We start from the raw sequence: 55,819 nt of genomic DNA, 5'->3' as shown, positions 1-55,819 counted from the left end.
TTTCGAGTCCTTTCATTGAGCAAGGGGAGCAAGATGAATATTGGTGAAGCCTCCAAGGTATCCAAAGTGTCGGCCAAAATGATTCGTTATTACGAGCAGATTGGCCTTATCCCGGAAACCGAGCGCACTGCTGCGGGTTACCGGACGTATAGCCGAAAAGATGTGGAGCGCTTGCGCTTTATAAGACGTGCTCGCGATCTGGGATTTTCCATGGTAGCCATTGGTGATTTGCTGAGCCTGTGGCACGACCCGTCGCGTCAGAGTGCAGATGTAAAGCGGGTCGCTCAACAGCATCTGACTGAGCTGAGCAGCCGCATTAAAAACATGCAGGACATGGCCTTGGCGCTGGAAGCATCCATTGGTTGTTGTCCGGGTGATGAACAGCCTGACTGCTCGATTTTAAGTACGCTGGCGCAGGCAGAGGATCGTGATCCACAGCCCGATTTGCGAGCTGCTACGGTCTTGCGCCGTCCTGTTCGCCGAGGCATTCAGAGCGATGTACGCCTATAATCGGGCGCGTTCACTCAGGGGGCAAGTTTCATGCGGGACTTGGCCAGGCGAGTTCCCTGGTTGAGCGTTGAGGCGGATTCAATCCTCTACAAACCCGAAATACATCACCTTGATTACCATGCCCTCTTTACCTCCAGGCTTGACGCTGCGCCCTTTGAAAGAAACCGAACTGAATCTGTTGTGGTCTATAGACCGTAGTGAACGGATTGACGGTTTGTACGAGCTGCGCGATGGCGTCTTGCACAAGCAAGCGGCTGATATTGATTTGCGGGGTTGGCCGGAAGGTGACCCGGAGAAATATCACCCGGAACATGAGGACGCTTTTCATCGAGGCTCCTGGTTCATGGGCGTATTCAAGGGTGATAGCCTGCTGGCCGCCGTCGGCCTGGACAGCCTGCCCTTGGGACCACAGGGGGAGTGGCGTCAGTTGTTCTTTCTGCATGTCAGCCAGTCCTTGCGCGGGCAGGGGATGGGCGTATGGTTGCTGGATCAGGCCAAGAAGCAGGCTGTTAAGTGGGGCGCGAAGGCGGTCTATGCCTCGGCCACGCCTTCGGTGAATACGGTGGATTTCTATATGGCCCACGGCTTTGAAATCGCGCCAGAGCCAGATCCGCGTTTATTTGAGCTGGACCCGGAAGATATTCACCTGTTGTGCTTCGTGGCTTAAGAAATTGCTCAGTTGTACGCCAGTTAGCTGACTGGTGAGTCGACCGCTGGTGAGTTCACCTGAAAATACCGATAGCAGCATCTGCTTGTCATCAAACAAGGGCCTTGTCACACCACTCAGCTGCAACAAGGCCCTGTCATCAAATTCAGCTCTTCAGCTTAGAAATCCATCGTTGCTGACAACATGAAAGTCCGTGGTGCGCCCACACCCAGGCTGGTGAAGTGCGGCTTGGCCCAGTAAGCCTTGTTCGCTACGTTATTCACCGTCGCCCGCAAGGTCAGCGGACGGCCGGAGATCTTGGTGCGATAGCGTGCGCCCAGATCAAACACGGTATGGCCGGGGATGGACAGGGAGTTGTCCGCGCTCAGGTATTGCTTGGATGAGGTGGTGGCGTTGGCCATCACGGTCAGACCTTGCAAGTTGGGTACATCCCATTCCACGCCCAGCTTGGCTTGCCACTTGGGCAGGCCCGTGGCCTGGCGGCCCTCTTCAGCCGGGTTGGCGGCTTTGGTGATTTCCGGATCGGAGTAAGCCACGCCACCCATCAAGCGAACACCTTCCATGGGGGAGCCGAAAAAGCCCCATTCAATGCCCCGGTTGCGTTGCTCGCCACCAAAGGAGAACACGTTGGTAAATGGGTCGGTATAGCTGCTGGGGCGCTTGATTTCGTACAGGGCCAGGGTATGGGCAAAGTCACCCAGATCCAGCTTCAGGCCCACTTCCTTCTGCTTGGTTTTGAAGGGGGCAAAAACCTGACCTGCATTGGCGGCGGTGTTGGGAGCAATCGCGCCTTGGGACAAGCCTTCGATGTAGTTGGCGTAGACCGAGACTTGATCAGTGGCTTTCACCAGGAAAGCGACGGCGGGAGTGGTTGCGCTTTCCTTGTAGCGCTCGCCTGTACGCTGGCCGGTGGTGCCATTAAAGCTCTCGTTGATCACTTGCTGACGGCGTGCGCCCAGTGTCACTTGTACGCGGTCCTCGGCAAAGGACAGGGTGTCAGCAAAACCGATGCTCTTCAAGCGAGTTTTAGTGGTGCTGATCAGCGGAATATTGTTCGGCAAGGAAGGCTCTGGACCCCAGACGGGATCGTAGATATTGGTTTCCCATGCGGTGGGCAGCAAGTTGCGAAAGCCGCTCAGGTCGTAGTCTTCGTTGTACTGCGTGGCGTTGATCGCGAATTGATGGCTGACCGGGCCGGTTTGCAGCTTACCCATCAGACCCACTTCAGCGGTTTTGCGCCGCATCTCGTCGGCCACGCCGCTGAAGTTGATCCTGAAGTCGCCTGCGTTATTGATCACCTGACCAGCGCCCATATTGGATCTGAATTTGGTACGGCTGATACCGGCGGCGGCGTAAGCGGTGAATTGATCGTTCAGATCGAACTCGCCACGGATCATGGCGCCTTTATCGGTGGTGTCGTAAAAAGCCCAAGGCGGGTTCCACGACACATCGGGTTTGGGTGGTTTGGGCAGTTCTACGCCGGGATTCAAGGTCAGGCCGCGTGTCAGGCCGTAGGCGCGGTCTTTGCTGTGAAACAGGTCGGCAGACAAGCGGACACGCTCACCGCGCCAGTCCAGGCCCAAAGAGGTCTGGGTAATTTTCTTGTCCTGGTCTTTGACGGCAATTTCACCATCGCGGTAGGCTGTGTTCAGGCGTACACCAAACTGCTTGTCCTCGCCAAATCGACGGCCCAGATCCACGTGGCCACCAAAGTGCGAGTCGGACATATAGCTGCCTGTGACGCGAAACAGGGGATCGTCGCCGGCGCGTTTGGTGACCAGGTTGACGGCGCCGCCTGCCGAGCCTTTGGGCGGCATGCCGTTAAGCAGGGCCGAGGGGCCTTTCAGGACCTCGACGCGCTCGTAGGCTTCGGGTGAGTTGCGGTAGTAGCCGCCCATCCCGGCCAGACCGTTGACGGTGACATCACCCACATCGGAACGGAAGCCGCGGATGGAATAGCTTTCGTTGCTCTCGCCTGCGATGCCGCTCATGAACACGCTGGGGTCGGTTTTGGCGATCACTTCGCTGATGTCACGCGCCTGTTGATCGGCTATGTATTGCTCGGTATAGCTGATGGTGTTGAAGGGCGTTTCCATGAAGTCTTTGGTGCCCAGCAAACCGACACGTCCGCCGGTGGCGACTTGTCCACCGGCGTAGCTCTCGACGGTCTTGTCGCGCTGACCTTTGACGGTAACGGACGGCAGGGTGACGACTCCATCGGCCTGGGCAGCCGTACTGTTTTGTGCCTGCGCAGGCGAGGCCATCAAGGCCAGCGCGCTGGCTCCCAAGCCCAGTATTAATGCCATTTGCACGGCGCTGAAAGTGCGGTCCAGGGCAAAGCCGGAGCGGCTGGAACTGCCGATTTTACGTATCGAGGGCGCAAACGTCCCATTGTGGCGTGGTGTGTACATGCCAGTTTCCTTTATGTAGCGGGGTGTGTTTCTTTGCTTTGATTAAGGCAAATAGAAATTGGATTGAGTCGCGTTACTATCTATTTGCCCGTGTAAAAACCGTTAGATCATGGGTGTTGGTAGGCCTTGATCACGTCATCCATAATCAATTTCAGCGAGGTGACACTGGCGGCAGTCACGTACCAGGCTTCGGCATTGGCAAATACCACACGACCGTTTTGCCAGGCTTTGGTTTCACGCAGCAGCGGGTTGCTCAAGCTGTCGGCGTTCAGGGCAGGGCGACGTTCCATGACGGCGGTACGGTCGATGATGTAAATGATGTCCGGGTTGGCTTGCTGGATGAACTCGCTGGAAACAGGCTGTCCGTGCAGGCCGGTTTCTACCGTCGGGCTGGCAGGCTGTACGCCCAGTGCATTGAATACAAAACCGTAGCGGGACTGCACCCCGAAGGAGCTGAACGAGCCGTTGTTATGCAGAACAATCAGGGCTTTTTCAGGACGATCCTGGGTGATTTCTTTGGCCTGGGCGACTTTGGCATCCAGTTCGGCCACTTTTTGTTGGGCCAACTCTTCTTTCTTGAAAATCGAGCCCAGAGTCAGCAGGTGATTCTTGATGACTTCAATGTGGTTGACCTGACTATCGCGGTAATCCACGTCAAAGTGAATGGTGGGGGCGATCTGGCTCAGTTCCTTGTAGTGATTGGCTTGCAAGGAGGTGATCAGAATCAGGTCCGGTTTGGCGGCGTAAACCTGTTCCACATTGGGTTGCACAATTGCGCCGGTGTCCTGGATTTCAGGGGCATTTTTATACTTGTCCAGGAATGCCGGGATGAAGTCTTTGGGCATGCCCACCACCGGGACACCCAAGGCATCCAGAAAATCCACTTCGTTCATGTCCAGCGCCACGACGCGTTGTGGCAGTTTTTCGATGCGTGTCGAACCCAGCTTGTGTTCGACCACAATCGGTTCATAGCGGGCACTGTCCTGCGGGCTGACGGCGGCTTGCGGTGCCGGGGTTTCCGCCGCTGCCTGGGTCTTTTTCTCGCAGCCTTGCAAGGCAAAGCTGGCGGCCACAAACAGGGCTATCAGCCCGTATCTGTGTTTGGCGATCATGCTAGTTCTCCTGATGGGGTGAAGTAATTGCACAGGCGGCCACGCTCGCTGTGTGTAATCTCGAAATCCAGGCCATAAAGTTCGGTCAGCCGTGCTTGCGTGATGACCTCTGACACCGGTCCTGCGCAGTACAGTGCACCGTTTTTCATGGCCACAATGTGATCGGAATAGTTGGCGGCAAAGTTGATGTCATGCACCACCAGAATCACGGTACGGCCGTACTCGTTACAGAGCCGACGCAAGGCGCGCATGATCTGAACAGCGTGCTTGATGTCCAGATTGTTCAGCGGCTCATCCAGCAGCAAATAATCCGTTTGCTGGGCAATGGTCATGGCCAGAAAAGCCATCTGTCGCTGACCGCCGCTCAACTCGTCCAGATAGGACTGGCGCAAGGGTTCCAGCGATAGAAACTGAATAGCGTCGGAGATGGCTTGTTGATCTTCATCCGTCAGCACGCCGCGGCTATAGGGGAAGCGGCCAAAGGCGACCAGTTCTTCCACGGTCAGGCGCAGATTGAAATCAGGAGATTGGCGCAAGGTGGCCACCCGGCGCGCATAGTCGGCAATACGTATATCCGCAATGTTGCGGCCGTCCAGCTGGATCTGGCCTTCGTCGGCCTCCAGCAAACGGGCAATGCTCATCAACAAGGTGGTTTTACCGGCACCATTGGGGCCGATCAGGGAGCTGAGCTGTCCGGCAGGAAACTGTGTGCTGACTTTGGAAAGCACGGTCTTCTTCTTGTAGTGTTTGGAGAGCTGATTGATCGTAATCATGCAGTGCCTCGGGTACGAACCATCAGTCCCAGAAAGTACGCGCCACACACCAGGTTGACGAGTATCCCGACGGTCGTGCGGTAATTGAAAATGTGTTCCACCGCTATCTGTGCCAGCAAAAACATGACGATGGCGATGGCGCAGCCTAGCGGCAGCGTGATTCGGTGTCGGAAGCTGCGGGCCAGCGCATAGCTGGTGTTGGCTACAAAAATCCCCATGAAGGCAGTGGGCCCGAGCAGGCTGGTGGAAATAGCCACCAGGGCAGCAATCAGTGCCAGCTGGATGCGCACGGTACGGCGATAGTCGACACCTAAAGAAATGGCTTGTTCGCGGCCTAAAGACAGCACGTCCAGCGTGGGCAAGCTGCGCAGGCTGCCCAGGCAAATGCTCCCCACCAGAAGGGCGGAAACCAGCAGTTGCAAAGGCTCGGCCCGGTTAAAGGACGCTTGGCTAAAACCCAGCAAAATGGAGAACTCGCCGGGGCTGATCTTTAGCTGCACAAACTGGGTGAAGGTGCTGATGATCATGGTCAACACCAGCCCCATCAGCAGCAGGAAATACACATTGTTCTTGCCCTGGCGAAACAGCCAGTGATGGATTGCCAGCGAGTAGGCCAGCATCAGCACAATGGACAGCACTACATTGCCATTGGCGCCCAGCATCACCAGACTTTGTGTGCCCAGCAGCAAAATTAGCAGGGACTGGAACAGCAGGTAAACCGCTTCGTATCCCATGATGGCGGGTGTCAGAATCCGGTTGCCGGTAATGGTCTGGAAAATAATCGAGGACCAGGCAATGCAGATGCCGCCAATGACCATGGCTGCCAAGCGGTTCAGTCGTTTGGGGATGATGTAGTCGAAGTCCAGGCCGGAGCGATAGAACACAAAGCTCAGTGCCAGTACCAGCAAAAGGATCCAGACCAGATGTTGCCGTTTCATCGGTTCCTCCAGAAGATCAGGAACAGAAACAGCAGGCCACCCACGCCACCTGCGGTCAGGCCAATAGGGACTTCAAAAGGGTAGATAATGAGGCGGCCCAGGATGTCGCAAGCCAGCAGCAGGCTGGCACCACCCAGCGCCACAATGGGCAAGGTACGGCCCAGGTTGTCGCCATAGCGCAGCGCCACCAGATTGGGGATGACCAGGCCGATAAAGGGAATGGCCCCTACGGTAATAACAGTGGCCGAGACGGTAACCGCGACCAGTATCAAACCCAGGGCCACGGTGGCAGAATAGTTCAGGCCCAGGCTGGTGGCCATGCCTTCGCCCATGCCCAGCACTGTGAAGCGATGCGCATACAGATAGGTGAGCAACACAATGGGCAGGATCAAATAAATGATTTCGTAGTTGCCCTGCACGATCTTGGAAAAGTCGCCCAGCATCCAGCCCTGCATGCTTTGCAAAATCTGGTGCTGGTAGGCATAGAACTCGGCAATGGCGCTAAGCACACCGCCATACATCAAGCCAATCACCGGTACCAGCACGGTGTTCTTGAAGCGGATGCGGCGTACCACAGCGATGAAGATCAGGCTGGAGGCAAAGCAGAACAAGAGGGCAAACAGCAGCTTGCCCAATGTGCCGCTGGTGGGGGCCAGGGTCAGGGCGATCAGAATGCCCAGCTTGGCGGCATCCAGCCCGCCCGAGGTGGCCGGTTCCACAAACTTATTGCGCACAATGTGCTGCAAGATCACCCCGCAGACAGACAGGCCTATGCCACTCAAGACCAGTGCCGCCAGACGGGGCAGGCGGCTGGCGCTCAGTGTCAGCCAGGCATCGCCTGAAAAACTCCATAATTGTGCCCAGCTGATTTGCCGTGCACCTATCAGCAAAGACAGGCTGCAGAGCATCAGAAACAACAGCACAAAAGATCTAGCTCGCATCACACACCGTTATTCTGGGCTGTGGTGGCAATACGCCATCCTTTGGCGGCATGACGCTGGTTCAGGAAGTGGGTATAACGGCCTTGGGTTTCGCGCAGTTGGGCCGGTGGGCCTTGTTCGATAATCTGGCCGTTCTCCAGCACCACGATTTGATCGGCCATGGCTACGGTAGAGAGCTGATGAGCAATCACGATCAGGGTACGCTTGCCACGCAGACGGGCCAAAGCCTGGGCAATGGCCGCCTGGTTTTCGGCATCCAGTGCGGCAGTGGCTTCGTCCACCAGCAAAATGGGGGCGTTCTTGATCAGAGCGCGCGCAATGGCGATGCGTTGACGCTCGCCCCCGGACAGGCGGGCCCCGCCTTCGCCCACCGTTGTGTTCAGACCTTCTGGCAAGCGCGCGATGATTTCGCTGACACCGGCTTGTTCTACCGCTTCCATCAACTCGGCCTGGCTGGCGTCCGGTTTTCCCAGGCGTATGTTCTCGGCAATGCTGCCTGCGAACAGATAGTCGTCCTGAAAAATCTGGCTGATTTGCGTGGCCAGTACGGGGCTGCCGATCTGGCGTACATCCACGCCTCCTATGGAGACACTGCCCTGGCTGACATCAAAGAAGCGGGCAATCAGACGAGCCAGTGTGGTTTTGCCTGAGCCGGATTCCCCGATCAAGGCCACCATGCTGCCAGGTGCAATGTTCAGGCTGACGCCATTCAGTACATCGGGCTTGTCGGCGGCATAGCGGAAATGCACATTGTTCAGCACAATCGAGCCGTCGCTTGGAGTTTGGGGCGAAGCGGGTTCGGGCAGGGGCTGAACGGCAAACAGTTCTTGAATCGCATCAAGTTGGCCGCGTGCACTGCGCAGCACTTCACCGTAGCTGGCCACTTCCAGCAAGGAGTCGATATAGCGTGCGCTCAGCAGCAAGGACACGATGACGGCGATGACTTCTGCACTGCTCAGGCCCAGACCCGTATGGCTGTTTAGCCAAAGCGTGGCGGCAATCAGCAAGGCCGCAAAGGCTGCTTGTACGGCCCAGGCATTGAGTACCGCCGAGGCCGTGGATTGCCAGATCAGTTTCTTACCCGCCTGGTGTTGGCGTTCAATCGCTTCTTCCAGCAGACGGGTGCCACCGCCTTCGCCATTGAAGGCACGCAGCACGGATTGGGCTTGGGCAAACTCCACCACGCGCTGGCTGGCATGGGCGAAGTGGGCCTGGAAGGCATCATCAGCCTTGCGTCCCAAATGGGCGGTCAGTGCCAGAACACCCGCCAGCAAAGGCAACGCGATCAGGGCAATCAAACCCAGCGGCCAATGCAGAATGAACAGCGCCACGACCAGCACAAGCGGCGTCACAACTCCGGCGATCAGCGGGGTGAAGACGTGTGCAGGCAATTGGGCCACCGACATCATGCCTTGAGTGACGATGTGCCCAAGCCGCGCGGTGTTTTGAGCGGAGAACCAGCCTACGGGCAGTTGGGCGATATGTTCGCCCAGACGATGCCGGCCACCTTGCAGGATGGCGGCCCCAACATTTACACCAGCCTGCTCCACATGGCGGCGCCAAGCCCAGCAGACAGCCACCCCAAGCAGCAGGACCAGCAACCAGCCGCCTGCTTGTTTGGGCTCGCCATTGAGCAGATGAGTGAAAACGGGGACCAAGGTAGTCATGGTCAGGCCGCACAGCAGGCCGTATAAAACAGCCATCCAGCCATAGCGGCGGAAAATGGGGGCATCCGTACCCAGCAACTGAATCAGGGTCTTTAGCATGATGTGTCCTTGGAACGGTTGTCGTAGCCACCCAGGGTCCAGAGCCGTGCGTAACGGCCTTGTTCAGCCAGCAGGCTGGTGTGACTGCCTTGCTCCACAATCGCGCCGTCTTCCAGCACCAGAATGCGATCCGCGTGCATGATGGTGTCCAGGCGGTGAGCAATGACCAGCAAGGTGCGGCCTTGGGCAAAGCGTGACAGAGCATCTTGAATAGCCACTTCATTGCTGGCATCGGCAGCGGCGGTGGCTTCGTCCAGCACCAGAATGGGTGGGTCCAGCAGGACAGCGCGCGCAATGCTGACGCGCTGACGCTCGCCGCCCGAGAGTTGGGCGTCTTCACCCACGACAGAGTCGTAGCCACGAGGCAGGGTCAAGATACGGTCGTGAATATTGGCGGCGCGGGCGGCGTCTTCAATCTCTTGCTGACTGGCCGAGGGGCGGCCCAGCGCAATGTTCTCGCGCACGCTGGCATTGATCAGGCGCACCTCTTGCAGCACAAAGCCAATGCGGCGGTAAAGTTCGGTGGATTCGATTTGGCGCAGATCGGCACCGCCCAGGGTGATGCGGCCTTCGTTGGGGTCAAAAAAGCGCAGCAGCAGGCGGGCGATGGTGGATTTTCCAGAGCCGGAAGAGCCCACAATCGCGGTGACTGTGCCCGGTTCCAGGGTGAAGCTGATATTGCTGAGTGCCTGATGGCCTTCGCCGTAGGCATAGCTGACGTTTTCGACTCGCACTTCGTGATTTGCCGGGATTTGTTGCTGATCAGTGCTCAGCGGTTCCAGTACGGGTGTTTTCATCAAGGCTTGTACTCGCTGTGCAGCACCCGTTGCCCCGCCCAGATCGTGCAGCAGGGTATGCAGCAAGAGCAGGGGGGCGCAAATGCCGGGAGCCACCAGGGCGAAGGGCAGAATGTCTACCGGGGCAATCCAGTTCAAATAGCTGAAGAGGGTACCGAAGATCAGCACGACACCTAGAACCGTGACCGGAGCGATCATGGCATGGGCGTGAGCCATGCGGGCCACCAAAGGGCGGGCAAAGTTCAGAAAGGCGTCGGCAAAGCCATCCACGGCCTTGCTATAGCCGCCATGTGCCTGCCCATTGGAACCAAAGGCCTTGACCACGGGAATGCCGCTGACAAATTCCACGGTGGCACTATTCAAGCGGCCCAGCTTTTCGACAAAGCCCTGCATGTTCGCGCTGCTGGCTTTCATGGCGTGGCGCAAAAACAGGAAGAAACCGGGGAAGGGCAGTAGAGCCACGATGGCCATACGCCAGTCCATGACGAACAGGTACAGCACCGAGATCGCAATAGCACCGACGGCGCGGCCGACCGAGGTGTAAAAGTGTGCGGTCAGGCTGTGCAGGGTGGCGATGTCATCCTGCATGGCTTGTTTCACTTCGCCTGAAGCTTGGCCGGTAAACCAGCCTAGCGGCACCTTGGCTAACCTCTGGGCGGCACTCAGACGCAGACCGCGTGTCAGCTGATTGTCGGCCAGGTGGGCCAGCAGCTCGCCTGCCGAGATCAGGGCCAGGCCTGCAAACATGCTGATGATGCTCAATAGCACCGTCCAGCCTATATCGCCTTGCAGCTCGCCAGACAGGGTATTGCCCAAAGTCAGCTTGGCGATGTGGGCGATTCCGGCCAAAGGCACCAGGGTCAGCATTGAACCCAAGGCCGCCAGAACGGCGGCAACAATCAGACGTGAGCGTATGGAGCTGAGGATCTGGCTGATGGGGCCAGGCTCTTTACGCACGTCCGTAGCAGTTTCACGAGTGGTCATGAGCGGTGGTAAGTATCTAAAAAGCCGGAGAATCCGGCTCTTCAATATAAGGTATTGAGAATCATTATCGATAATGTAATCTAAATTTTGAATTAGTGGAACCTATTAAACTAAATAGGAAAGACGGCAGAATATTTTTGTGTTCTGTTTGTCACAATGCACAAAAAAACAGGCCCACCAAGTCGAGCTTGGGGGCCTGCTGGTCTGCATGACGGACGGTTTATTGAAGGGCGGACTGCGCTGCAAGCAAGGGAATGGCTTGCAGCCCGTGAGTGCCTTCAAGAAAAAGGGGGGGCTAGTCGTGTTTGCCGCCGCAGCACACACTCCACCATTTGCGGCGCGAGGTGTGGCCGATGCCAGGGTTGAAGGTGTTGGTCGGGTCCAGCTCGCGGTAGAAGCCGGCCAGGGCAGGTTTGGCGATATAGAGGTGGCCAACATTATGCTCGGCCGGGTATTCGGCACGGCGTTCATCCAGCAACTTCCACATGCGGTGTTCCATATCCAGAGGGACCACGCCTTTTTTGACGATGTAGTCCTGGTGGAATACGTGGCACAGGAAGTGGCCGTAATAGAGCTTGTGGACGATGTCTTTTTCCATATCGTCCGGCAGTTGCTCCACCCATTCCTTGTCATTACGGCGCAAGGCAATGTCCAGCGCCACAATATCTTCCACGCTGTCGGGGTGCGCCTCGCGGTAGCGGATGGCAGCACCGGCAATGGCAAAACGGTGCAGAAAGGCTTTGCGACCTTCTTCGGCATCGCACTCGAAATAGGCACCTTGCTGGCTGCCTTCAAATTGCTGGCTCAGAAATTCGCGTGTGGCCTGCGCGGTGTCGTTGGAGACGCGCAGCAGCAGGTGGTGCTCGAAGCGGTCGCGCCATTCACGCATGCGCGGCGGCAGGTGGCTGGGCAGACGGTTCATGATGGCCTGGATTACGCGATCAGTGACGCCGCGCCAGCCAAAGCGCTCAAAAAAGCCATCCACACGGCTTTTCATGGCAAAGGCGGATGGCACTTTGGCGGTACCAAAACGGTCGATCAGCAAGAAGGTGTCTTTGCCGTATTGCTCGCCAATATCGTAGGCGGTGCGATGGATGTACTCGCCCGCAATGGGCAGGCGGGGCAGTTCCGTCAGCAGGTGACGGCGCACGGCCGTGAGCTCGTCTGGGTCATTGGTGCCGATGTAGAAAACGGTACTGGCTTCTTTGGGAAAGGTATCCAGACGCACGGCAAAAATGCACAGCTTGCCGGCCGAGCCGGAGGCTTCATACAGGCGCGAAGGGTCGGCATTGAAACGAGCCGGGGTCTGGGCATCCACATCGCGCACATCGTCGGCGTAGCGTGGGTCGCTGGCCTTGCGTTCCGGGTCGTTGATGATATCCGCAACACTGTATTTGCCTTGCTCCAGGCGGCTCAGAATTTCTTCCGGGGTATCTCCCAGATTGATGCCCAGGTGATTGACCAGTTGCAGGGTGCCATCGTCCAGCACTTGCGCGTACAGCGTCAATTCCGTGTAGGCCGGGCCGCGTCGTACCAGCGCACCGCCGGAGTTATTGCAAACACCGCCCAGCACAGAGGCGCCGATACACGAGGAGCCAATCACCGAGTGGGGTTCACGCTCCAGCGGGGCCAGGGTCTGTTCCAGACGGTCCAGCGTGGCACCGGGCAGGCAGACAACTTGCTGGCCATCGTTGATGACTTGTATGCCTTGCAGACGCATGGTGTTCATCAGCACGATGTCGCGGTCGTAGTCGTCTCCGTCGGGGGTGGAGCCGCCTGTCAGGCCGGTGTTGGCCGCCTGCATGATCACGATGCAATCGGCAGCGACAGCGGCTTGAAGGCTGCGCCATTGTTCCAGCAGCGTTCCGGGCCGCACAACGGCCAATACCTTGCCTTCACCCGTGCGATGGCCCTTGCGGTAACGACGCGTGCTGCGGTCGTCCGTCAGGACGTGAGGGTTGCCGACAATAGAGCGCAGTTGCTGCAACAAATCCGCAGCGCTGGTGGAAACTGACATGGTCAAGACTCCTGTACAAGCAGGTCAGAGGTGATCTGGGAAATGCTGCTGACACTGGTCAGTGTCATGGCGACCCGAATTTCTTTTTCAATCAGGCCCAGCAGGTGGTCCACGCCGGATTGCCCGGCGGCGGCCAAGGCATAGATGTAGGCGCGGCCCAGCATGGCAGCGTCGGCACCCAGGGCAATCATGCGTACCACGTCCAGGCCACTGCGGATACCCGAATCTGCCAGAATCTTGATCTGGCCTTTGACGGCATCGGCAATGGCAGGCAGCGCGCGTGCCGAGGACAAGACGCCGTCAAGCTGACGGCCGCCGTGATTTGAGACGATGATGCCATCGGCACCAAAGCGCACGGCATCGCGGGCGTCATCGGGGTCCAGAATGCCTTTGATCAGCATGGGGCCTTTCCAGAATTCGCGTATCCACTCCAGATCCTTCCAGGAAATCGAGGGGTCAAAGTTCGCGCCCAGATAGCCCATATAGTCTTCCAGACCCGTAGGCTTGCCCAGGTAGCGCGAGATATTGCCCAGATCGTGCGGGCGACCCAGCAGACCGACATCCCAGGCCCAGCGCGGGTGCATGACAGCCTGTGCATAGCGACGCAGAGCGGCATTCGGGCCGCTCATGCCCGAATGCGCATCGCGGTAACGGGCGCCAGGTACGGGCATGTCTACGGTAAAGACCAGGGTGCTGCAGCCTGCAGCTTGCGCGCGTTCCAGTGCATTGCGCATGAAGCCGCGGTCCTTCAGCACATACAGCTGAAACCACATGGGCCGCTTCAGGCGCGGGGCAACTTCCTCGATCGGGCAGACTGACACGCTCGACATGGTGAAGGGAATGCCATGTGCATCGGCTGCCTGGGCAGCCTGGACTTCCCCCCGACGCGCGTACATGCCTGTCAGACCTACCGGGGACAGGGCCACCGGAATGGACAGTTTTTCACCAAACAGCTCAATGCTGGTATCGAGCTGGCTCATGTCCTTCAGGACACGCTGGCGCAGGGCGACATTGGCCAGATCGTCCACATTGCGGCGCAGCGTGTGCTCGGCGTAGGCACCGCCGTCAATGTAGTGGAACAGGAAAGGAGGCAGTCGTTTTTGGGCGGCACGCCGGTAGTCGGTCGAGGAGGAAATAATCATGGCAGAGTCGGGTCGGATAAGACGGAAGGAGGGGTTTGCAGGCGCGCGGCACGTTCGCGGCGTGCAAGGTCTTCGTCAGCCTGAAGAAGGGTGTTGCGTACGTAGCCCAGGTGTTCGTTCACAACGTGGCGTGCTTGAGCGGGATCGCCATCGACAATGGCTTTGACCAGGGCTTCGTGTTGCGCCGTCAGATTGACAATGGTCTCGGGGGAGTCATGCACGAACATGATGATGTCCCGGTTTTGCGTCACGCTGCTGAGCACCAGATCAAACAGGCCCCGCATGACCTGAACCAGCACCAGATTGTGCGAGGCTTCGGCCACGGCCAGGTGAAACTGGGCATCGGCGCGGGCGGACTGCACGGTATCGCCGCTTTGCTGGTAGCGAATCATTTGCTCGAAGCATTGCAGAATCTTGTCCTTGTCTTCGGGCGAGGCGCGCAGCGCGGCGTGCCAGGTGGTACTGCTCTCCAGAGCAATGCGCGCTTCCAGCACGTCGTAACGGTACTGGGGATCGGACAGCATCAGGGCGGCCAGCGGGTCTACCGAGCGCTGGGTCCATTGGGGCGTTTGGGAGGCCAGGTAAGTGCCTGAACCTACCTGACTGCGCAAAATGCCCTGGCTGTTCAGTTGCTGAATAGCCTCGCGCAGCGATGCACGCGACACATTCAATTGAGCTGCCAACGTACGCTCGGCAGGCAGTCTTTGCCCGGCCTTGAAATCGCTGGATTGAATCAGCGCCAGCAATTGTTGGGCAACGTGATCAGAGAGGCGCATAGTTCTTGAGATACCGGAAAAATAAATCTGCAAGGCACGCGTATACGCGCCTTGCAGATGAAGGATGAGGGCGGGCCCTTAGGGAATCATCCAAGGTAACACATAGGCTTGCAGGGTAGTCAGCAGGCCAATCAGAACCGCAAAGATCAAGCTGTGTTTCACGGTAAAGCGGAACAGATCGGATTCTTTGCCGGCCAGACCCACTGCCGCGCAGGCAATGGCGATCGACTGGGGCGAGATCATCTTGCCGGTCACGCCACCTGTGGTGTTGGCGGCCACCATCAGCACTTCAGGCAGACCCAGCTGCTGTGCCGTGGTTGCCTGCAAGGCACCAAACAAGGCGTTGGCAGAGGTGTCGGAACCAGTCAGGAACACACCAATCCAGCCCAGGAAGGGCGAGAAGAAGGTGAAGGCTTTGCCGGTGTGAGCCAGGGCCAGCGCCAAAGTTGCGGACAGGCCGGAGTAGTTGGCGATAAAGGCAAAGGCCAGCACCATGCCAATCGAGTAGATCGGTACAGCCAGTTCCTTGAAGGTTTCGCCCAAGGTTTCCACCGCTTTTGCGGGTTTCATGCGCAAAAAGAGGATAGTCAGCAAGGCGGCAATCAGAATGGCGGTGCCGGTGGCAGAGAGCCAGTTAAAGGAGTAGACCGCGCCATACGGAGTGGCCGAGGCCACGACGGGTGGAGCCTTGTCGACCAGATTGTGCAGGAAGGGCACAGGAATGTTCACGATGGTCGACGCCAGCGGGCCATTGGCAGCAAACAAGGCTTTGAAGGGCTGCACACTCCAGATCGTGACCATGGCAGTCAGGATGATGAAGGGCGACCAGGCTTTGATGATGCGGCCAGTGCTCAGTACGGTAGGGGCCTGATCGGCCAGATTGTCCTGAGCAGGCGAGCCTTCTTGTGTTTCAAAACGGAAGATGCGCTTGGGTTGCCACACTTTCAGGAACAGGGTCAGTACAACCAGGGAAACCAGAGCCGAGGTAATGTCCGGCAGCTCGGGGCCAATGTAGTTGGCGGTCAGGAACTGCACCAGCGCGAAGGAGCCGCCACCGACCAGTACGGCAGGCCAGGTTTCCTTGATACCGCGCCAGCCGTCCATGATGGCCATCAGCCAGAACAGCACGATCACCGTCATGAAAGGCAGTTGGCGACCAGCCATCTGGCCGATTTCAAAGGGATCAATACCCGATACCTGACCGGCCACGATGATAGGAATACCCATGGCACCGAACGCCACCGGGGCGGTATTGGCAATCAGGCACAGACCGGCCGCGTACAAGGGGCGAAAACCCAGGCCAGCCAGCAAGGCGGCAGTAATGGCAACGGGTGCACCAAAACCGGCTGCCCCTTCCAGGAAGGCGCCAAAGCAAAAACCCACCAGGATCAGTTGCAGGCGCTGGTCAGGCGTGACGGACAGGATGGAGGCGCGAATGATGTCGAACTGACCGGTCTTGACCGAAATCTTGTACAGAAAAACGGCGGCCACAATGATCCAGGCGATCGGCCACAGCCCATAGAAAAAGCCATACACCACCGAGGCCAGCGCAGTGGAAACCGGCATGCGATAGAAAAACAGGGCAACGCCCAGGGCCAGCAAGACGGTAATCGTCCCTGCCAGATACCCCTTCATGCGCAACTTGGTCAGGGCCAGGAAAAAAAAGATGATCGGAATAAGGGCGATCAGTGCCGACAGCCAGATATTGCCGGTGGGATCGTATTGCTGCAGCCACGCTTGTTGCATGTTGTTCTATCTCCGCAGGAGCAAATGGGAGGCGCTTGTATCGCAAGCGAGCCTGAAGGTCGTTAAATTGGTCTGACCATTTCTTGAGATCGTCAAGAACAGAGCGCATTGTATAGAAAGGATTATTTTATTGAATCTAAGTGTTTACCCTAACGATTCAAGAATAAACAATTTTTTATCCAATTAATTGGTCTGACCAATTTAGGTTAAAAACCAGAAATGAGAGGTGGAACGGGCAGGGGCTGTCACACGGTTTTCAGGCGTGAAAAGTCTCTGTGCCTGACTATTTTTGCCAGGATGGGGCGGGAGGAATCGGGTTACGCTGTTGCTCGTTCAGGTCGATGTCTTGCGACTTCATCAGCAGGAACACTCGCTTTGCAAAAAATGATATTGAGAATCATTATCGTGGATGTAAACTAGGCTTCTAATTAGTAGAGTTTCATAAATTAAATAAGAGGCAGTGGCAGGTACTACCGCGCTGCTGTCATCAAAAGGGTCAACATAGATATGCCAACCCCTCAGGCGCCCGCGCCACGCGGACGTCCTCCCACCATCACCCGAGCACGGATTGCCGACGCTGGTATTCAGATTGGCCTGCCCAACATCACCTTTGTGGGGGTAGCGGCCGCTTTGGGTGTCAGCCAGATGGCGCTGTACAAGCATGTGGGTAATCTGGAAGGGCTTAAACAACTGGTGGCCGAAGAAATTTTCAGCCGCTGGCAAGTGCCTCGAGCCACGACTCCGGTTCAAGGCAGCCTGGAAGACTATCTGCAGCTGTTCAGTGCGGCGACACAGGCTTTTGTGAAAGCCAATCCGGGCATCACGCCCTATGTGATACGCCGGCTGGTGGCGACTCCTTCCATGCTGGACAAGATCCGGGAACATCAAGAGCACATTGCTCAGGCTTATGGCGTGTCCTTCGAGCGCTCGCGTTACTTGATGGGAACGGTGGCCTTTCATTGCCTGGCGGTTGCCGATACGGTCTATGCCGTGGCTGGCCGGGAGCCACGTGCAGCCGTGGAACGGGTCGTGGAGGAGGTCGAGATGGAGGGCATATTGCAATTGGGCATGACAGCCCTGATTCAAGGAGCTTTAGCAATGAGTGAGCAAGACATTTCTCCTGACTTTTCCACCCAGTTTCTGGATACATCCGCTTTGCCGATAGCAAGGGTGCGCGAGTTCCCCTTGACCCTGGAGCTGGCCACGCAATGGCTGGACGATATGGAAACCCTGATCAAGGCCGAAAAAGAGTTCGTTCTGGTCTACGAAAGCCTGCCCGATCCTTCCACTCCCGGCGACCCGGAAGGGCGCAAGAAAGCGGTGTTGTGGTTAAAGGCACATCGTGAAGGCTTCGGTCGTTATTGCCGCGGGATTGTGATGATGTGCGATGACCCTGCCAATCTGCCTGCCCTGCAGGAGATGGTGGGGCCTTTGGAAAAGGTCTATCGCGTACCCGGGGGTGTGGCCTCCAGCCCCGACGAGCTGCGCGCTTTCATCCAGCAGTGGGTGACAGCAAGTTAGGACATAACAGACAGTAGTCCATCGCCTGATAGCGCTTTGCTTCAGGTTTCAAAGCCGCTGCGTCTCCGGGTTGAGAGGCAGCGGCTTTGTTATGGACAATCTTTCGCTGAACTGTACGTGTTTTCCCGTCTAGTCTCGGTTTTCCTTTGGCATGACAATAAAAACATTGTCATAACAATAAGCATTCGTCACAGGAGCAAGTACGTGAAAGATCCACATTGTCATTCCAGTAGCATCCTGGTGGAGCGCCCGGCTAAGGTCGCTTTTGAAATCATGTCCGATGGCATCTTGCAAGGTCAGTGGGCCTGGGGCAGTGCGAATCGCAGCGAAGTGGAACCGGGCCTGTTCAAGGGGACCTCGGTCTTTAGCGGCCAGGAAACCTATGTGCGCCTGAATGTGGATGCAGACCGCTTTCAGGTGGATTACGAGGTGGGCGCCAGCAAGGAGGCGATGCAGTTTCGTAATATGTCGCGTGTTATCCCAGGCGAGGTGCTCAAGCTGGGCGCAGACAAATGTGTAGTGAGCTTGCTGACCTGGCGTTTGGCTACACAAAGCGATGCGGCATGGGAGCAAATTTCCTGTGTCCATGAGGCCGAGATGTTTCTGATCAAAGGCCTGCTGGAACGCGAATAAGAAGATGGCTTACTGGCAGGGGAACCAACGATTTTCTGTTGATACCGCAGGTGGAACACAGCACGTAGGGAGAGCCCGCAGCAGAGCGTCATCAACAGGGATGAGATAAAAAAGTGAGTACAAAACCACTGTATGAGCAGCTTGCCGACAAGCTGACCCGCTATATCCAGGACGGTCGCTTGAAGCCCGGCGACCGCTTGCCTACGGAGGCCGAGCTAGGGGGGATGTTTGGCGTCAGCCGCATCACCGTGCGCCAGGGCCTGGCGATCTTGACGCGCAATGGCTTGATCGAGCGTTTTCCCAGCCGAGGCTCCTTTGTGCTGGAACGCAAGAACACCGGCTCCTGGGAGCTGAGCTCCATCAATGATCTGGTGCAGTTGGGCAAAGACACCACCACCCAGATTGCCAGCTGGGGGCTGGTCGCTCCGCCAGCAGACATTGCTGAGTTTTTCGCTTCCGATGAGCCGGTTTATAAGCTGCAAGCGGTGCGCTACAGGTCAGCGGTGCCCCTTTATTTTGCTGAGAACTACTTGCTACGCTCGATAGGAGAACGTATCGAGCAACAGGCTCTGGAAACACACACTATGGTAGAGATGCTGACTGGCGTGCTGAACGTGCCCATCAAGCATGCGCAAGAAGAGATCAGCATGGCCAACGCGTCGGCAGACATGGCCAAGCAGCTCTGGATCAAGGAGAACCAGGCCGTGATTGTGCAGCGTATTGATCTGTTCAATACCGATAACAAACCGGTGCAAAGCGGCAAGGGCTGGTGGCGCAGCGAGCATTTCAAGCGACGCTTCAAACTGAACTACATGTAGCGGTGACGCACAACAACGGTGTACGTTTTGTTGGTGACCGGGAGAGCCGACGTTTTAAATGGTGATTTTTACCTTGTTCAGGACTCCCGTCTCTGCTGAGCTTGCCTCGGTTTTTACCAGCGTTTCGTGCAGAGTTCAGTAAATTGCTGCATTTCATTCTGATCTGCAGTTTTTATGATTCCCTCGAGCGCACGGTACGATTCGTTGAAGTCGTCCGCCGTAATGTTGCCTATTTCAGGTGCTATGTTTTTGGCCTCAGCCAGTGCTAGAGAGGCTTTTTTCTTGTTTTCATCTCCCCCAAGTTTGTTGAGCAGTGCTGCGCAAAACTGGGCGTCGTTGTACTCCTGGTTTAGTCGGTCCATTTCGGATTGAGAGCCTTTGGCTTGTACCGGCGCTATAGCGACTACAAGGCTGGCCATGAGTGTCAGTACCGAGATAGAGAAGGTGTTCATTATTAGTTCCTTTCTTGGGGTGTGGGGGAATTTATTCTTCCGGGCATTGTTTTTCGCTATAGCTCAACTCGAATTGGCGCGCGCCCACAAAGCCCTCAGGAAAGGGGATGGTTGTAAGCGAAACATCGATGAAGCAGTGGCCTGCATGGATTCTGTAAAGGTCTGCGCTGACGTACTCAACGCGCTCAATGAGCTGCCAGTAGGAGAAGGAGTTGTTTAAATCCAGATTTTCGATCACGGCCCTGAACTCGACTTTCCGTTGGCCGTCCCCTCGTAACGCGGCGTGAGAAGAAAAAAATGGCAATGCAAGCAAGAGAAAACAGACAATATTGTTTTTCATGAATTTTTCCATCCATGGCTAGAACGATTAGGGGCATGCTGCCCTCAGCATTCAGAATTTTGAGGGGGGAGGGGGCCGCGTGGAATCACTGAAAACCGTGATTTTTCATACGAGTGCGTTTTTGGATGGATAGCCGGCAGTCCAATCCGGCTTTTAATCGCCTAAATGATTTCTGGGGGCTGGGCGGGGGATATGGCTTGTGTCGAGAAGTTTTTGGATATAAGGCCAGACAATCCCCGTTTCTGGTGATTGTCGGTGGGATGCTCTACCCATAGAATGATCAATTTACGGGGCTAAAAGCGATGCTTAAGGACTTCTGTGCAAGGGGTACGGGCCTCGAACCTGAGGCCATTTTGATCGTGGAAGACGACGAACTAATGCAAGCTCGGTTAGTACGTATTCTGAAGGGAATGGACTTGCCTACGCAGGCGGTATGCATTGCCGGCTCTTTAGGGGCAGCCCGTGAATTCATCAAGACCGGATCGTTCTCGTTGGTCATGGTGGATATTGGCTTACCTGATGGCAGCGGGATTGAGCTGATTGCCGAATTACGTGCCAAGGGGATTGATGTGCCGCTTGTTATCCTGTCCGCCTGGAGCAAGCCCGATCTGATTGTTGAGGCCGTCCGCGCGGGTGCAACGGGATACTTGCTCAAAGAGCGTGAGGATATAGAGCTATCTTTATCGATCGGAATTGTGTTTCGTGGAGGCTCGCCGATAGATCCATTTGTCGCCCAGTACATCATGGAAGAGTTAGCTGGACGTCTTCCGCGCCCGACACAATCAAATTCGATGATGCTCAGTCCGCGGGAGACCGAGGTACTGGGCCTGATTGCTAACGGCCTGTCTAATCAGGCTATTGCCGATCAGTTGTATATATCGCGCAATACCGTCGAGTGCCATATAAAAAGCATCTATCGCAAGCTGGAGGTTCCGTCTCGTACCAACGCGATAAATAAGGCACGTAAGCACGGATTGATTTGAGGAGGGCGTACCCCTAGCATTAGTGTTTTTGGGGTTAAGCTACTTCTCTTTTTATCTTGTCTAGCCAAGCCGAAATTAATAAAAACGATAAAGTATGCGTTGGAAAATCGTGTCATGTGTGGTGCTGTTGATCCTGTCGCTGTTTGCACGGCAGGCAATGGCATTTGAACAGGCGGACTGCGGCGATCCGGATATTTCAGTGCAAGCCTTGCGCGCAGGTTCAAGCTTGATAGAGGTGCAAGATCCAGACCTGGCTTGGATGGAAGTACAACTCCCTGATCATTGGACCACTCGCTGGCCCGGCTATAGCGGCAGTGTCTGGTATCGAATCCAGTGGCATAGTGACTGCCCGCCGGAGTATTGGGCGCGTGCCCCTTTGGCATTGGCGATTGACTCGATCAATATGGCAGGGCGCGTCTTTGTAAATGGTGATTTGCTGTGGCAAGACACGAATTTGGTTGAGCCCCTATCTCGCAGTTGGAATAGGCCGCGCTTGTGGACCTTACCGGGAGCCGCGGTTAAACAGGGGGTCAATGTTATTTTGGTCGAGGTGCGCGGGGTCGCCATGACGATGCCCGGCTTGGGAAAGGTACATGTGGGTAACCCCCAGATATTGCTCGAACATCAGCGCCGACTGAATTGGGATTATCGAGGGATGTTCACGGTGAACATCATGGGCGCGCTGTCGATTGCCATTTTATTTCTGGGGATGTGGCTTTTCTATCGCAAGACTACCCTGTATCTCTGGTTTGTGCTGCTGAATCTGTGTTGGGTAGCGTTTTTGTATAACGTCATAGCAATGGAGGCTTGGCCATTTCCCTCAACGGTGGCCGTTCAGCGGGCCAATGCCATTGCTTTCATGTCTTTCTGCCTTTGCTTTACGAACTTCATCTTTCAGTTGGCACGTCGGCCACTGTCAAGCAAGATGGCAACCGTACTGACCGCATTCACAGTCATTGTGTCTGTGGTGATTGCCCTGTGTTCGGAGCAGAATTTGGGCCTGGCCTTGAAAATTGGTATTCGCGGTCATCTGCTGATATTTGCCATGACGTGCGTGACATTGGCCTTTATCGCCTGGCGCAGTAAAAAAGCGGAAGACTGCTTGTACGGCAGCATCGGTATTGTCTATGTCGGGATCGCTTTCCATGACTGGAGGATTTTTTACTTCCAGCTAGAGACGGCTCCCTTAACACCTTACGCCAATCTGCTCACGATGACGGGTATTGCGATCATCATGGGCTTGCGTATCGCGCATTCCATGCGGCGGATCGAGCAATTCAATGAGGAGCTGAGGATAAGCGTACAGACGGCTTGCGAACAGCTAGAGCAATCGCTGCACAAAAAGCATGAGCTGGCCCTGACTACGATTAAGCTGCAAGAACGTGTTGAGCTGATCCAGGACATTCATGATGGGTTTGGCAGTGCCTTGGTCCGGGCGATTGCACAGGCTGAATCAACAACAGAAAGCCACCATCAGAAAAACCGACATATCTCTACGTTAAAGTCGCTGCGTGATGATTTGCGCCTAGTCATTGATAGTGGTCGTAGTTTTGTCCAGAGCCCGCCCCAGTCTCCACAGGGCTGGATGGCACCGACGCGCTATCAATTTTCATCATTGTTCGACAATATCGGCATGAAAAGCCAGTGGCAACTGCCCCCGGAGTGGCCCAGTCCGCCTTGCGCCATGACGTGTTTGACTATGACGCGCTTTTTGGAGGAGGCCCTGTCAAATGTACTCAAGCATAGTCAGGCTAGCGAAGTGAGCGTCAGCATGGCGTATCCCGTCCCAGACCGCATCGTTTTGGAAGTGTGTGATAACGGGATAGGGTTTGATGTGGCTGCCGTGCGCCATGCCGCAATTGGAGTAGGCATGGAATCCATGCACGCCCGAATTGAGAAGTTGGGCGGGAGCGTTGAGATTCACTCTTGCTGTGGCTGCACCCTCGTTAGGGGAACCCTACCTGTATACACAGAGCTGCGAGGGCAGGCAAGCGGATCAATCGTGGCCTAAAGGATCGGGTCAGGAGTATCTGGCCTGACCACCCTGACTCGGGCACCGTTTGTCTAAAAGGTCAGACAAGCGATGCGTACCATGCAGAAATGACCTGACGTGGCCGGGCGGGAAGTGAGTCAGGGGAAGGCCACTATGCAAATTAATTATCTGTTCACGCGAATCAGGACCCCGTCACGATTCTCGATGTTGGTCAATTCGATTGAGGCTTCCCGCTCTGAGCCGGTGCGAGTCAAACATACTGCCCGGATTCGGACAGACTCCGAATTCCACGAAATCCTTCGATTGCTGCAGCTGTTTTGGTAAGAGGTTTGTGCGCCTGACTGGCTTTGTATCCGCCCATCATTATTGACCAGGCCTCGCAAGGGGAGCGTTGTAGGGTTGTACTGACCATTGTGCCGCTGGCATTCAGCCGAGATCCAGGCCTCGCTGTTATTGGAGTGCAGCTTGATATTGCGACATGAGTTCTGGAATGATGAACTGGCTGCCGAGGCTGACACTGACATCGCAGTCAACAATATCGTTGCCAATGGTGCCGCCACAGTTTTCGTGAGTTTTTTCACAAGCTTCCCCTATAAAGTTGATGATGATGACCAGTGCGTCATGGTGGACCAGGTCATACGGGATCAATTTTCGGGGATGGATCAGGCAGCGGGAATCACTGATAACTGGTATTTGTAGTCGCCCTTGCTGCTACAAGGGCTTTCTTGATTGGGAGCTGCGGCCTCTTACCTTGGGCGAATCGTAGTTATACGGGCAAACTTTGCCCCTTGGCCTTGATGCAAGACAGCACGATCTGCGAATGGATCTTGGTGACGCCGCGCAGCGTGTTGAGCTTGTGAATGACAAAATTGGAAAAAGTCTCGAAGTTGCGCGTGCGTATGTGCAGCATGTAGTTCGCCTGCCCGGTCACGATGTAGGCATGGAGCACTTCATCCATGGTAGCCAGTGCCTTGCTCAGGTACTGATGCTCGCTCTCGTTGAGCTGCCCGATATTCACTTCCACAAAGGCTTCAATGGCAAAGCCCAGTTTGCCTGCGCTCAAGTTGGCGCTGTAGTTTTCGATGAAGCCTTCCTGCTCCAGAATCTTTACGCGCCGGTGGCAGGAGGAGGGCGAAAGGGCTACCAGGTCAGCTAGTTCCTGGTTGCTGAGCCTGCCGTTGTCCTGCAAAAGGCGCAGGATTTTCAGGTCTGTCTCATCTAGTCTCATATTTTAGAATTTTCTATGAAAAAGGTTTTTAAAAACCGAATTTTCTTCCAGTATTAATCATAATCTTCATCGCTTTGGAATAATTTACCAGAGGCTCGGTGCTAGACTAAATAGCTTAAAAAGCAGAATCGAGGAGCATGAATATGATTACCTTGCAGCAATGCGAGCAGTGGGATCAGGCCGATGAACTGGCTGCCTTCAAAGCCAAGTTCGACCTGCCACCCAACACGATTTATCTGGACGGGAATTCGCTGGGCGCCATGCCCCGACACGCCATGGAGCGCGCCCAGGAAGTTATTGCTCAGGAATGGCGTACCGACCTGATCAATAGCTGGAACAAGGCAGGCTGGTGGACCTTGCCCGTGCGTCTGGGCGACCAGATGTCGCCCCTGATCGGTGCCGGTCAAGGTGAAACCATCGTCAGCGACAGCACCTCGGTCAATCTGTTCAAGGTGCTGGCTGCCGCCGTCAATTTGCAAAAAGAGCGCCATCCGGAAAAGAAAGTCATCCTGGCCGAGCGTGATTCCTTCCCTACGGATCTTTACATCATTGAAGGGTTTAACGCCTTCTTTGGCAAAGACTATAGGCTTGAATTGATTGATGACCCGGCAGACCTGCAAACAGCCGTCAATGATGAAACCGCTGTGGTGGTGCTGTCCCATGTGAATTACCGCACGGGTTACTTGCACGATATGCAGGCGACCAACCGCCTGGTGCATGAACACAATGGCCTGTTGATCTGGGATTTGTGCCACTCCGTGGGTGCCTTGCCCATCGAGCTGAAAGACAGCGAGTCCGACTTTGCCATTGGCTGCACCTACAAGTACCTGAACGCCGGTCCGGGTGCTCCGGCCCTGCTGTGGGTGAACCCCAAGCTGATGGGCCAGATCAGTCAGCCTTTGTCCGGCTGGTGGGGCCACAAGCACCCTTTTGCCATGAGCCCGTCATATGAAGCCGCCAACGGTATCGAGCGTTTCTTGTGCGGTACTCAGCCCATTGTTTCCTTGAGCCTGGTGGCTTGCGGTGTGGACGTGTTCCTGCAAACCGACCTGCAGGCGGTGCGCCGTAAATCCCTGGCGCTGACGGACTTGTTCATCGCTTTGGTGGAACAGGAATGTGCGGAATTTGGCCTGCGTCTGGTGACTCCACGCGATCACCACTACCGTGGCAGCCATGTCAGTTTTGCCCATGAGCAAGGCTATGCCGTGGTGCAGGCCCTGATCGCCCGTGGTGTGATTGGGGACTACCGCGAGCCTGAAGTGATGCGCTTTGGTGTTACGCCCTTGTATCTGTCTTTTGTGGATATTTGGCAGGCTGTGCAGCATATCAAGGCGGTACTGACCAATAAGGAATGGGACAAGCCCGCCTATAAAACACGCTCCAAGGTGACCTGATCAGGCTGATATAAAAAATAAGCATAAAGGAGGAGACATGAGCCGATTTGAGCAAATTCAATCGCGCGAAGCCGGGCTGCATAAAAAACTGAGCGCCCGCCAAATGAGCATGATTGCGATCGGGGGCGCCATCGGTACCGGCTTGTTCCTGGGCAGCAAATTTGCCATTGGCTTTGCTGGTCCCGGCGTTGTACTGAGTTATGTGATTGGCGGCTTCATTGCTCTGGTCCTGATGGGCTGCCTGGCCGAGATGACGGTGGAACACCCCACATCGGGCTCTTTTGGAGCCTATGCGGAGTTCTATATTCATCCGCTGGCCGGGTTCCTGGTGCGCTACAGCTATTGGGCCTGCATTGTTCTGGCCGTGGGCACCGAGGTGACGGCGGTGGCGGACTATATGAAGTTCTGGTTCCCGGACGTCTCACCCTGGATCTGGATCGCCTTTTTCTCGGCCGTGCTGATTGCCGTCAATGCCTACAGCGTCAAGGCTTTTGGCTCGGTGGAGTATTGGTTTGCCCTGATCAAGGTGTTTGCCATTATTGCGTTCATCGTGCTGGCCATTGGCATGTTGACGGGCTATTACAAGCCCGCACAGGTGCAGGAAAACCTGTTTGGCCAGGGTGGCTTCATGCCCAATGGCTGGTATGGGGTGTGGGTAGGGGTGATCATTTCCATCTTCAGCTATCTGAGTATCGAGATGATTGCCGTGGCGGCGGGCGAGGCAGAAAACCCCGAGCAAGCCGTGCGCCAGGCCTTCAAGGCCACCATCTGGCGCTTGATCATTTTCTACCTGCTGTCCTTGTCGCTTATCGTGATGCTGGTGCCTTGGCAGGTGCTGGTAGCGGAAGGCACAACCAGTCCTTTCATTACGGTGATGCAGTCCGTCGGCATTCCCTATGCAGACAGCATCCTGAACTTCATTGTGATTATTGCGGCCTTGTCGGCCATGAACAGCATGCTCTATATCTCGACCCGCATGATGTTCAGCCTGTCGCGTGCCGGTGATGCGCCCGCTGCGCTGGGCAAGGTGGCGCGCAATGGTGTGCCCTTGAATGCCCTGGCTTTATCGGCCAGCGGTGTGGCCGTGGCCGCAGTGGTGTATGCCAACAATCCGGAAACCGCCTTTCCGGTGATGATTGCCTTGTCCATGTTTGGCGCTTTGTTCACATGGGGCATGATCTTCCTGACTCATTTGTTCTTCCGCCGCCGCGTGGCACAGGACGGTGTGCAGCTACGTTTCCGTATGCCGGCCTATCCCATCGGCACCTTGCTGGGCTTGATTGGCATTGTGGCGATTTTGGTGACTACCTGGTTCATCAATATCTTTCACTACACCTTGCTGTTTGGTGTGCCGTTCCTGCTTGCCTTGGTCGTGATTTACTTTGTACGAGGCGCTCGTAAGGCTGCCTGAGCGATCTGACTTTCTGGCTCTGTTTGAACAAGCCCCTGCCTTGGCAGGGGCTTTTTTTTGCAGCGTGCGTTTCAAGAAGCTCGTCCCGTCGGATAACAGCGGGAGCGTACTGATGTTGAGGCGTGTGTGTCTGAACAGGTAAGGATGTGGTGTGGGGTCGATTTGATCCTTGTCAGCCTTGCGGTTTGTGGAGAATCGATTCAATAAAAATGTGTATTATTTGAGACTATTATGTATCATTTGGTATTGTGATTGCTCAAGAAGGCCACTGTCAGTCGTTCTGGGCCGCTGTTCTTTGTTGGGGGCGGCCAGGGCTGCGAGTGCTTGGGAGGAAAACTGTGAACCGTCATGGAAAGCGCATGACTCATCCACGTGAGTTGCGTCAATCGAATCGCAAAGCCTTGCTGGGCCCTGGCGCGGATGCTGCTTTTAGCAGCTTGGCGGCGCCCGAGATTCGGCAGCGCGTGCTGCTGGCCCATTGGGTGGCCCATAGCCGGGACAAGACCCAGCAGTACTTGGGTTTCCCCTTGGGCCGCATCATGCTGCAGCGCTGGATGCACAGCAAAGCCGGCAGCCGTCGGATCGAGGCGTTTGGCCTGCCGCGTCACATCGTCCATGAAACCTTGGGGGAGCAGGCCTTAACCCTGCATGTGAACCCGCGTGAGCTGATCCGCATGGCCATTCAGGCGCCTCGCAAAGAGGAAAAACGGCCGTCCTCCCTGGCCTTTATCTGGGAGGGAAGCTGGGACCAGCGGCGTGAGGATTTGCGCGTCGGAACGCGTTACTCCCTGATCAGCGATCTGGATGAAAACCGGCATCAGCTGGAACAAACGGCGCGTTTCAAAAAGCTGATGAAGCGTATTGAACAGGGCAATCCTTGGGAGTCGTATCAGCAAGGTGTATTTCTGGATACGCCGGAAAAGATTATTGAGTACCTGCGCATTTACCTGGGTTTTCTGGACGATATGGCTCGTGATGGCTTTGATCCCAGGCGCGGCAAAGATGCCTTGGGTGTGGTTATCTCCCGTGATGGCCGTATTCTGAAAATTAATCGTGGTCTGCACCGATTGGCCATGGCCCAGAGGCTGGGCCTGCCTAGCGTACCCGTGCAGGTACGCCATGTGCATCGCTTCTGGTGGGATCGGGTCACTGCCGGGGCCACGGGCGAGCTGGCCTTGCACCGGATGCAGCAAGCCTTGCGCCGCTGCGTGCCGGAAACCCGGCCCGGCCCTTTGGATCTGGATCCGGATACCTTGCTGACAGATGCTTTCTGGCCGGCTCCGCGTGCCGGTCTGAGCGTTTAAAAAATCACCTGCATAGTCATTATTCCATGGGTGAAATACGGTTTCTCAATGAATGACGTTACACTAGCGCACGCTCCACCCAGGTAGCGTGCCTGTTCGTTTTCCTGATCTCCAGTGGTGCCAAACAAGAAGACCGATTCGCAGCGATCTGGCAATAGCCCGTGCCCGATCCAGTCCTGTATTACCTAGGGGAAGAATTATGACTGCAGCAAAGCCTCGGCCTCGCGAGGAATTGCTATTGCGCCTTGTAAGCGCTTTGGCTGACCAGCCGCGGGCGTCCATGGGGCAATTGGCCGGTCTGGTGGGCTTGAGTCGCGCAACCCTGTGCCGCTACTTCCCGTCTCGCGAAGCCATGATGATGGAGATCTTCCAGGAAGGGGTAAATAGTGCGGAGCAGGCTATTGAACGCGCCCGTCTGTGCGAGGGAAAGGCACAAGAAGCCATTCAACGACTAATCCAGGAACTGCTGCCTATTGTGGATCTGTACATGTACGTTGAGCTGCAGTTGCAGGTAGAGGAGTATTCCACGGCCCGCAGTGAAGCGGTACGAGAGGCGTTGATTGAGCAGTTTCAACAGTGGCAGGAAAGCGGGGACTTGCGGCGCGATCTGGCGGCCAGTTGGTTATGCGAGTCCTTGTTTGCCTTGCTGGGCAAGGCTGCCAGGCTGATTCGAGCTGGCCGTCTGGCCCGCCATGATGCACCCCATAATGTGTTTGTCCTGCTGTGGAGCGGCATCGTTCATCCCTGATCGGGACCGGAAAACCAGGCCTTGTGCTTTCATGTCTGTGCGGATTACGCTGCTTGCTGGTGCAGCGCACACATACGGAGGCAATGGCATGAAACAGGCAATAGCAGCTTTCTCTTTGGGTTTGTCCCTGCTGGCGGGGGCAGGTGGCGCACAGGCCGCTTTGGACGTGGGCACCCCCGCGCCGGACTTTACCGTGCAGGCCGCTCTGGCCGGTAAAACCTTTGATTTCTCCCTGAAAGAAGCCCTGAAAAATGGGCCGGTGGTGCTGTACTTTTATCCCGCTGCGTTCACCAAAGGTTGCACCATTGAAGCGCATACTTTCGCCGAGGCGATTGATGAGTACGCTTATTTTGGCGCCACGGTTATCGGGCTGTCCTCGGACAATATCGATACCCTGAAAGATTTCTCCACGGGGCCTTGCGGTAGCAAGTTCGCGGTGGGGGCGGACACCACAGGCCAGGTTATCAAGGCTTATGACGCAGGACTGGGAACGCATACCGAACGGGCTGCCCGCATGTCTTATGTGATCTCGCCCGAAGGCAAGATTGTGTACGAATACACGGCTATGGATCCCGATGAGCATGTCAGCAAAACCTTGCAGGCCGTGCGCGATCTGGCGGCGCAACAAGGGGCGAAGTAAAGCTGTAGCCTGATTTGGCTTTACGTCGCAGAGCTTCGTTTCGTTCCCCTGTGGCGACCGGCCACACCGCTTCTGGCCGCGAAACGAACGCCTTTTTCCAGTCTGAAATGTTCATATGAACATTTATGCGTCATAAAACTTTCATCTGAGCGTCACCGACTCGTAACTTCGCGTTCCTACACTGCCGGGTATTCAAACGAAACCCATACGCCGTGTTATGAACCTATCTGTCAGGCAAAGCATTATTGTGGATCTGCTGGCCGCCCAAGGGGCGGTGTCAGTGGATGGCTTGGCCGCGCATTTCGGGGTGACGCCGCAGACTATCCGGCGCGACCTGAACCACTTGTATGAAGCCGATCTGGTGCGCCGCCGCCATGGTGGTGCCGAGCTGAACGTGGTCGAGCGCAATGTGCCTTTCCAAACGCGCCGCATTACCCATTTGCAAGCCAAGGCCCGTATCGGGCGAGCCGTTGCCACATTGATTCCTCCCGGTGCCAGCCTGCTGCTGGGTTTTGGCACCACCCCCGAGCAAGTGGCCCTGGCGCTGGCCGACCATCGCGATCTGACCGTGGTCACCAACAACATCAGCGCGGCTCTGGCCCTGTCCCACAATATGAGCCACCGCGTGGTACTGACGGGTGGCGAACTGCGTCAACCCAACCCCGAAATTCTGGGCCCCGGCGCCGAACGCCTGTTCAACAGCTTCAAGGCAGACTTTGGCGTGTCCGGGGTAGGGGGCTTTGACTCGGACGGTGCTTTGCTGGATTTTGATATGGCCGAGTCCGATTGCCACAAAGCCCTGCGCGGCAATTGTCGTGTGCGGATTCTGGTGCTGGATCACACCAAGTTTGGCCGTCGTGCTCCTGTGCGCAGTGGCTCTTTGGATGATGTGGATATTCTGGTCAGCGACCAGCCTATTCCCGAACCTTACCGCGAGCAAATTCCTGCGCGTGTTCAGATCGTGATTGCTGACGAGGTGCAGGCATGAATCGCGCCGCTATCGAGTTGCAAGGCATAGGCAAAGCCTGGGGCGAACAGGCCGTGCTCAAGCAAATGGACCTGTCCATTCAGGAAGGTAAATTTACGGCCTTGCTGGGGCCTTCGGGCTGCGGTAAGTCCACCTTGCTGCGCATTATTGCCGGGCTGGAAACCCCCGATCAGGGTCGTCTTTTTATTAATGGGCAGGACGCCACCTATCTGGAGCCCGCCAAGCGTGGTTTGAGCATGGTGTTCCAATCCTACGCCCTGTTCCCGCATCTGAATGTGGCCGACAACATCTTGTTCGGCCTGCAAGTACGCCGTGCCGATCGTCAGCAGCAAAAAGAGCGTTTGCGTGAAGCCCTGGCGCTGACCAATCTGGAAGGTCTGGAAGAGCGCAAGCCCGGCCAGTTGTCGGGCGGGCAGCGGCAGCGTGTAGCCCTGGCGCGCAGCATTGTGTCGGGTCATCGCATCTGCCTGATGGACGAACCGCTCTCGAACCTGGATGCCAAGCTGCGCCACACCGTGCGCCATGAAATCCGTGCCTTGCAGCAGCGTTTGGGCTTGACTGTTGTATATGTCACGCACGACCAGACCGAAGCCATGGGCATGGCCGATCACGTGGTGCTGCTCAATGCCGGACATATTGAGCAGCAGGGCAGTGCCCAGGACCTGTACGGGCAGCCCAATAGCGTCTTTACCGCCGGCTTTATCGGCAGCCCACCCATGATGATGATTCACAGTGACCACGTGCCCTTGGAGTTGTGGCCCTCGCGCCGTCAGTACGACCAGCCGCATCGTGTGCTGGTGGGCGTGCGCCCGGAGAACCTGAACTTGCACGAAGCGGGCGAGCAGTATGTGGCTGCCACCGTGGTGCACCAGGAGTTTCAGGGGGCCGATGCCTATGTGTATGTGCAGCTTGATGATGGCCACACCCTGATCGTGCGCGCGCCGCACAGCCGCAGCGTCGAGGCGGGTGCTCGCTGTGGCTTGAGCTGGGACCCTGTTCACGCTTTTTACTTTAACCAGGACAGCGGGGCTCGCCTGCCGTCTGCGGATGCTCTGACTGCTGCTCCTTTCGCTGTTCCTCCTGCTGTTCTTCCCTAAACGTACTGCGAGTCTACCCATGTTGAAGAATTGTCTGCTTGCCACCTCCAGCGCCCTGTTGATGGGCCTGGGCGCCAATGCCCATAGCGCGGTGGAATTGACCATGTACTACCCCATTGCCGTAGGCGGCCCGCTGACCGATGTAGTCGATGGAATGATCAAGGACTATCAGGCCCAAAACCCGGAAGTCACCGTTAAAGCCGTCTACTCCGGTAACTACGATGAAACCCGTGTACGTGCCTTGTCGGCCCTGCGTGCGGGCGAGCCGGTGCAGCTTTCTGTGCTGGGCGCACTGGATACGCATGATCTGGTGGAACAAGGCCTGGTTGAAGCCTTTAGCGATGTGGCTCAGGACGCCACCAGCCAGGATTGGCTGAAAAGCTTTTATCCCGCCTTGATGGCTAACGGCACCTTGGAAGGTAAGGTCTGGGGCATTCCGTTCCAGCGCTCCACCATCGTCATGTTCTACAACAAGGACATGTTTCGCGCTGCAGGCCTGAATCCGGATCAAGCTCCCAAGACCTGGGACGAGTTGGTGCAAACCGCCCAGAAACTGACTAATGACCAGCATCACGGCTTGATGATTCCGTCGACGGGCTACCCCTACTGGATGTTCCAGGCCATGGCCTTGCAAAATGGCCGTCAGCTGATGAATGAAGAAGGCACGCAGGTTTACTTCAATGACCCCAAGTCGGTGGAGGCGCTGCAGTTCTTCCACGACCTGGCCTACAAGCACAAAGTCAGCCCCACTGGCACCATTGAATGGGGCACGCTGCGCCAGGCTTTTGTCCAAGGCAAGACCGCCATGATGTGGCACACCACGGGCAACCTGACTGCGGTGAAGAATGAAGCCAAGTTCGACTTTGGTGTTGCCATGCTGCCCGCCAAGGAAAAAGCGGCTTCGCCTACCGGCGGTGGCAACTTCTACCTGTTCAAGGGCGCGAACGAGGAACAGAAGAAAGCGGCCCTGGATTTCGTGCGCTGGATGACGGCCCCTGAACGTGCCGCCAAGTGGTCCATGGCTACGGGCTATGTCGGTGTCAGCCCTGCTGCCTACGAAACGCCTGCTCTGGTCGAGTACGCCAAAACGTTCCCGCAGGCTGTGGTCGCCCGTGATCAGTTAGCCGTGGCTTCGCCCGAATTTGCCACTTACGAGACAGCACGTGTACGTGAGCTGCTGTCCAACGCTGTGCAAGCCGTGCTGACCAATGCCAAGACGCCCAAGGCCGCTCTGGACGAAGCCCAGGCTGCCGCAGACCGTCTGCTGCGTCCTTTCAACTAAGCAGGTGCAGGAATGGCTGAACCATTGCGTGTGCTGCGTAAAGAGTGGGTATTTGCGTACCTCTTGTTAACGCCGCTGTTTGTGCTGCTAAGCGTGTTTGCCTTTATCCCGGCGCTGCACACGTTCTGGTCCAGCTTGTTGAGTAAAGGCACGGCGCGTCGTCCGGCGCAGTTTGTGGGCATGGAAAACTACGATGCCATGCTGGCTGACCCGACGTTCTGGCTGGTTCTGAAGAACAATCTTTGGTATGCCGCCATTGTGATTCCGGTGTCCATGGCCCTGGCTTTGTTGATGGCCTTGTGGGCCAACCGGGCCATGAGTATGCGGGCCTGGGTGCGTTGTGCTTACTTCACGCCCACCATGCTGCCCATGATTGCCGCCGCCAATCTATGGCTGTTTTTCTACACACCGGATCTGGGTTTACTGGATCAGATTGCCAAGCTGTTTGGCGCCGGGGCCACTAACTGGCTGGGCCAGCCGCAAACCGCCTTGGGCGCGGTCATGGTGGTGACGATCTGGAAAGAAGCCGGTTTTTTCATGATCTTTTATCTGGCGGCCTTGCAAACCATTCCGCCCGAGCTGCGCGATGCCGCTCGTCTGGAAGGCGCGACCCGCTGGCAGTATGGCCGCCGTGTGCTCTTGCCCTTGCTGGCACCCACGACCCTGTTCATTTTGATCAACGCGCTGATCAACTCGGTCAAGCTGGTTGATCACCTGTTTATCTTGACCAAGGGCGGCCCCAATAATGCCTCCAAGCTGATGCTGTACTGGATCTGGGAAACCGCCTTTGCCTATATGGATACGCCTAGTGCCGCCGTGCTGACGGTTGTGCTCCTGTTGGGGCTGGGTGCTGTCGCCATCTTTCAATTTCGCTACGCTGAACGACGCGTGCACTACCAGTGATGAACATGGACACTGTTTTGACTGCTCCGGGCCGCAGCTTGCGTTTGCCATCCCTGGATACGGTGGGGGCACATGCGCTGGCCCTGCTGTGGATTGCCCCTTTGCTATACGCCTGCTGGGCTGCATTTCGCGACCCGTCCGCCGCCTTGAGTTTTGACTGGAGCGCAGGCTGGACCGTTAGCAATTTTGCAGCCGCCTGGGACCGTGCGCCCTGGTTGCGCTACATCTTCAACACCACCGTGCTGGTGCTGACCATTCTGCTCGGACAGTTTGTGCTGTGCACCCTGGCCGCTTATGCCTTTGCCCGCTTTCGTTTCTTTGGCAGCCAGTTTCTGTTCATGCTGCTGCTTTTGCAGTTGTTCATCCTGCCCGAAGTGCTGATTGTGGAGAACTACCGCATGGTGGCCTTGCTGGGCTGGACGGACACGGTCTGGGGCATGGGTGTGCCCTATATGGCCAGTGCCTTTGGCGTGTTCTTGTTGCGCCAGGCTTTCAAGCAAGTGCCGCGTGAACTGGAGGATGCGGCGCGACTGGAAGGATGCAGCCGCCTGGGTGTGCTCTGGCGAGTGTACGTGCCGTTGGTCAAGCCTGTGTACCTGGCTTATGCCCTGGTGTCGGTGTCGACGCACTGGAACAATTTTCTATGGCCCTTGGTGATCAGCAGCTCTGACCATACCCGTCCTTTGACCGTAGGTTTATCCCTGTTTGGCGCACCGGAAAGCGGGGTCAGTATCTCCCTGATCAGTGCCGCCACATTAATGACTATCTTGCCGCTTTTGTTGGGCTTTTTGCTGTTTCAAAAGCAGTTCATGCAGGCCTTTTTACGCGCCGGCATTCGTTAAGGAATTCTGATGAAGATCATCCAGTTTTCGGACCTGCACATTACCCCGCCCGATGGCCTGTTGTTTGGCTCGGACCCTCTGGATCGCTTGCGTAGCTGTGTACAGCACGTCAATCGTCATCATGCCGATGCAGACTTGTGCGTGCTGACGGGCGACCTGACCCATGCCGGTCATCCACGCGCATACGAGCGCCTGCGTGAAGGCTTGCAGGATTTGATTCCGCCTGTACGTTTGATGATGGGCAACCACGACAGCCGCAGCGCTTTTCACAGTGTATTTCCGCAGGCCACGACCGATTTACCCGGCTTTGTACAGCATGCCGAGACCCTGGGCGACTGGCGCCTGATCTACCTGGATACCTTGGAGGACGGCTATACCAACGGCTTTTTGTGTACGCGGCGTCTGCAATGGTTGCAGCAGGAGCTGGCCGCGCATAGCGGGCCGGTAATGCTGTTTTCGCACCATCCTTTACCTGCCTTGCAGTATCCGTCCATGGATTGGCTGCGTATGAGTAATGCGTCGGATTTATTGCCTTTGCTCAAGGCTCATCCCGCGCCCGTGCATTTGTTCTCCGGCCACGTGCATCGCTGCGCCAGCGGCGTGTGGAACGGCCTGCATTTTGTGACGGTCAATGGCACCAACCATCAGCACGAACTGGATCTGGAGCGCGAGGGGGCCGCAACATCGACTTTCGAGCCTGCCAGTTACGCGCTTATCTTGCCCAACGCAGATGGTTTGACGGTGCATTTTCAGCCCTTTGGCTACGAGGAATTGCGCTTTCCGTATACGGGGGATTTGAGTGCCCTGAAGTGCGTGTAAGCCTTCCGGGTTCAGCAACGCTGGCACAAGGCGGTAGCGATCAGCAAACCCGCAGTGGCCCCCGCGGCCTGGATTATTTTCCAGGTTACGGGGGCTGTTTGCCTGCTAGCCGCTTTCACGTGATTAGAAGGAATAACGCAGGTTCAGCATGGCATTACGCGGTGCGCCGTAATAGCCGGTGTAGAAGGTCTGATCCAGCGCACTCAGGTACTTGCGGTTAAATAGATTGTTGACGTTCAAGGTGGCCGTCAATTGCTTGCTGAAGTCGTAGCGGCCCATCAGGTTGACGACGGCGTAGCTGCTTTGTTCTCCGGTGACAGTCTTGCCCAAATCCCACGGTGTGGCGGTGAAATGGATCTGGCTTTGCCAGTTCACACCACCCCCAATCGTCAGGCGATTCCAGCTTCCAGGCAGGCGGTACGTGGTCCACAGCTTGGCCATATGGCGTGGCACCAGGGTTTTGATGCGCTCGCCCTGGGCGTCTTTAGTCTGGCTGTAGGTGTAGCTAAAGGCCATGTTCCAGCCATCGAGCAGCTCGCCCGTCACTTCCATATCCAGGCCCTGGGTCTTGGCGCCTTTGACCGCCGTGTAGGCCGCTTCGCGCTCGGTACCCGGCACGATAAAGCCACTGTCGGCCACGGCCAGATTGTCCTGGCGGATTTCGTACAGCGCAATGCTGCTGTTCACGCGGCCGTCCAGCATTTCGCTTTTCAGACCGATCTCATAGTTATTACCTTTGCGCGGGTCCAGAAAGTTGCCGCTACGGTCGCGATAGCTTTGTGGCTTGAAGATGCTGGTGTAGCTGGCGTAGATCGAATGCTCTTCATTCAGGTCGTACACAATGCCGGCATACGGGGTGAAGACATTGTCTTCGTGCATGGTTTTCAGGCTGTTAAAGCGCTGCATACCAGGGTCAGGATAGCTTTGGGAAAGACTGTAGCGGTAATTGCTGAGGCGACCACCCAAAATGACAGCCAGCTTGTCGCTGGGTTTCAGGCGTAGCGCCGAATACCCACCGTACTGTTTGACGGTCAGATCATAGTCAAACAGCTTTTCTCCAGTTGTATTGGGTAAGGCCGGGTTGTTGTTCCAGTTGTGGAGATTGATGGAGGTGCCTTCGATATCGTCGTCCATGGTGTCATGGCGATTCTTGTAGCGCGACGAATTAAAGCCGACGATCAGTTCGTGGTCCTGTCCAAATAGTTGAAAAGGGCCTTTTGCGTGAATATCAAAACTGGTTTGATACTGTGTGGCATCTGAAACACCTCCATAAAGCTGCACTCCGTCGCCCGTTTCTCGGTTGGGATAGCCCCAGGAAGCATCCGCACTTTTCCCGCTTCGACGGGCCTTCAGGTAATTCAGGGACATGGCCAGTGACCAGTCTGCCCCCAGTTGCTGGTCCAGTTTCACAAAGGTGTTGTGAGACTCCAGTGTATTGGTGTTCCAACGAGCCCCTGCATTGGTGGAAATATCAAAATCGGTCTGTTCGCCGGTGTCGTAGAACAAAGGAAAGCCGGAGCCAGAGGAGCCGCGCGGATCATTTTTTTGATAATCCATCCCCAAGGTGACAAGCGTGGTGTCCGTAATGTCGGCCTCAAGTATGCCGTAGACCACATCTTTTTTAGTTGTGAAGTAGTCCATATAGCTATTGCCTTCCTGGTGGGCTCCAACGAGACGGCCACGCAGGCTGCCGTTCTCGTTAATCGGGCCGCCCAGGTCCACTTGAGCCCGCATCTGATCCCATGAGCCGTAGCTCACTTCGGCATGGCCCTGAAAATCGGCTGTCGGACGTTTACGGACCATATTGACGACGCCAGATGGGTCGCCTGCACCAGCCAGCAAACCAGAGGCACCACGCAGCACTTCCACGCGGTCATAAATCGCCATATCCGCCAGCCCCTGGGGAATGTTCTGGCTGACGATATCGGACAGCGTGGACAGGCCGTCCAGCTGATAGTTGTCGATGGCATAGCCACGCGAGTAGATGGTGTAGCGGTCGCTGCCTATGTGCTGGATGGAAATACCGGGCGCTTGTTGCAGCACGCTGCCGATATTGTCCAGTGACTGGTCCTCAATGCGCTGGCGCGTCATGACGCTGATAGTTTGTGGTGTTTCGCGTAGCGTCATGTTCAGCTTGGTGGCCGTGGTGGTCGCGCCGTGGCTGGCGTAGGTCTGGCTGCCTTCCGTCACGGGCAGGCGACGGCCCACGACGCGCACCGGGTCCAGCATGGTGGCGTCCGTATTGGGGCGCGACAGGGTGATCGTGTTGTTCTCGCGCCGGTATTCCAGGCCAGAGCCTTGCAGCAGGCTGCGCAGCGCGTCTTCCGGGCGCATGCGGCCCTGAATCGGTGTCGTGCTCAGACCTTGCACTAGCGAGGGAGAGAAAAACACCTGCAGCTGGGTCTGTTCGGCCAGTTTCAGCAGCGCTTCAGACAAGGGCTGGGCCGGAATGTGAATAGGGACAGGATTGTCTTGGGCCAGGGCAGGGGTGCTGGCACTGGCCAGCATCAAAGCGAGCAGGACGGGGCGCAGGCGGGGTAGGAAAGCGGTTCGGTTCACGGTGCAGATTCAGGGTAGGGGCGGGCAGGGCGACGCCCGGATTCAGAGATGTTCGTCAAACGCGATGTTGAGGAACGCTGAATCTAAATACGAGTCAGTCTTACTAAACCCCTCAGCTTGAATCGATTTATTTGAAACTAATTGTAATTACGAGACGCTGCTCAGCAGGACACTGCCATCGTCTTGTGTCTTGGCCTGCAGTGGCAGGATCTGTTGCAGGGCTTGAAGCACCGCACTTTGTTCGTCCAGCAGGAAGGACGCGGTGACACGCTGCTGGCCGATTCTGGCGTCAGCGATGCGGATGGGATGCTCGCGATAGCGGTTGATTTCAGCAACGACTTCGGACAAGGACAGGTCCCGCACAATCAGGCGTCCTTGCCGCCAGGCGGTGGCAGCGGCCACATCGACCTCGGGCTGAATACTGAGCCCATCCTGAACGGACACTGTGGCGCCAGAACCAGCGGCCAGATACCGGGTCTGGCGGTTCCACCAGTGGCCGCTGGACACTTCCACACTACCGCTTTCGACCAGCACTTTGACTTGCTCGGCATCACGGCGAACCGTAAAGCTGGTGCCGGTAACGCGCACCACAGTATTGCCTGCTTTGACGATGAAAGGGCGCTGCGGGCTGGAGGCTACCGCGCACATCACTTCGCCCTGAATCAGGTCCAGATGACGGCTGTCTTCATAAAATCGCAGCTCGGCTTGGGTGGCGGTATTCAGCTCCAGGCTGGAGCCGTCCGGCAGAGGAACCCAGCGGCGCTCGCCCACACGTGTTTTCAGGCTAGCGGCGTAAACAGCCTGGGGGCTGAGTAGTAGGCCTGCCACACCGGCAGAGCCCGCGACAGCGACCAGGGCGCCGGTATTACGGATCAGTTTGCGGCGGCGCAGATCGGGCCGCTGGGGCACTTTGCCGCCATACAGCAGCTTGACCAAATCCTTGTCCAGCGTGCTGGCCAGGGAGCTTAACTGCTCCACCGCCATAAATTCGCGCTCATTTTCCGGGTCAGCCTGCAACCACTCCTCCAGCGCTTGCTCGTCAGCCGGGCTGAAGCGGCCCGAATGCAGGCGGGCCGACCATTGGGCGGCGGCTTCGGCAGGGGAGGTGGCATCACTGGGGTAGAAAGGGGATTCAGAACTCATCGCGCAGGCGCTCGCGGATAAACTGGCTGGCCAGCGCAATATAACGCTCCACGCTGGCAATGGACAGTTTCAGATGACGGGCAATTTCAGGCTGGGTCCAGCCTTCGATGCGATTCAAGACAAAAGCCCTTCGGTGATTCAAAGGCAAGGCTTCCAGGGCCGCAACCAGGGCGTGGCGCACTTGCTCCGCACTGGCGTGGGCATCGGCACCGTCGGTGATAGGGTGAGCGTCTTCATGCAGCTCGTCCCAGGCCAGGTGCTGGAAGCGGCTGTTGCGACGCCACAGATCAATGGCCCGATGGCGCGCGGACTTGTACAGAAAGTTGCGGGCATGTGCCGCTGTCAGTGTTTTCTGATCTTTTCGAAGCAGGGCCTCTACCGCATCATGGGCGACGTCTTCCGCGTCCGCGGCACCGCCAAAGCGGCGCAGGCAGGACTGCATGAACTCGCCATAATAGGCCAGCCAGCTTTTGCGGGAGAGGTCCGAATTGGACATGGGGGCAGGGAGCTTGAATGACAAAAAGCAAATTATTGCAAATAGTTCTCATTAACTCAATGGCGCTTTATTCAGGCCCTATCGGGGCGTGAGGCCAGCTTGCAACGTCGATCCGGAACTTGCACCGAAAAATCGTCATGTCCGGCGAAAAGCTTTGTTGTTTCATACAAGATCGTTATACTTGCGAACTATCAGGGGGAGTAGCTTACTTTCCGGCGCATCGTCATCACGGCAATCTGTGTTTTTTGCACATGTTCCCGGTGCCCGGGCAACCTTAGGGTTGCAAGCAAGACCTTGCCATTAAAGGGCAAGGTGTATCCTCTAAAAACGATATGGCCTGCGTCCTTAATGGATCAGGCCATTTTTGTTTTGTACACGAGTCGTCATTTTCTCGTTGTACAGTCATGCAAGATGGTCGTCAGCTTTCAATCAAACAATATGAAAAGGCGGTCTTACACATGATGGAGTTTTTGCAAACAATGAGTTGGGCGGCAGTATTTCAGATCATCCTGATCGATATATTGCTGGGGGGCGATAACGCCGTGGTTATCGCATTGGCTTGCCGTAACTTGCCTGCCAAACAACGTGTCAAAGGTATTTTGTGGGGTACGGCCGGCGCCATTGGCCTGCGCGTCGTCCTGATTGCCTTTGCCCTGACCTTGCTGGCCGTGCCCTACCTGAAAGTGGTCGGTGCCCTGTTGCTGGTCTGGATTGGTGTGAAACTGCTGATCCCTGAAGATGATGGCCACGGTAATGTGGAAGGCAGTGCCACCCTGTGGAAAGCCGTTAAAACCATCATCATTGCCGACTTTGTGATGAGCTTGGACAACGTGATCGCCATTGCCGGCGCGGCTCAAACCGCCGATCCGGATCATCAGATCGGTCTGGTTGTCTTTGGTCTGGTCGTAAGTGTGCCTATCATTATCTGGGGCAGCACCCTGGTTCTGAAGCTGATCGATCGCTTCCCTATCGTGGTGACCTTCGGCGCCGCGCTGCTGGGCTGGATTGCCGGTGGCATGATCGTGACCGACGTGAAGTTCATCGAGTTCTTTGGTGAAGCCTCCACCAGCACCAAGCTGATTGCTGAAGTGGTGGGTGCCTTGCTGATCGTAGCCCTGGGTCATGGCATTGCCGCGGCCAAGCGCAAGAAAGCTGCCCAGGCCTGAAATTGAAACAGCAGGTGTAGAACCGGCGCCGGGGGCTTCGCTTCCGGCATGGTTCTGGGTTAAGCTCAAACGATTTTCTAAAAAAAGGAGTACACCATGGCACAAGCCTCCGCACGCCACATTCTGGTCAGCACCGAAGAGAAAGCGAACGAACTGAAAGCCGCTATCGAAGGTGGTTCTGACTTTGCTCAGGTGGCCAAGGAAAATTCCAGCTGCCCATCGGCCCGCATGGGCGGTGAGCTGGGAACATTTGGCCGTGGCCAAATGGTGCCCGAGTTCGATCAGGTTGTGTTCAGCGCCCCCGTTGGCGTTGTGCAAGGCCCCGTCAAGACTCAGTTCGGCTACCACCTGGTAGAAGTGACTGCACGTCAGGACTGATACGATCAGGCCAATAAAAAACCCGCTACGGCGGGTTTTTTTGCGCATGCTGATCTGGTGACTGGTGGTTGGGTGTAAGGCCGGGCGGTGGTTGGCGGGCAAGAATCGGGCTACCTTTAAAATCGGCGTGCTACCCAATAAACAGGCTGTTTTTTTTAAGTTTTTTTCCTTGTGCTGTAGCTGCTTACAGAAACTAAAGCTTTGATTATCAGGGCTTATACATAAAAAGCCTGGACATTTGCCTGCAAGCTGCGCAGTATGCCAGCCATACCGGCTAACGGCCTTGTCGCCGTATTGTTCGCTTACCGTGAGCGAACCAGCCCATTCTTATAAAGAAATCCGATGAAACGCACCGATATGGAAAAACTCAGCGCCGTCAAACTGCTGAGCAATGTAAAAAAAGCGGGTACGCCACAACGCTTTGCAGGTGACTCCGCCGTGGCTGATCGGCGCGAACAACGTCGTCTGGATCAGGCTGCTGGGCTGGTGTCCTTTCCCGTCAAGCTGACCCAGCCAGTTATTGATGCCGTGCGCGCTCGTGCTACCGAGCGAGGCGTCTCGACCAATGAGGTCATTGATCGCCTGTTGGCTCAAGCTCTAGGCCTGTAACCCATGCAGATTTGGGTCGATGCGGACGCTTGTCCCGTAGTCATCAAAGAAATTCTGTACCGCGCCGGGCAGCGCTGGAGTTGCCATGTGATCCTGGTAGCGAATCAGATGCTGCGCACCCCGCCATCGCCCTGGTTGAGAGCGGTGCAGGTGGCGCGGGGCTTTGACGTGGCGGATGACTACATCGTCCAGCACGCCAGCGTCGGAGATCTGGTGATTACCGCCGATATCCCTCTGGCTGCCCAGGTGCTGGAGCGTAAAGCTCTGGTCCTGACCCCCAGGGGCGAACGCTTGGACGCCAACAGCATAGGCGAGCGCCTGGCCATGCGCGACATGATGGAAGAACTGCGCAGTACCGGCGTGGATATCGGAGGCCCAGCCCCCTTCAGCCAGGCCGACCGGCGCGAGTTTGCCAACGCACTGGACCGCCTGATGATGAGCCTGCAAACGGCTGCGAGATCGTAAACAGACTTGCCATCCTCCCGGTGCTTGTGTGAGTCTGTCGCTGGATTGAAATTTTTAGAGTGAAGTACGTAATGACAGACTCAAAACGCCCCTTGATGAATTTGACTGGCCTGAACGAGGCCGTCGCCCAGTTCGCCCGCGAGCGTGAGTGGGACCAGTTCCATAGCCCCAAAAATCTGGCCATGGCCCTGACCAACGAAGTGGGCGAGCTGATCGAAATCTTCCAATGGCTGACAGAAGACCAGTCCCGCGAAGCAGGCAAAGACCCGAAAACCGCCGAAGCCGTGCGTGATGAACTGGCCGATGTGCAAATCTACCTGAGCCGTCTGGCCTTCGTTCTGGGTGTGGACATGAATGAGGCTGTTACCAACAAGCTGGTGAAAAACGCCCGGAAATACCCCGCTGATAAGGTGCGGGGGACGAACAAGAAATATACGGAGTTGTAAAAGGGGCTAGGGATTACAGCTCCCCCAGCATTTCCTCTACAAACCGCTCCATTCGTTCATGTCGCTCACGCGCGATTTCCTGGCCGCGATTTGTCTGAAAACCCTCGGCCAATTTGAATAATTTAGCCGGGAAGTGATCCAGCGCGTAGCGCTTGTCATCCAGAGGACGACTCTCTGCTTTTGGATCTTCCGGCTCATACAAGCTGGAGCCCATTCGCCCCGCTGTATAGAAGCAGCGAGCTATCCCTAAAGCCCCAATGGCATCCAGGCGGTCTGCATCCTGCAAGATGCGGGCCTCCAGACTGACGGGCGGGATGTTTGCTGAAAAGCTGTGGCTTTGAATTGCTTGGCCCACGGCTTCACAGTCCTGCTCTGACCATCCCAGCCTGGTCAGAATGTGTCGTGCCTGCTCCGCCGACAGGGTGGAAGCACGAGAGCGCAATGGCGAATTCTTCTCTACCGCCACGCAGTCGTGCAGCACCGTTGCTGCCAGCAAAATCCGCAGATCCCCACCTTCTTTTTCCTGAATCGCACAGACGTTCTTCCAGACGCGCTGCAAGTGCGATTGGTCGTGGGAGCCGTCGTTGTGACTGGTGCTGCTATGGGGCAGGAGTTGGGCGGCAAGCTTTTCAAAGGGGTGGAACAGGCTGGACATGGCTATGGTTTGCTGTAACGGGTGCCACAGCATAACGCGAAGCAGCAGGGGCAGGACAGGCTCAAGAAAAAGGGCTGCCAGTGGCAGCCCTGAAGGTGAATTACAGTTTTTAAAGTTAGAAGTTGCTCAGCCCCAGATCACTGACCGAGTCCGCCCAATAGTTCAACTGCTGATCCACATAGACCGTGAATTCGGCCGGGCTGTTGGTGACCAGGGTCGCGCCGTTCCCTTCCCAGATTTCCTTGATCTTGTCGGTATTCAAGGCACGGTGGATGCTGTCTGCCACGCTTTGCACGGTGGCATCCGGCACATCTCCTTGCATGAAAATCCCGTACCAGGTCTGGGCGCTGATCTCATCCATGCCCAGTTCTTTCAGCGTGGGAACATCCGGCAAGGCAGGAGCGCGTTCCGGGCTGGATACGGCCAGCGCGCGCAGGCGACCATTGCGTATCTGCGCCACGGCCGACGGCATGGTCTCGAACATGAAGTCCACTTGATCGCCACTGATCAGCGCCATCACAGCCGGGCCGCTGCCTTTGTAGTGCACGGCGGTCATGGTGGTGCCGGATTTCTTTTCCAGCTTGCCAGCCATCAGATGCAGCATGGTAGCGACGCCGCTGGTGCCATAGTTCACGCCAGCCCCTTGCTTGGCGGCGGCCAGCAGGTCGTCCACGCTGTGATAGGGCGAATTGGCGTTCACCACCAGCACATTGGGCATGGCGGCAATCAGGGTGACGGCTTTCAGGTCCTTGCGTGTGTCGTAGGGGAAGTTCTTCAACACGGCAGGCGCAATCATGTGATGCACGGCACCAAACAAGAGCTGATTGTCGGCGGGGCTGGAGTTGGCCACCATGCTGGCACCCAGCACGCCGCCTACACCTCCTTTATTTTCTACAACAACGGTTTGACCTATTTCATTGCCCAGAGCTTCGGCCAGAGGACGAGCCAGGGTGTCGCCCGAACCACCCGCGGCAGAAGGGACGATCAGCCGCACCGGGCGTTCGGCCCAGGCGGGGGGAGCTGCCCAGCTTTGGGGCGCGGCAGCAAAGATAAAACTGAGGGCAAGTACAACACGGGACCAGGGTTTCATGTTTTTTTAACTCCTCGGTAGTCGTCGGTTTCAGCCTTTGCCGGAGCCCAGGCTGCCGGGGTTGCTGCGCAGCTTGTCGATTTGATCTTGTCGTGGTGTCAGCCCCAGGCCGGGGGCGTCGGGCATGCGCAGCCAGCCTTGTTCGGGCTGGGGCAGGCCAGTGTAGATCTCGGCCATCATGGCGCTGGCGGCCAGGTGCCATTCCACATCGCCTCCATTGAGCAATCCGCAGTGCAGGTGACCGTTGTGGGAGGGGAACGCCCCGCCATTGGCGACGGACGCGTTAAAGCTTTCCGCCAGAGCGAAGATCTTGCGGGACTGGGTGAAACCTCCAGAAATCAGCACGTTGGGCTGCAGAATGTCGACAGCCTGCTGCATCAACAGATCCCGAAAGCGGTAGGACTGGCCTTCGTTTTGACCAGCGGCAATGGTGATCCCAGTGCTCTGACGCAATTCGCGCAAGCGGCCCGTGTCGTTCTGAGTAATGGGTTCTTCAAAAAAGCCGACGTCCAGATCACGGGCGTGGCGGGCGATGGCTTTGGCGTGCACATAGTCCAGGCTGCAATTGCCGTCGATGTACAGCGGAATGTCGGCGGGGATGGCCTCGCGTACCAGGCTCATGCGGCGCATGTCCTGGCGGATCAGTTCGGACAGGGGGCGCGGTTCGTCGCGACGTTGCAAGCCATGATGGCCTACCACCATCTTCAGGCCCTTGAAGCCTTGATCCACGCAGTCGCGAGCGACTTTAACCAACTCTTCTTCGCCCAGGAAAGCAAAGCCGAAGGTCGCGTAGGCCGGTACTTTTTCACGGGCACCACCCAGCAGTTTCCATACGGGCAGACCCAGGGCTTTACCCTTGATGTCCCACAAGGCAATGTCCAACGCAGAGATAGCGTGCATGGCATAGCCCGTCTGGCCACGAGGGCACACGTTCCAGTACATGCGATCCCACAGGCGCTCGGTGTTCAAGGGGTCTTGCCCGATCAGGTCGCTGGCCAGAATATCGTTGATCGTGCTGGCAACAGGGTGCTCTTCGGTAATGGCGCTAAGTCCATAGCCGGTGATGCCTTCATCGGTCTCGATTTCCACATGGCAGATGGCCAGGTTGGTGGGTTTTTTGATGCCTGCGCTATCGAACTGAAAAGGCACGTTCAAGGGAATCGCGCGTACTGCCGTGATTTTCATTTTCCTGTCTCCTTGCATTTTTTTGAATGCGTTTGCATGTAATTGTTTTAGGTTTATAGCGTTTTGTTGCAAGCGCAATCAATGGTGTAAACCCTTGATTTAATTGATATATAAAAGCGCAATCTGATATATCAAAAAGGGTTTGCAGCGTTGTTTTTAAGGTTTTTAGTTGAAGGTTTTCTGCATCGGCAGATGCTTTAGCGGACGGGAGTGCAGACGTTTTGTGGGGTGCTCAAAAGCAGTGCTGGCGCTTGCGGCATAAGCAGGTAGACCAGCGGGGAAGAGGCAAGCAGGAGCGGGTTGTTAGTCCCTGTGCAGATCGCCGTGAAACGCTGGCGATAGACTCATCGAAAGAACGAATCATAAAAAAAACCCTGCCAGGCAGGGCAGCTTGGCAGGGCTTTTTCTATGTCGCGAAGTACGAGCAGGGAGCGGTCTATTTCCCCCGCAGCAACTGCATCTGACGACGATCTTTCTTGGTCGGACGTCCAGCATCAAAGTCCAGTGCAGGTTCAGGTGCCAGACGGCGTTGTTCGGCGGCCTGCGCGCGTCGTGTGCTGCTTTCTTCCGTCTCTTGATACAGCTGGCGAGCAACCGGCGCGGGACCACGTACGCCGCTTAAGGCGGTGACGTGAACCTCCATGGCAGGAGTCTCCTTGCGCAAGGTAATCACATCACCGATTGAGACTTCGCGGGCAGGCTTGGTGCTTTGCTGATTCAGCAAAACCCGCCCTTTGGTGATCTCCTCGGAAGCCAGGCTGCGTGTCTTGTAAAAGCGCGCTGCCCAGAGCCATTTATCCAGTCGTAATTTGTCCATGCGCTATTGTAAATCCAGTCTGCAAAAGCTGGGCTTAATGCAGTTCCACCGCAGCGGCAGGAGCAGCCTGTACACGAGGCAAACGCAGACGCAGCAGCAGAACCAGACTGAAGACGGCCAGCAATCCGGCCCAGAACATGACGCGGTGAAAGCCGTCTGCCCAGGCGTGCTGGATGGCTTGCATCCAGAACAAGGAATCTGCTGAGGCAGGCAGATTCACCTGACCGGAGCTGATAATTTGTTGTGCCTGTTCCAGCATGGGATTGACCGGATCAAGACGACTGGACAAGGAGCTGACTGCTCCTTGGCTCATCAAGGAAGCCAGCAGGGCAACGCCCAAGGTCATTCCGGTTTGGCGGATTGCATTGGTGGTGGCTGATGCCATGCCGGAACGCTCACGCGGTACCAGATTCATGACCAAGGTACTGCACGCCGGCACCGACAAACCCATGCCAATGCCTAGTACGGCCAAGGCGAAACCAGCCATCCAGTAGGAAGCGCCGGGTTGCAGCAACATCATCAACCAGGAACCGGCTGCCATCAGGCCAAAGCCCACAGTCAGGATCAGCTTCAATCCAAAGCGCTGGCTCAAGGCACCGAAACGGGAGGCCAGCACAGCCATGCCAATGAACTGGGGAGCCAGCCCCCAGCCGGTTTGGGTGGCACTCCAGCCCAGGGCGTTCTGGAAGAACAGGGACAGGAAAAACACATTGCTATAGGCGGCAAAGCCCAGCACAAAGGAGGCGATATTGGCAGTGCTGAAGCGGTAGTCCCGAAACAGACTCAGAGGCAGCAAGGGGCGGGCGACACGGGTTTGGGCATAGATAAACGCCACGAAGGTGAGCGCGGCCACGCCCAGGGAACGAATCGTCTCGGTAGCGTGCCAGCCTTGCTCACCCGCGCAGATCAGGCCATAGGTCAGGGAGCCAAGCCAGATAACGCTAAGCAACTGGCCGACAGGGTCGAAAGCTGCGTGTTCGGGATTGGCCGACTCCTGAATACCCCACATGCCCAAGCCCAGGGTCAGCAGGCCCAGTGGCAGATTCAGGCTGAAGATCGAAGGCCAGTCGGCTACATCGACCAGCACACCGCCCAGAATCGGGCCCAGTACCAAAGCCAGGGCGCTGAAGGAAGACCAGCCGCCAATGACGCGGGCACGCTGGGCCGGGTCTGGGAAGGCGTGGGTCAGGATCGACAGGGCTCCAGGAATAAGTAAAGCCCCGGCCATGCCTTGCACGACACGACCCCAGAGCAGGGCGCTTAGTGAACCGGCCAAGGCGCACATCATGGAGCCGACGGTGAAGGCCAGCACGCCCAGCAACCAGCTCTTCTTGCGTCCGTAGCGATCCCCCAGTAGCCCGGCAGACAACATGAAGGCGGATAGGCACAGCGCATAGGAATCCACGATCCATTGCAGCCCGGCCATATCGGTTTGCAAGGCTTGTTGCATGCGTGGCAAGGCAAGATTCACGATGCTGATGTCCAGGGTGACCATGAAAGTCCCCAAGTAAATGGCGATGGTTAGAGCAAGTCGGCGAGTCATAATATTTTATAAATGAGAATTATTATCGACGACTATAAAATATTGACTGACTGTCAGTCAATGAAAAATAAACAGGCTGGCTAAAATAGCGCGGTGACACCCGACGAGGCACTTTGTCGGGGTTTTTCTGATACTTTGACATCCATGACCGCTGCCAAAACACCTCGTACCCAACCCTCTGAAGTTCGTCGCCGAGACTTATTGGAGGCGGCTGCCACCTTGTTTTTGCAACAAGGGTTTGATGCCACGCCGGTGGATGAAATTGTGTTGCGGGCGGGCATGTCCAAGGGCTTGTTCTATCACTACTTCAGCTCCAAGCAGGAGATTCTGGCTGCCCTGCGCGAGCAGTTCATCCAGCAGTTTCATGATCGTGTGCAGGGGGCGCTGGAGCAGGCGCCGGCAGAGGATTGGGTGCAGCGTCTGGCCTGTTGGATTCGAGCTTCGGTACAGGCGTACAGAGACACCCTGGAGATGCATGATCTGGTGTTTTCAGACCATATGCGCAGCAATTACCAGGGCGAACGCAACACGGTAACCGAGCCCTTGCACCGGATCCTGAGCGAAGGGCAGAAAGCGGGGGCCTGGTCTGTGGCCGATGTGGATTTGACCGCCTGGGTGATCTACCAGGGCATGCATGGCGCGGTCGACAATATGGGGTTGGAAACTGCAGAGCAGTGGGCCGTCATGGAGAACAATCTGGTGACTCTTTTTGTGTCTATGCTCGGGGCGACGCCGCCTCACCAAAATATGTAGGCTGTTCTAGCCGCACTGGATTGCAGCACTCAGCATACGCAGAACTGGCCTTGTTCTGATTTCTAAACAAGGCCAGTTGCTGGATGAGCAAAGGCTTAGCGGAACTGGAAGTGTTCCTTGTGCAAGGTCCAGGATTTTGCAGGCAGCGTTTGCTTGAGCTCACGTCGCAACTGTCGGCCCATTGCAGCCGGTCCACAGAACCAGATATGCAGAGGTTTGTCGGCATGGTAATGCTGCAGCACCTCTTTGGGCGTCCAGCGACGGCCATCGGCATAAATTTCCAGATTCACGTCCGGGTGCTCTTTGGCAGCCTTGCTCAAGGCCTGAGCCAATGGGTCAGTACTATGCTGACAGGCATATTGCAGATAGGCGTAGGGAGCGTGACCGTCCTGATGTTCCTGGCTTAACCAGGATAGAAATGGCGTGGCCCCGACACCCGCACCTACCCAGATATAAATGCCCTTGTCATCGCGGTCCGGCTGAGTGAAGCGTCCATAAGGGCCGTCCAGCTCAATGTTCTGGCCAACATGCAAACGCTCGGGCAGGCTGCGGGTCCAGTCGCCCAACTGCTTGATATGAAAGCGCACAATCTGGTTGTCCTGATCCGCATCGGACAAGGTAAAGGGGTGGGACTCGGATTCACCCTTCAAACGCAAAAAGGCAAACTGCCCAGCCTGGTGACCTGGCCAGGACTGGTCCATGCGGCATTGCACCTCCAGCACATCACCTTGTGACGTACAGGAGATCACAGTGCCCGTATGCGGGTAGGCCGAACTCAAGTTGCGTAGCAGCTGGATGCCGGCTGCTGCTGTCCCGATCACCATGGTGATCGCCAGTGCCCAGCCGCCTATACCGCTCCAGTAAGCAGGGGGCGTCAGTACCACGCCATGAAAGATCAGGATCAAATAGGCCACTGGCATCAGGCGATGCAGGCTGTACCACTTTTTATAGGAAATCGTGCGGTGCGCCAGGGTGATGATCAGCATCAGAATCAGCGCGTAAAACGTCCATTCACCCAGTGATTTTGCATAGGGCTTGAACAGGCTGACCCATTCAGGAACCGGGGTTTTGGCCAGACGGCCGCCCGTGCCGATCGCTGCCGAGATCAGACCTTTGGATTCCTTGCTGAGCCAATGGGCCAGACTGAGCAAAATGGCGATGATACCCAGCCATTTATGCAGCCTGTAGGCTTTGTCCATGCCGCCTAACCAGGGCTCCAGACGGCGGGGACGCAGGGCCAGAATCATGATGGCCGTCATGGTGCCCAGTGCCAGAATTCCGGTTAACAGCATGCCTTCTTGTCGGACCACCCACAGCATATCGCCCGGTGGCGAGGGGGCCAGCCACAGGGCTTCAACAGCCCAGATCAGAAAGAAAGTGGAGAGCAGCAGTAAGAGAGGGCGACGCATGGTCTTTTCCGGATTGTTTGAAAGAGCCGGGTGCTGCGTAGTCGCGATGTGATGAACGTACCGACGCAGCGCACCGGGAACACCTTATTGATGTTAGTACGCTGCCAAGCCGTTTGCGGAGCCAATATTCAAGAGTGTTTTGAGAAAACTCAAAGCACTCCTAAATATTTGTTATTTAAAGCATTTGTTAATGATTCTGGTTGCTGTTTACTCTATTTCAGCTTGTTGCAGAGTAGTTCTTTTGATTGCTTTTCAGGCCCATCAAGCTGGGCAGATAAGCGATGCCAGATCCAGCAAAGCCGCGTCCTGGTGAGGCTGTCCGATCAGTTGCAAACCCAAGGGCAGTGGGCTGTTTTGACCGGGCGCGGGCAGGCTCAAGGTAGGCCAGCCCAACAAGGACCAAGGACGATTCAGTATTGAAGAGCCCGTGCTATCCAGTCCATAGGGAGCCGGGCCGGGAGCCGCTGGAGTTAGCAATGCGTCGAAATGACCATAACGATCCTGCCATTCTGTTTGCAATTGGCGACGGCGCGCCTGCCAGGCGTGGTAATCCGCTGCAGGCAATTCCAGGCCTTGTTTGATGGCTTGCACGGTAATGGGGCGCAAGGCATCCGGGCTGGCTTGCCAGACGGGTAGCAGGCTGCGGGCCATTTCATAAGCCATGATCTGGCCTTGCAGGATCAGCAGCTCTTTCAGTTGTGGGTCCGCAGGCAGACGCTCCAGGTGGGCGCCTTGTTGCTCCAGATGCTCACAGCCTTGTTCCAACGCGGCCAGTGCTGCGGGTGTGATCGGGCCCAGATCTTTGCCATCCAGCACGCCAATTCGCGGCGCGGAGGGGACTTGACTATCAGGTAAGCCTTGCAGGACAGTGGCCACGCGGCGCAGCACGGACAAGTCCCGGCTGAAGTAGCCGATTGTGTCCAGGCTGTCGCACAACAGGAAAAGACCGCTGCGATGCACCGCGCCAAAGCTGGGTTTGAAACCCAGAATGCCGGTAAACGCAGCGGGGCGCATCATGGAGCCTCCCGTTTGGGTGCCCAATGCAAAATCAACCATGCCAGCTGCTACGGCCGCTGCCGAACCACTGGAAGAACCGCCGGGCGTGTGCTCCAGGTTCAGTGGATTACGGGTGGGACCGGGGGCTGCGTAGGCAAATTCGGCGGTGACGGTTTTGCCCAGGGCAATGGCACCGGCCTGACGCAGCAGGGCGACACAGGCGGCGTCCCGCTCGGCCGGTAGCGCATTGGGGAAATGCGCGCCGTAGCACGTGGGCATGCCTTGAACATCCAGCACATCTTTCACACCAAAGCTCAAACCCGCCAAGGGGCCAGTGGGATTGGTGCTGATACAGGTGGCGGGATCAGCCAGCCAGGACCAAGCCTGGATAGCCTGGTCCTGCGTAGCGAGAGGGGAAGGGTTTGCAGTCATAAGCGAGAACTGGAACTACTGAATCGAGATGTTCTGTGCCTTGATCAGCGTGGTCCAGCGTTTGGTTTCTTCTTTCACAAAAGCGGTAAATTCTTCAGGTGTGCCACCTACAACTTCCGCGCCTTGGGATTCCACAATCTGACGGTAGTCGGGGTCTTTCAGGGCGTCGTTGACAGCCTTGTTCAGTTTTTCCAGTACATCAGCAGGCAAGCCGGCGGGGGCAATCACGCCAAACCAGTTCGATGCCACCAGATCCACGCCTTGTTCTTTGAAGGTGGGGGTGTCAGGCATGGCTTTCAGACGCTCTTCCGAGGTCACACCCAGTACGCGCAGGCGTGGGTTGTCGATTTGCATGTGGGGCAGGAACAGGCTGGCCAATTCCAGATAAAAGGAGATATTGCCGGCCAGCAAGTCGTTCGATGCAGGAGCGCCACCACGGTAAGGCACGTGTACGGCGTCAAAGCCGGAGGTGGCCTTGAACTGTTCAGTCAGCAAGTGCGAGGCACCACCAGCGCCAGTCGAGGCGTAGTCGAGTTTTTCGGGGTTCTTCTTACCGTCGGCGACCAGATCAGCCAGAGACTGGTAGGGCGAGTTGCTGTTTACACCCAGTGCCATGGCACCGCGTTCGATCAGGGCGATGGGCTGCAAATCCTGTTCAGGATCAAAAGGCAGGTTGCTGCCGTACAGCGCCTTGTTCACCGACATGGGGCCAAAGTTGCCCAGGCCGATGGTGTAGCCGTTGGGCTTGGCGCGCGCAATCATGCTGGTGCCGATATTGCCGCTGGCACCGGGCTTGTTTTCCACCACGATTGTCACGCCCAGGCTGTCGCTCATTTTTTGAGCCAGCATGCGCGAGCGGGTATCCGAGCTGCCACCTGCAGCGTAGGGCACCACAAACGTAATGGGCTGCGAAGGGTAAGCCGCGTCGGCCATGGCCGAACCGGAACCCAACAAAGTCAGTGTGAGCAGGCCACTCAGTAAAGGGGCGCGATGCTTGAATACCGTCATGTCTATCTCCTGCGTTGGGCCAATATTCGCAGTGACGTGCAGTATGGCCCTGTTTTTGATAAGTGTCAGGACGGATGGTAGTAAGAGCTAATTATGTTGTCTAATATTAAAAATAATCGTTATTGATCTTTTTCCTAACCTAATTGGCGGGCATATGCTGGACTCCAAATTAAGCGAGATGTTCTTGGTGGTGGCTGAAGAGCTGCATTTTGGTCGAGCCGCCCAGCGTTTGTTCATGACCCAGCCGCCCTTGAGTCAGGCCATACGCAGGCTGGAAGAGCAGGTAGGGGCGACCTTGTTTATCCGCACCACACGCACGGTGCAATTGACGGCGGCGGGAGCGGAGTTGCAGCGCCGCCTGCGCTTGATCGGCAACGAGCTGGAACAGACCTTGCAAGCGGTACAGCAAGTGCATAGAGGCGAGACTGGCATGTTGCGCATAGCCCTGACCCCCAGCAGTGCCTATGCGGGGGTATCCAAGCATTTGTATCGCTTTCGACAGGACTTCCCGCAGGTGGATATACAGATCTACGAGATGAACTCCAGCGATATGCCTGCGGCTCTTTACGAGCGCCGGGTGGATGTGGCCTTGATTCGGCCTTCCTTTGCCGTGCCCGATTTGAACCCGCAGCTGGTGGAGTCCGAACCCATGATGTTTGTCGTCAGGCGGGATGATCCACGTGCTCAGGAGCATAGTCAGGGGCTGACCTTGCACCAGGCTTTCTCTTACGAAATGGTGGCGTATTCGCGGCAACAGTCGCGTTACTTTCATCTCTTGCAGCAGCGCATGTTGCAGCGCTCAGGCTGCCTGCCGCGCTTTGCACAGGAAAGCATGGTGCCCACGGTGCTGGTCATGGTTGAAGCGGGCATTGCTCCAGCTATTGTTCCCGCTTCCCTGGCGCGCTTGCGCACCGATACCTTGGAGTATCTGCCTTTGCTGGATGCAGACGATATTGCGGCAGAGCTGATGAGTGCTTATGTCTCGGACAATACCAACCCGGCCTTGGTGAATTTTCTGGCGGTGCTGGAGCAGAATCGCTCAAGCTGATTGACGGGCGGCCAACCATTCCCGCATGGATTGACCCGTGCGCTGCCGAAACAGGCGGGACAGGGCAGAGGGGTTGGCATAGCCCAGATCCAGAGCAATACGTTTGGCAGACTGGCCTTGTGCCAGCCGCTGGCAGGCCAGCGACAGGCGCCATTGGGCCAGATAGTCTGCCGGTGTGTCGCCCACCCAGTGCTTGAATTGCACGGCAAAGGCGCTGCGCGACATCTTGGCTTCCTGTGCCAGTGATTGTACGGTCCAGTCCCGACCGGGATCGGCCTGAATTGCCAGCAGCGCGCGTGCGACGGGCGGGTGCGACAAGCCTCGAAACAGGCCTACGGGAATCTCGCAACGATCAGGATGGTCAAACAGCCAGCGTAGCAATTGCAGCAACACGATCTCGAACAGACGGTCTGCCAGCAGGCGATGGCCGCAGCGCACGGACTCCGTTTCTGCAAAGAGCAGGCCCAGTGCCTGTTCAAGGCCGGCCGCTTCTTCCAGCGGCACGATAATCAGATCGGGCAGGGAGCGGGCCAAGGGATGATGCTCACCCCCATCAAAATCCAGGGTGGCACAGGTGAAATCCGAGCCTTCATTGGGCAGATCGTAAAAAGCGTGCTCCAGCGGACGGGGGTAGAACAGCAGGCTGGGGCGGTCAATGGTCAGGACTTCCGGCACGGGATCGCGCGGATCGTGGCGCACGCTTAACTGGCCGCGTCGCAGAATGTGCAAGAAGGCCCGTCCGGGTTGGGCCGCAAAGCGGGTTACGCCACACAAAGAGCCGTTGTAGAACAAATGAGCCCGAACACGGAATTGTTCCAGCAGAAGGGAGAGGCGATCCAGGTTCATGAAAACATCCTCATCTGGATGAAAAGGTAAGTTGTCGGGACTAATCTTATCCAATGATCTTGATCTTGGCGAGACACTATCCCTGCAAGCTTTTTCCGGCCACCCCGGCCCACTTCACCAGGAGATCATCATGTCGCGTCTTACATTGCCTGACCTTGCCCAAGCTCCCGCCGCCAGCCAGCCTGCTTTGCAGGAAATTCAAAAAGCCTTTGGTGGCAGCGTGCCTGCCATGTTCCGTATGGTGTCCAATTCGCCCGCCGCCTTGCGCAGCATGTGGGGCTCTTTCGGTGCCTTTGCTGGTGGCAAGCTGGGTGCGAAATTGGGCGAGCAATTGGCGGTTGCCATTGCCGACCGTAATCGTTGCGAATACTGCCTGGCTGCCCATAATGTGCTGGGTGCCAATGCAGGCCTAAGTCCGGAGACACTGGCTCAGGCCCAGCGTGGTCAGTCGGATGATCCACGTACCGCCGCCGCTTTGACATTTGTGCTCAAGCTGGTGGATCAGCGTGGGCAAGTCTCGGCTGCCGATGTGCAAGCCGTGCGCGATGCCGGCTTTTCCGAAGGTGAGGTGGTGGAACTGGTCGGTGTGACTGCCTTGAACCTGTTCACCAACTACATCAACAATGCGCTGGAGGTTCCGGTGGATTTCAAGGCCGTTGAGCTGACTGCCTAAGCATCGATATGGAAGCCTGCTTGCTGATATGCAGGCGGGTTTTCTTGCGTCTGTTGTCTGTGTTTTATTTGGCTGCCAAGGGGCCGGAATTAATGGCTGTCAGCGGCTGGTTCACATCAAAAAAGC

Annotated in this window: 55 protein-coding genes (1 of these 55 only partly in view); 27 read left to right on the top strand and 28 right to left on the bottom strand. The window is 56.6% G+C overall.

Translation table 11 applies throughout. The features are described 5' to 3' along the window. Nucleotides 1–33: 33 nt before the first annotated feature. A complete protein-coding gene (gene cueR, locus OSH04_RS07755) occupies nucleotides 34–510 on the top strand; it encodes a Cu(I)-responsive transcriptional regulator (protein ID WP_009463760.1) in 477 nt (158 codons plus the stop codon). 118 nt (nucleotides 511–628) lie between these two features. Next, nucleotides 629–1,177, top strand: coding sequence for a GNAT family N-acetyltransferase (locus OSH04_RS07750; protein ID WP_021447025.1), 549 nt, complete (start codon nucleotides 629–631; stop codon nucleotides 1,175–1,177). Between the two features lie 158 nt (nucleotides 1,178–1,335). Here OSH04_RS07750 and OSH04_RS07745 read toward each other — a convergent pair whose 3' ends face one another. From OSH04_RS07745 to lldP, 11 genes are all read right to left on the bottom strand, one after another. Then, the gene (locus OSH04_RS07745; RefSeq protein ID WP_266108206.1) at nucleotides 1,336–3,588 is read right to left on the bottom strand and encodes a TonB-dependent receptor; all 2,253 of its coding nucleotides are present in this window, start codon (nucleotides 3,586–3,588) and stop codon (nucleotides 1,336–1,338) included. Nucleotides 3,589–3,695: 107 nt separating this feature from the next. Continuing rightward, on the bottom strand, nucleotides 3,696–4,700 hold the full coding sequence (locus OSH04_RS07740) for a siderophore ABC transporter substrate-binding protein (protein ID WP_266108205.1): 1,005 nt from the start codon (nucleotides 4,698–4,700) through the stop codon (nucleotides 3,696–3,698). Further along, the gene (locus OSH04_RS07735) at nucleotides 4,697–5,473 is read right to left on the bottom strand and encodes an iron ABC transporter ATP-binding protein (protein ID WP_115634302.1); all 777 of its coding nucleotides are present in this window, start codon (nucleotides 5,471–5,473) and stop codon (nucleotides 4,697–4,699) included. The genes OSH04_RS07740 and OSH04_RS07735 overlap by 4 nt, the downstream gene beginning before the upstream one ends. Next, entirely contained in the window at nucleotides 5,470–6,411 is a 942-nt protein-coding gene (locus OSH04_RS07730; protein ID WP_266108204.1) for an iron chelate uptake ABC transporter family permease subunit, read from the bottom strand. The genes OSH04_RS07735 and OSH04_RS07730 overlap by 4 nt, the downstream gene beginning before the upstream one ends. Continuing rightward, nucleotides 6,408–7,352: an ABC transporter permease gene (locus OSH04_RS07725; RefSeq protein ID WP_115634300.1), complete on the bottom strand. Its 945-nt coding sequence runs from the start codon at nucleotides 7,350–7,352 to the stop codon at nucleotides 6,408–6,410. Before OSH04_RS07725 ends, OSH04_RS07730 begins: the two co-directional genes overlap by 4 nt. Then, nucleotides 7,352–9,118, bottom strand: a complete 1,767-nt coding sequence (locus OSH04_RS07720; protein WP_266108203.1) for an ABC transporter ATP-binding protein — start codon at nucleotides 9,116–9,118, stop codon at nucleotides 7,352–7,354. The genes OSH04_RS07725 and OSH04_RS07720 overlap by 1 nt, the downstream gene beginning before the upstream one ends. After that, nucleotides 9,112–10,899, bottom strand: a complete 1,788-nt coding sequence (locus OSH04_RS07715; protein WP_266108202.1) for an ABC transporter ATP-binding protein — start codon at nucleotides 10,897–10,899, stop codon at nucleotides 9,112–9,114. Before OSH04_RS07715 ends, OSH04_RS07720 begins: the two co-directional genes overlap by 7 nt. 295 nt (nucleotides 10,900–11,194) lie before the next feature. After that, nucleotides 11,195–12,916, bottom strand: a complete 1,722-nt coding sequence (gene dld / locus OSH04_RS07710; RefSeq protein WP_266108201.1) for a D-lactate dehydrogenase — start codon at nucleotides 12,914–12,916, stop codon at nucleotides 11,195–11,197. 2 nt (nucleotides 12,917–12,918) lie between these two features. Continuing rightward, nucleotides 12,919–14,058: an FMN-dependent L-lactate dehydrogenase LldD gene (gene lldD, locus OSH04_RS07705; protein WP_026484948.1), complete on the bottom strand. Its 1,140-nt coding sequence runs from the start codon at nucleotides 14,056–14,058 to the stop codon at nucleotides 12,919–12,921. Beyond that, nucleotides 14,055–14,834: a transcriptional regulator LldR gene (gene lldR, locus OSH04_RS07700; protein ID WP_009462556.1), complete on the bottom strand. Its 780-nt coding sequence runs from the start codon at nucleotides 14,832–14,834 to the stop codon at nucleotides 14,055–14,057. Before lldR ends, lldD begins: the two co-directional genes overlap by 4 nt. 78 nt (nucleotides 14,835–14,912) lie before the next feature. Further along, nucleotides 14,913–16,580 carry an L-lactate permease gene (lldP, locus tag OSH04_RS07695; protein WP_035271369.1) on the bottom strand — a complete coding sequence of 556 codons (1,668 nt, stop codon included), beginning with the start codon at nucleotides 16,578–16,580 and terminating at the stop codon, nucleotides 14,913–14,915. A 507-nt stretch (nucleotides 16,581–17,087) separates the two neighbouring features. Here lldP and OSH04_RS07690 point away from each other — a divergent pair. From OSH04_RS07690 to OSH04_RS07680, 3 genes are all read left to right on the top strand, one after another. Next, complete coding sequence (locus tag OSH04_RS07690) at nucleotides 17,088–18,101, top strand: TetR/AcrR family transcriptional regulator (RefSeq protein WP_230940627.1); 1,014 nt, start codon at nucleotides 17,088–17,090, stop codon at nucleotides 18,099–18,101. Nucleotides 18,102–18,305: 204 nt separating this feature from the next. Next, entirely contained in the window at nucleotides 18,306–18,734 is a 429-nt protein-coding gene (locus OSH04_RS07685) for a hypothetical protein (protein WP_035271368.1), read from the top strand. Between the two features lie 113 nt (nucleotides 18,735–18,847). After that, nucleotides 18,848–19,552 carry a GntR family transcriptional regulator gene (locus OSH04_RS07680; RefSeq protein WP_083054228.1) on the top strand — a complete coding sequence of 235 codons (705 nt, stop codon included), beginning with the start codon at nucleotides 18,848–18,850 and terminating at the stop codon, nucleotides 19,550–19,552. Between the two features lie 113 nt (nucleotides 19,553–19,665). Here OSH04_RS07680 and OSH04_RS07675 read toward each other — a convergent pair whose 3' ends face one another. Together OSH04_RS07675 and OSH04_RS07670 are read right to left on the bottom strand one after the other, a co-directional pair. After that, a complete protein-coding gene (locus tag OSH04_RS07675; protein WP_083054227.1) occupies nucleotides 19,666–20,004 on the bottom strand; it encodes a hypothetical protein in 339 nt (112 codons plus the stop codon). A gap of 31 nt (nucleotides 20,005–20,035) precedes the next feature. Continuing rightward, nucleotides 20,036–20,344: a hypothetical protein gene (locus OSH04_RS07670; protein WP_083054226.1), complete on the bottom strand. Its 309-nt coding sequence runs from the start codon at nucleotides 20,342–20,344 to the stop codon at nucleotides 20,036–20,038. Between the two features lie 359 nt (nucleotides 20,345–20,703). On the opposite strand from OSH04_RS07670, the gene OSH04_RS07665 reads away from it, so the two are divergent. Next, nucleotides 20,704–21,327, top strand: coding sequence for a response regulator transcription factor (locus OSH04_RS07665; protein ID WP_321216923.1), 624 nt, complete (start codon nucleotides 20,704–20,706; stop codon nucleotides 21,325–21,327). Nucleotides 21,328–21,421: 94 nt separating this feature from the next. Continuing rightward, the gene (locus OSH04_RS07660) at nucleotides 21,422–23,338 is read left to right on the top strand and encodes a sensor histidine kinase (protein WP_266108200.1); all 1,917 of its coding nucleotides are present in this window, start codon (nucleotides 21,422–21,424) and stop codon (nucleotides 23,336–23,338) included. 146 nt (nucleotides 23,339–23,484) lie between these two features. Here OSH04_RS07660 and OSH04_RS19740 read toward each other — a convergent pair whose 3' ends face one another. Further along, nucleotides 23,485–23,844, bottom strand: coding sequence for a mannose-binding lectin (locus OSH04_RS19740; RefSeq protein WP_367881693.1), 360 nt, complete (start codon nucleotides 23,842–23,844; stop codon nucleotides 23,485–23,487). On the opposite strand from OSH04_RS19740, the gene OSH04_RS07655 reads away from it, so the two are divergent. Next, a complete protein-coding gene (locus tag OSH04_RS07655; RefSeq protein ID WP_179136450.1) occupies nucleotides 23,786–24,019 on the top strand; it encodes a hypothetical protein in 234 nt (77 codons plus the stop codon). The genes OSH04_RS19740 and OSH04_RS07655 overlap by 59 nt on opposite strands. 67 nt (nucleotides 24,020–24,086) lie before the next feature. Here the strand turns inward: OSH04_RS07655 and OSH04_RS07650 are convergent, their stop codons facing one another. After that, nucleotides 24,087–24,548, bottom strand: coding sequence for an Lrp/AsnC family transcriptional regulator (locus OSH04_RS07650; RefSeq protein ID WP_083054222.1), 462 nt, complete (start codon nucleotides 24,546–24,548; stop codon nucleotides 24,087–24,089). A gap of 143 nt (nucleotides 24,549–24,691) precedes the next feature. Between OSH04_RS07650 and kynU the strand changes: the two genes are divergently transcribed. The 11 genes from kynU (at nucleotide 24,692) to OSH04_RS07595 (ending at nucleotide 35,976) form a co-directional block, all read left to right on the top strand. Further along, nucleotides 24,692–25,942 (top strand): kynureninase, encoded by a 1,251-nt coding sequence (gene kynU, locus OSH04_RS07645; RefSeq protein WP_266108281.1) that lies wholly within the window; start codon nucleotides 24,692–24,694, stop codon nucleotides 25,940–25,942. Between the two features lie 37 nt (nucleotides 25,943–25,979). Continuing rightward, the gene (locus OSH04_RS07640) at nucleotides 25,980–27,353 is read left to right on the top strand and encodes an amino acid permease (protein ID WP_026484954.1); all 1,374 of its coding nucleotides are present in this window, start codon (nucleotides 25,980–25,982) and stop codon (nucleotides 27,351–27,353) included. Nucleotides 27,354–27,712: 359 nt separating this feature from the next. Beyond that, on the top strand, nucleotides 27,713–28,657 hold the full coding sequence (locus tag OSH04_RS07635; protein WP_035271363.1) for a hypothetical protein: 945 nt from the start codon (nucleotides 27,713–27,715) through the stop codon (nucleotides 28,655–28,657). A gap of 199 nt (nucleotides 28,658–28,856) precedes the next feature. After that, on the top strand, nucleotides 28,857–29,405 hold the full coding sequence (locus tag OSH04_RS07630) for a TetR/AcrR family transcriptional regulator (protein WP_143241217.1): 549 nt from the start codon (nucleotides 28,857–28,859) through the stop codon (nucleotides 29,403–29,405). An 88-nt stretch (nucleotides 29,406–29,493) separates the two neighbouring features. Then, nucleotides 29,494–30,045 (top strand): peroxiredoxin, encoded by a 552-nt coding sequence (locus tag OSH04_RS07625; protein WP_239055080.1) that lies wholly within the window; start codon nucleotides 29,494–29,496, stop codon nucleotides 30,043–30,045. A gap of 217 nt (nucleotides 30,046–30,262) precedes the next feature. Beyond that, nucleotides 30,263–31,033: a DeoR/GlpR family DNA-binding transcription regulator gene (locus OSH04_RS07620; RefSeq protein ID WP_009463176.1), complete on the top strand. Its 771-nt coding sequence runs from the start codon at nucleotides 30,263–30,265 to the stop codon at nucleotides 31,031–31,033. Then, nucleotides 31,030–32,130, top strand: coding sequence for an ABC transporter ATP-binding protein (locus tag OSH04_RS07615; protein WP_009463178.1), 1,101 nt, complete (start codon nucleotides 31,030–31,032; stop codon nucleotides 32,128–32,130). The genes OSH04_RS07620 and OSH04_RS07615 overlap by 4 nt, the downstream gene beginning before the upstream one ends. A 19-nt stretch (nucleotides 32,131–32,149) precedes the next feature. Continuing rightward, the gene (locus OSH04_RS07610; RefSeq protein ID WP_137430747.1) at nucleotides 32,150–33,412 is read left to right on the top strand and encodes an ABC transporter substrate-binding protein; all 1,263 of its coding nucleotides are present in this window, start codon (nucleotides 32,150–32,152) and stop codon (nucleotides 33,410–33,412) included. A 12-nt stretch (nucleotides 33,413–33,424) separates the two neighbouring features. After that, a complete protein-coding gene (locus OSH04_RS07605; RefSeq protein WP_266108199.1) occupies nucleotides 33,425–34,315 on the top strand; it encodes a carbohydrate ABC transporter permease in 891 nt (296 codons plus the stop codon). Then, entirely contained in the window at nucleotides 34,315–35,157 is an 843-nt protein-coding gene (locus tag OSH04_RS07600) for a carbohydrate ABC transporter permease (RefSeq protein WP_052159361.1), read from the top strand. Before OSH04_RS07605 ends, OSH04_RS07600 begins: the two co-directional genes overlap by 1 nt. A 9-nt stretch (nucleotides 35,158–35,166) precedes the next feature. Then, nucleotides 35,167–35,976: a phosphodiesterase gene (locus OSH04_RS07595; RefSeq protein WP_266108198.1), complete on the top strand. Its 810-nt coding sequence runs from the start codon at nucleotides 35,167–35,169 to the stop codon at nucleotides 35,974–35,976. A gap of 123 nt (nucleotides 35,977–36,099) precedes the next feature. Here OSH04_RS07595 and OSH04_RS07590 read toward each other — a convergent pair whose 3' ends face one another. The 3 genes from OSH04_RS07590 to OSH04_RS07580 all read right to left on the bottom strand — a co-directional run bounded on the left by OSH04_RS07590 (nucleotide 36,100) and on the right by OSH04_RS07580 (nucleotide 40,174). Then, complete coding sequence (locus OSH04_RS07590; RefSeq protein ID WP_266108197.1) at nucleotides 36,100–38,535, bottom strand: TonB-dependent siderophore receptor; 2,436 nt, start codon at nucleotides 38,533–38,535, stop codon at nucleotides 36,100–36,102. Nucleotides 38,536–38,682: 147 nt separating this feature from the next. Continuing rightward, a complete protein-coding gene (locus tag OSH04_RS07585) occupies nucleotides 38,683–39,678 on the bottom strand; it encodes a FecR family protein (RefSeq protein WP_266108196.1) in 996 nt (331 codons plus the stop codon). Beyond that, complete coding sequence (locus OSH04_RS07580; protein WP_226348074.1) at nucleotides 39,668–40,174, bottom strand: RNA polymerase sigma factor; 507 nt, start codon at nucleotides 40,172–40,174, stop codon at nucleotides 39,668–39,670. Before OSH04_RS07580 ends, OSH04_RS07585 begins: the two co-directional genes overlap by 11 nt. A 458-nt stretch (nucleotides 40,175–40,632) precedes the next feature. Here OSH04_RS07580 and OSH04_RS07575 point away from each other — a divergent pair, with 458 nt between their 5' ends. The 5 genes from OSH04_RS07575 (at nucleotide 40,633) to OSH04_RS07555 (ending at nucleotide 43,238) form a co-directional block, all read left to right on the top strand. Continuing rightward, complete coding sequence (locus tag OSH04_RS07575; RefSeq protein WP_035271346.1) at nucleotides 40,633–41,340, top strand: TerC family protein; 708 nt, start codon at nucleotides 40,633–40,635, stop codon at nucleotides 41,338–41,340. A gap of 96 nt (nucleotides 41,341–41,436) precedes the next feature. Beyond that, a complete protein-coding gene (locus OSH04_RS07570) occupies nucleotides 41,437–41,718 on the top strand; it encodes a peptidylprolyl isomerase (protein WP_009463196.1) in 282 nt (93 codons plus the stop codon). A 342-nt stretch (nucleotides 41,719–42,060) separates the two neighbouring features. Next, nucleotides 42,061–42,327: a hypothetical protein gene (locus OSH04_RS07565; RefSeq protein ID WP_266108195.1), complete on the top strand. Its 267-nt coding sequence runs from the start codon at nucleotides 42,061–42,063 to the stop codon at nucleotides 42,325–42,327. 3 nt (nucleotides 42,328–42,330) lie between these two features. After that, entirely contained in the window at nucleotides 42,331–42,792 is a 462-nt protein-coding gene (locus OSH04_RS07560; RefSeq protein ID WP_088451220.1) for a YaiI/YqxD family protein, read from the top strand. A gap of 71 nt (nucleotides 42,793–42,863) precedes the next feature. Continuing rightward, complete coding sequence (locus tag OSH04_RS07555; protein ID WP_009463202.1) at nucleotides 42,864–43,238, top strand: nucleotide pyrophosphohydrolase; 375 nt, start codon at nucleotides 42,864–42,866, stop codon at nucleotides 43,236–43,238. A gap of 13 nt (nucleotides 43,239–43,251) precedes the next feature. Here OSH04_RS07555 and OSH04_RS07550 read toward each other — a convergent pair whose 3' ends face one another. The 5 genes from OSH04_RS07550 to OSH04_RS07530 form a co-directional block, all read right to left on the bottom strand. Next, nucleotides 43,252–43,893 carry an HD domain-containing protein gene (locus OSH04_RS07550; RefSeq protein ID WP_266108194.1) on the bottom strand — a complete coding sequence of 214 codons (642 nt, stop codon included), beginning with the start codon at nucleotides 43,891–43,893 and terminating at the stop codon, nucleotides 43,252–43,254. 115 nt (nucleotides 43,894–44,008) lie between these two features. Continuing rightward, nucleotides 44,009–44,983 carry a Bug family tripartite tricarboxylate transporter substrate binding protein gene (locus OSH04_RS07545; RefSeq protein WP_009463206.1) on the bottom strand — a complete coding sequence of 325 codons (975 nt, stop codon included), beginning with the start codon at nucleotides 44,981–44,983 and terminating at the stop codon, nucleotides 44,009–44,011. Between the two features lie 30 nt (nucleotides 44,984–45,013). Then, on the bottom strand, nucleotides 45,014–46,168 hold the full coding sequence (locus OSH04_RS07540) for a mandelate racemase/muconate lactonizing enzyme family protein (protein WP_266108193.1): 1,155 nt from the start codon (nucleotides 46,166–46,168) through the stop codon (nucleotides 45,014–45,016). Nucleotides 46,169–46,604: 436 nt separating this feature from the next. Next, nucleotides 46,605–46,985: an RNA-binding S4 domain-containing protein gene (locus tag OSH04_RS07535; protein WP_026484973.1), complete on the bottom strand. Its 381-nt coding sequence runs from the start codon at nucleotides 46,983–46,985 to the stop codon at nucleotides 46,605–46,607. Nucleotides 46,986–47,019: 34 nt separating this feature from the next. Then, entirely contained in the window at nucleotides 47,020–48,528 is a 1,509-nt protein-coding gene (locus tag OSH04_RS07530; protein WP_083054206.1) for a DHA2 family efflux MFS transporter permease subunit, read from the bottom strand. A gap of 144 nt (nucleotides 48,529–48,672) precedes the next feature. Between OSH04_RS07530 and OSH04_RS07525 the strand changes: the two genes are divergently transcribed. Further along, the gene (locus OSH04_RS07525; protein ID WP_088451210.1) at nucleotides 48,673–49,281 is read left to right on the top strand and encodes a TetR/AcrR family transcriptional regulator; all 609 of its coding nucleotides are present in this window, start codon (nucleotides 48,673–48,675) and stop codon (nucleotides 49,279–49,281) included. A 95-nt stretch (nucleotides 49,282–49,376) separates the two neighbouring features. Here the strand turns inward: OSH04_RS07525 and OSH04_RS07520 are convergent, their stop codons facing one another. The 3 genes from OSH04_RS07520 to OSH04_RS07510 all read right to left on the bottom strand — a co-directional run bounded on the left by OSH04_RS07520 (nucleotide 49,377) and on the right by OSH04_RS07510 (nucleotide 53,126). Beyond that, complete coding sequence (locus OSH04_RS07520; protein ID WP_035271333.1) at nucleotides 49,377–50,690, bottom strand: ferredoxin reductase family protein; 1,314 nt, start codon at nucleotides 50,688–50,690, stop codon at nucleotides 49,377–49,379. Nucleotides 50,691–50,951: 261 nt separating this feature from the next. Beyond that, nucleotides 50,952–52,118 (bottom strand): amidase, encoded by a 1,167-nt coding sequence (locus OSH04_RS07515; RefSeq protein WP_266108192.1) that lies wholly within the window; start codon nucleotides 52,116–52,118, stop codon nucleotides 50,952–50,954. 15 nt (nucleotides 52,119–52,133) lie between these two features. Further along, complete coding sequence (locus OSH04_RS07510; RefSeq protein ID WP_035271329.1) at nucleotides 52,134–53,126, bottom strand: Bug family tripartite tricarboxylate transporter substrate binding protein; 993 nt, start codon at nucleotides 53,124–53,126, stop codon at nucleotides 52,134–52,136. A gap of 154 nt (nucleotides 53,127–53,280) precedes the next feature. Between OSH04_RS07510 and OSH04_RS07505 the strand changes: the two genes are divergently transcribed. Then, nucleotides 53,281–54,174: a LysR substrate-binding domain-containing protein gene (locus OSH04_RS07505; RefSeq protein WP_026484978.1), complete on the top strand. Its 894-nt coding sequence runs from the start codon at nucleotides 53,281–53,283 to the stop codon at nucleotides 54,172–54,174. Here the strand turns inward: OSH04_RS07505 and OSH04_RS07500 are convergent. Next, nucleotides 54,166–55,020 carry an AraC family transcriptional regulator gene (locus OSH04_RS07500; RefSeq protein ID WP_083054203.1) on the bottom strand — a complete coding sequence of 285 codons (855 nt, stop codon included), beginning with the start codon at nucleotides 55,018–55,020 and terminating at the stop codon, nucleotides 54,166–54,168. The genes OSH04_RS07505 and OSH04_RS07500 overlap by 9 nt on opposite strands. Nucleotides 55,021–55,150: 130 nt before the next feature. Between OSH04_RS07500 and OSH04_RS07495 the strand changes: the two genes are divergently transcribed. After that, a complete protein-coding gene (locus tag OSH04_RS07495; protein WP_060186240.1) occupies nucleotides 55,151–55,693 on the top strand; it encodes a carboxymuconolactone decarboxylase family protein in 543 nt (180 codons plus the stop codon). A gap of 64 nt (nucleotides 55,694–55,757) precedes the next feature. On the opposite strand, the gene OSH04_RS07490 is transcribed toward OSH04_RS07495, so the two are convergent. Further along, on the bottom strand, nucleotides 55,758–55,819 hold the 3' portion of the coding sequence (locus tag OSH04_RS07490) for a monooxygenase (RefSeq protein WP_083054201.1). The gene runs 250 nt beyond the window's last position; 62 of the gene's 312 nt are visible here — the last part of the coding sequence; its start codon lies off the right edge, out of view; the stop codon is at nucleotides 55,758–55,760.

Origin of the sequence: Alcaligenes nematophilus, from assembly GCF_026344155.1 — a bacterium.
Taxonomy (GTDB): Bacteria; Pseudomonadota; Gammaproteobacteria; order Burkholderiales; family Burkholderiaceae_B; genus Alcaligenes; species Alcaligenes phenolicus.
The sequence above is the reverse complement of the archived record's forward strand: the minus strand, read 5'-3'. Positions and strand labels throughout refer to the sequence as shown.

Excerpts from the sequence above, each read along its gene's own strand:
- OSH04_RS07510 (WP_035271329.1), bottom strand. The coding sequence starts at position 53,126 with ATGACGGTATTCAAGCATCGCGCCCCTTTACTGAGTGGCCTGCTCACA.
- OSH04_RS07605 (WP_266108199.1), top strand. The coding sequence starts at position 33,425 with ATGGCTGAACCATTGCGTGTGCTGCGTAAAGAGTGGGTATTTGCGTAC.
- OSH04_RS07575 (WP_035271346.1), top strand. The coding sequence starts at position 40,633 with ATGATGGAGTTTTTGCAAACAATGAGTTGGGCGGCAGTATTTCAGATC.
- OSH04_RS07580 (WP_226348074.1), bottom strand. The coding sequence starts at position 40,174 with ATGTCCAATTCGGACCTCTCCCGCAAAAGCTGGCTGGCCTATTATGGC.
- OSH04_RS07650 (WP_083054222.1), bottom strand. The coding sequence starts at position 24,548 with ATGAGACTAGATGAGACAGACCTGAAAATCCTGCGCCTTTTGCAGGAC.
- OSH04_RS07595 (WP_266108198.1), top strand. The coding sequence starts at position 35,167 with ATGAAGATCATCCAGTTTTCGGACCTGCACATTACCCCGCCCGATGGC.
- OSH04_RS07675 (WP_083054227.1), bottom strand. The coding sequence starts at position 20,004 with ATGAACACCTTCTCTATCTCGGTACTGACACTCATGGCCAGCCTTGTA.
- OSH04_RS19740 (WP_367881693.1), bottom strand. The coding sequence starts at position 23,844 with ATGTCAGTGTCAGCCTCGGCAGCCAGTTCATCATTCCAGAACTCATGT.
- OSH04_RS07585 (WP_266108196.1), bottom strand. The coding sequence starts at position 39,678 with ATGAGTTCTGAATCCCCTTTCTACCCCAGTGATGCCACCTCCCCTGCC.
- OSH04_RS07570 (WP_009463196.1), top strand. The coding sequence starts at position 41,437 with ATGGCACAAGCCTCCGCACGCCACATTCTGGTCAGCACCGAAGAGAAA.
- OSH04_RS07530 (WP_083054206.1), bottom strand. The coding sequence starts at position 48,528 with ATGACTCGCCGACTTGCTCTAACCATCGCCATTTACTTGGGGACTTTC.
- OSH04_RS07560 (WP_088451220.1), top strand. The coding sequence starts at position 42,331 with ATGCAGATTTGGGTCGATGCGGACGCTTGTCCCGTAGTCATCAAAGAA.
- OSH04_RS07515 (WP_266108192.1), bottom strand. The coding sequence starts at position 52,118 with ATGACTGCAAACCCTTCCCCTCTCGCTACGCAGGACCAGGCTATCCAG.
- lldD (WP_026484948.1), bottom strand. The coding sequence starts at position 14,058 with ATGATTATTTCCTCCTCGACCGACTACCGGCGTGCCGCCCAAAAACGA.
- OSH04_RS07635 (WP_035271363.1), top strand. The coding sequence starts at position 27,713 with ATGACTCATCCACGTGAGTTGCGTCAATCGAATCGCAAAGCCTTGCTG.
- OSH04_RS07725 (WP_115634300.1), bottom strand. The coding sequence starts at position 7,352 with ATGCGAGCTAGATCTTTTGTGCTGTTGTTTCTGATGCTCTGCAGCCTG.
- OSH04_RS07745 (WP_266108206.1), bottom strand. The coding sequence starts at position 3,588 with ATGTACACACCACGCCACAATGGGACGTTTGCGCCCTCGATACGTAAA.
- OSH04_RS07735 (WP_115634302.1), bottom strand. The coding sequence starts at position 5,473 with ATGATTACGATCAATCAGCTCTCCAAACACTACAAGAAGAAGACCGTG.
- OSH04_RS07525 (WP_088451210.1), top strand. The coding sequence starts at position 48,673 with ATGACCGCTGCCAAAACACCTCGTACCCAACCCTCTGAAGTTCGTCGC.
- OSH04_RS07630 (WP_143241217.1), top strand. The coding sequence starts at position 28,857 with ATGACTGCAGCAAAGCCTCGGCCTCGCGAGGAATTGCTATTGCGCCTT.
- OSH04_RS07495 (WP_060186240.1), top strand. The coding sequence starts at position 55,151 with ATGTCGCGTCTTACATTGCCTGACCTTGCCCAAGCTCCCGCCGCCAGC.
- OSH04_RS07670 (WP_083054226.1), bottom strand. The coding sequence starts at position 20,344 with ATGAAAAACAATATTGTCTGTTTTCTCTTGCTTGCATTGCCATTTTTT.
- OSH04_RS07610 (WP_137430747.1), top strand. The coding sequence starts at position 32,150 with ATGTTGAAGAATTGTCTGCTTGCCACCTCCAGCGCCCTGTTGATGGGC.
- lldP (WP_035271369.1), bottom strand. The coding sequence starts at position 16,580 with ATGCAACAAGCGTGGCTGCAGCAATACGATCCCACCGGCAATATCTGG.
- OSH04_RS07620 (WP_009463176.1), top strand. The coding sequence starts at position 30,263 with ATGAACCTATCTGTCAGGCAAAGCATTATTGTGGATCTGCTGGCCGCC.
- OSH04_RS07500 (WP_083054203.1), bottom strand. The coding sequence starts at position 55,020 with ATGAACCTGGATCGCCTCTCCCTTCTGCTGGAACAATTCCGTGTTCGG.
- OSH04_RS07540 (WP_266108193.1), bottom strand. The coding sequence starts at position 46,168 with ATGAAAATCACGGCAGTACGCGCGATTCCCTTGAACGTGCCTTTTCAG.
- OSH04_RS07730 (WP_266108204.1), bottom strand. The coding sequence starts at position 6,411 with ATGAAACGGCAACATCTGGTCTGGATCCTTTTGCTGGTACTGGCACTG.
- OSH04_RS07640 (WP_026484954.1), top strand. The coding sequence starts at position 25,980 with ATGAGCCGATTTGAGCAAATTCAATCGCGCGAAGCCGGGCTGCATAAA.
- OSH04_RS07535 (WP_026484973.1), bottom strand. The coding sequence starts at position 46,985 with ATGGACAAATTACGACTGGATAAATGGCTCTGGGCAGCGCGCTTTTAC.
- OSH04_RS07720 (WP_266108203.1), bottom strand. The coding sequence starts at position 9,118 with ATGCTAAAGACCCTGATTCAGTTGCTGGGTACGGATGCCCCCATTTTC.
- OSH04_RS07505 (WP_026484978.1), top strand. The coding sequence starts at position 53,281 with ATGCTGGACTCCAAATTAAGCGAGATGTTCTTGGTGGTGGCTGAAGAG.
- OSH04_RS07625 (WP_239055080.1), top strand. The coding sequence starts at position 29,494 with ATGAAACAGGCAATAGCAGCTTTCTCTTTGGGTTTGTCCCTGCTGGCG.
- OSH04_RS07750 (WP_021447025.1), top strand. The coding sequence starts at position 629 with ATGCCCTCTTTACCTCCAGGCTTGACGCTGCGCCCTTTGAAAGAAACC.
- kynU (WP_266108281.1), top strand. The coding sequence starts at position 24,692 with ATGATTACCTTGCAGCAATGCGAGCAGTGGGATCAGGCCGATGAACTG.
- OSH04_RS07690 (WP_230940627.1), top strand. The coding sequence starts at position 17,088 with ATGCCAACCCCTCAGGCGCCCGCGCCACGCGGACGTCCTCCCACCATC.
- cueR (WP_009463760.1), top strand. The coding sequence starts at position 34 with ATGAATATTGGTGAAGCCTCCAAGGTATCCAAAGTGTCGGCCAAAATG.
- OSH04_RS07615 (WP_009463178.1), top strand. The coding sequence starts at position 31,030 with ATGAATCGCGCCGCTATCGAGTTGCAAGGCATAGGCAAAGCCTGGGGC.
- OSH04_RS07555 (WP_009463202.1), top strand. The coding sequence starts at position 42,864 with ATGACAGACTCAAAACGCCCCTTGATGAATTTGACTGGCCTGAACGAG.
- dld (WP_266108201.1), bottom strand. The coding sequence starts at position 12,916 with ATGTCAGTTTCCACCAGCGCTGCGGATTTGTTGCAGCAACTGCGCTCT.
- OSH04_RS07520 (WP_035271333.1), bottom strand. The coding sequence starts at position 50,690 with ATGCGTCGCCCTCTCTTACTGCTGCTCTCCACTTTCTTTCTGATCTGG.
- OSH04_RS07715 (WP_266108202.1), bottom strand. The coding sequence starts at position 10,899 with ATGACCACTCGTGAAACTGCTACGGACGTGCGTAAAGAGCCTGGCCCC.
- OSH04_RS07600 (WP_052159361.1), top strand. The coding sequence starts at position 34,315 with ATGAACATGGACACTGTTTTGACTGCTCCGGGCCGCAGCTTGCGTTTG.
- lldR (WP_009462556.1), bottom strand. The coding sequence starts at position 14,834 with ATGCGCCTCTCTGATCACGTTGCCCAACAATTGCTGGCGCTGATTCAA.
- OSH04_RS07565 (WP_266108195.1), top strand. The coding sequence starts at position 42,061 with ATGAAACGCACCGATATGGAAAAACTCAGCGCCGTCAAACTGCTGAGC.
- OSH04_RS07740 (WP_266108205.1), bottom strand. The coding sequence starts at position 4,700 with ATGATCGCCAAACACAGATACGGGCTGATAGCCCTGTTTGTGGCCGCC.
- OSH04_RS07660 (WP_266108200.1), top strand. The coding sequence starts at position 21,422 with ATGCGTTGGAAAATCGTGTCATGTGTGGTGCTGTTGATCCTGTCGCTG.
- OSH04_RS07550 (WP_266108194.1), bottom strand. The coding sequence starts at position 43,893 with ATGTCCAGCCTGTTCCACCCCTTTGAAAAGCTTGCCGCCCAACTCCTG.
- OSH04_RS07545 (WP_009463206.1), bottom strand. The coding sequence starts at position 44,983 with ATGAAACCCTGGTCCCGTGTTGTACTTGCCCTCAGTTTTATCTTTGCT.